General features: G+C 72.2%; 54 protein-coding genes (2 of these 54 running past the window's edge). 31 read left to right on the top strand and 23 right to left on the bottom strand.

What is annotated here, in order from left to right; genetic code table 11:
• Positions 1-519: the 3' end of an MDR family MFS transporter gene (locus IW248_RS30530; protein ID WP_196929665.1), read on the top strand. Its footprint begins 1,068 nt before the window's first position; only the last 519 of its 1,587 coding nucleotides appear in the window; the start codon falls outside the window, past its left edge; the stop codon is at positions 517-519.
• 29 nt (positions 520-548) lie between these two features.
• Here IW248_RS30530 and IW248_RS30535 read toward each other — a convergent pair whose 3' ends face one another.
• Entirely contained in the window at positions 549-2,390 is a 1,842-nt protein-coding gene (locus IW248_RS30535) for a tetratricopeptide repeat protein (protein WP_196929666.1), read from the bottom strand.
• A gap of 190 nt (positions 2,391-2,580) precedes the next feature.
• On the opposite strand from IW248_RS30535, the gene IW248_RS30540 reads away from it, so the two are divergent.
• A complete protein-coding gene (locus tag IW248_RS30540; RefSeq protein WP_124818880.1) occupies positions 2,581-3,612 on the top strand; it encodes an SIS domain-containing protein in 1,032 nt (343 codons plus the stop codon).
• Positions 3,613-3,637: 25 nt separating this feature from the next.
• A complete protein-coding gene (locus IW248_RS30545; RefSeq protein WP_196929667.1) occupies positions 3,638-5,230 on the top strand; it encodes a PAS domain-containing sensor histidine kinase in 1,593 nt (530 codons plus the stop codon).
• A 170-nt stretch (positions 5,231-5,400) separates the two neighbouring features.
• Here IW248_RS30545 and IW248_RS30550 read toward each other — a convergent pair whose 3' ends face one another.
• Positions 5,401-6,909 carry a glycosyltransferase family 39 protein gene (locus IW248_RS30550; RefSeq protein WP_196929668.1) on the bottom strand — a complete coding sequence of 503 codons (1,509 nt, stop codon included), beginning with the start codon at positions 6,907-6,909 and terminating at the stop codon, positions 5,401-5,403.
• Positions 6,910-7,295: 386 nt separating this feature from the next.
• Here IW248_RS30550 and IW248_RS30555 point away from each other — a divergent pair, with 386 nt between their 5' ends.
• Genes IW248_RS30555 through IW248_RS30570 form a run of 4 tightly spaced genes read left to right on the top strand, consistent with a single transcriptional unit; the run spans position 7,296 to position 10,709 of the window.
• Positions 7,296-9,008, top strand: coding sequence for a nitrite/sulfite reductase (locus IW248_RS30555; protein WP_124818848.1), 1,713 nt, complete (start codon positions 7,296-7,298; stop codon positions 9,006-9,008).
• A complete protein-coding gene (locus IW248_RS30560) occupies positions 9,005-9,166 on the top strand; it encodes an IS1 family transposase (RefSeq protein WP_124776219.1) in 162 nt (53 codons plus the stop codon). The genes IW248_RS30555 and IW248_RS30560 overlap by 4 nt, the downstream gene beginning before the upstream one ends.
• Positions 9,163-9,924, top strand: a complete 762-nt coding sequence (locus IW248_RS30565) for a phosphoadenylyl-sulfate reductase (RefSeq protein ID WP_091406068.1) — start codon at positions 9,163-9,165, stop codon at positions 9,922-9,924. Before IW248_RS30560 ends, IW248_RS30565 begins: the two co-directional genes overlap by 4 nt.
• A complete protein-coding gene (locus IW248_RS30570) occupies positions 9,906-10,709 on the top strand; it encodes a sirohydrochlorin chelatase (protein WP_372432745.1) in 804 nt (267 codons plus the stop codon). Before IW248_RS30565 ends, IW248_RS30570 begins: the two co-directional genes overlap by 19 nt.
• Before the next feature lie 83 nt (positions 10,710-10,792).
• Here the strand turns inward: IW248_RS30570 and IW248_RS30575 are convergent, their stop codons facing one another.
• Positions 10,793-11,050, bottom strand: coding sequence for a WhiB family transcriptional regulator (locus IW248_RS30575; RefSeq protein ID WP_088950012.1), 258 nt, complete (start codon positions 11,048-11,050; stop codon positions 10,793-10,795).
• Positions 11,051-11,498: 448 nt separating this feature from the next.
• On the bottom strand, positions 11,499-12,449 hold the full coding sequence (locus tag IW248_RS30580) for a diacylglycerol/lipid kinase family protein (RefSeq protein ID WP_091406065.1): 951 nt from the start codon (positions 12,447-12,449) through the stop codon (positions 11,499-11,501).
• 43 nt (positions 12,450-12,492) lie between these two features.
• On the opposite strand from IW248_RS30580, the gene IW248_RS30585 reads away from it, so the two are divergent.
• A complete protein-coding gene (locus tag IW248_RS30585) occupies positions 12,493-12,882 on the top strand; it encodes a hypothetical protein (RefSeq protein WP_196929669.1) in 390 nt (129 codons plus the stop codon).
• A gap of 22 nt (positions 12,883-12,904) precedes the next feature.
• Here IW248_RS30585 and IW248_RS30590 read toward each other — a convergent pair whose 3' ends face one another.
• Genes IW248_RS30590 through sodN form a run of 3 tightly spaced genes read right to left on the bottom strand, consistent with a single transcriptional unit; the run spans position 12,905 to position 14,267 of the window.
• Entirely contained in the window at positions 12,905-13,312 is a 408-nt protein-coding gene (locus IW248_RS30590) for an ATP-binding protein (RefSeq protein ID WP_124818838.1), read from the bottom strand.
• 32 nt (positions 13,313-13,344) lie between these two features.
• Complete coding sequence (locus tag IW248_RS30595; RefSeq protein ID WP_196929670.1) at positions 13,345-13,866, bottom strand: GNAT family N-acetyltransferase; 522 nt, start codon at positions 13,864-13,866, stop codon at positions 13,345-13,347.
• A complete protein-coding gene (gene sodN, locus IW248_RS30600) occupies positions 13,863-14,267 on the bottom strand; it encodes a superoxide dismutase, Ni (RefSeq protein WP_196929671.1) in 405 nt (134 codons plus the stop codon). Before sodN ends, IW248_RS30595 begins: the two co-directional genes overlap by 4 nt.
• 84 nt (positions 14,268-14,351) lie before the next feature.
• Here sodN and IW248_RS30605 point away from each other — a divergent pair, with 84 nt between their 5' ends.
• From IW248_RS30605 to IW248_RS30615, 3 genes are all read left to right on the top strand, one after another.
• The gene (locus IW248_RS30605; RefSeq protein WP_220090464.1) at positions 14,352-14,702 is read left to right on the top strand and encodes a S24/S26 family peptidase; all 351 of its coding nucleotides are present in this window, start codon (positions 14,352-14,354) and stop codon (positions 14,700-14,702) included.
• A 146-nt stretch (positions 14,703-14,848) separates the two neighbouring features.
• Entirely contained in the window at positions 14,849-16,027 is a 1,179-nt protein-coding gene (locus IW248_RS30610; protein ID WP_196929672.1) for an NAD(P)-dependent malic enzyme, read from the top strand.
• A gap of 73 nt (positions 16,028-16,100) precedes the next feature.
• Complete coding sequence (locus IW248_RS30615) at positions 16,101-17,063, top strand: zinc-binding dehydrogenase (RefSeq protein ID WP_196929673.1); 963 nt, start codon at positions 16,101-16,103, stop codon at positions 17,061-17,063.
• 48 nt (positions 17,064-17,111) lie between these two features.
• Here IW248_RS30615 and IW248_RS30620 read toward each other — a convergent pair whose 3' ends face one another.
• Together IW248_RS30620 and IW248_RS30625 are read right to left on the bottom strand one after the other, a co-directional pair.
• Positions 17,112-18,077, bottom strand: coding sequence for an alpha/beta hydrolase family protein (locus IW248_RS30620; protein WP_196929674.1), 966 nt, complete (start codon positions 18,075-18,077; stop codon positions 17,112-17,114).
• Positions 18,078-18,165: 88 nt separating this feature from the next.
• Positions 18,166-19,215 carry an aldo/keto reductase gene (locus IW248_RS30625; RefSeq protein WP_196929675.1) on the bottom strand — a complete coding sequence of 350 codons (1,050 nt, stop codon included), beginning with the start codon at positions 19,213-19,215 and terminating at the stop codon, positions 18,166-18,168.
• A 91-nt stretch (positions 19,216-19,306) separates the two neighbouring features.
• Between IW248_RS30625 and IW248_RS30630 the strand changes: the two genes are divergently transcribed.
• Together IW248_RS30630 and IW248_RS30635 are read left to right on the top strand one after the other, a co-directional pair.
• Entirely contained in the window at positions 19,307-19,732 is a 426-nt protein-coding gene (locus IW248_RS30630) for a MerR family transcriptional regulator (protein ID WP_196929676.1), read from the top strand.
• A 251-nt stretch (positions 19,733-19,983) separates the two neighbouring features.
• Positions 19,984-20,157: a hypothetical protein gene (locus IW248_RS30635; RefSeq protein WP_167493012.1), complete on the top strand. Its 174-nt coding sequence runs from the start codon at positions 19,984-19,986 to the stop codon at positions 20,155-20,157.
• A 113-nt stretch (positions 20,158-20,270) separates the two neighbouring features.
• Here the strand turns inward: IW248_RS30635 and IW248_RS30640 are convergent, their stop codons facing one another.
• The 7 genes from IW248_RS30640 to IW248_RS30670 form a co-directional block, all read right to left on the bottom strand.
• On the bottom strand, positions 20,271-21,386 hold the full coding sequence (locus IW248_RS30640; protein WP_196929677.1) for an acetate/propionate family kinase: 1,116 nt from the start codon (positions 21,384-21,386) through the stop codon (positions 20,271-20,273).
• Positions 21,383-23,452 (bottom strand): phosphate acetyltransferase, encoded by a 2,070-nt coding sequence (gene pta / locus IW248_RS30645; RefSeq protein WP_196929678.1) that lies wholly within the window; start codon positions 23,450-23,452, stop codon positions 21,383-21,385. Before pta ends, IW248_RS30640 begins: the two co-directional genes overlap by 4 nt.
• Positions 23,453-23,686: 234 nt before the next feature.
• Positions 23,687-23,872, bottom strand: a complete 186-nt coding sequence (locus IW248_RS30650; protein WP_030490374.1) for a DUF6104 family protein — start codon at positions 23,870-23,872, stop codon at positions 23,687-23,689.
• A 115-nt stretch (positions 23,873-23,987) separates the two neighbouring features.
• The gene (locus tag IW248_RS30655) at positions 23,988-27,743 is read right to left on the bottom strand and encodes a multifunctional oxoglutarate decarboxylase/oxoglutarate dehydrogenase thiamine pyrophosphate-binding subunit/dihydrolipoyllysine-residue succinyltransferase subunit (protein WP_196929679.1); all 3,756 of its coding nucleotides are present in this window, start codon (positions 27,741-27,743) and stop codon (positions 23,988-23,990) included.
• 288 nt (positions 27,744-28,031) lie between these two features.
• Positions 28,032-28,844, bottom strand: coding sequence for an ABC transporter permease (locus tag IW248_RS30660; RefSeq protein WP_196929680.1), 813 nt, complete (start codon positions 28,842-28,844; stop codon positions 28,032-28,034).
• Positions 28,841-29,776 carry an ABC transporter ATP-binding protein gene (locus IW248_RS30665; protein WP_196929681.1) on the bottom strand — a complete coding sequence of 312 codons (936 nt, stop codon included), beginning with the start codon at positions 29,774-29,776 and terminating at the stop codon, positions 28,841-28,843. The genes IW248_RS30660 and IW248_RS30665 overlap by 4 nt, the downstream gene beginning before the upstream one ends.
• Before the next feature lie 142 nt (positions 29,777-29,918).
• Positions 29,919-30,566 (bottom strand): hypothetical protein, encoded by a 648-nt coding sequence (locus IW248_RS30670; protein ID WP_196929682.1) that lies wholly within the window; start codon positions 30,564-30,566, stop codon positions 29,919-29,921.
• 159 nt (positions 30,567-30,725) lie between these two features.
• Between IW248_RS30670 and IW248_RS30675 the strand changes: the two genes are divergently transcribed.
• From IW248_RS30675 to IW248_RS30715, 9 genes are all read left to right on the top strand, one after another.
• On the top strand, positions 30,726-31,499 hold the full coding sequence (locus IW248_RS30675) for a GNAT family N-acetyltransferase (RefSeq protein ID WP_196929683.1): 774 nt from the start codon (positions 30,726-30,728) through the stop codon (positions 31,497-31,499).
• Positions 31,496-32,446 carry a lysophospholipid acyltransferase family protein gene (locus IW248_RS30680; protein ID WP_196929684.1) on the top strand — a complete coding sequence of 317 codons (951 nt, stop codon included), beginning with the start codon at positions 31,496-31,498 and terminating at the stop codon, positions 32,444-32,446. The genes IW248_RS30675 and IW248_RS30680 overlap by 4 nt, the downstream gene beginning before the upstream one ends.
• A gap of 101 nt (positions 32,447-32,547) precedes the next feature.
• A complete protein-coding gene (locus tag IW248_RS30685) occupies positions 32,548-33,372 on the top strand; it encodes a DUF4097 family beta strand repeat-containing protein (protein WP_196929685.1) in 825 nt (274 codons plus the stop codon).
• Positions 33,369-33,980: a PadR family transcriptional regulator gene (locus IW248_RS30690; protein WP_196929686.1), complete on the top strand. Its 612-nt coding sequence runs from the start codon at positions 33,369-33,371 to the stop codon at positions 33,978-33,980. Before IW248_RS30685 ends, IW248_RS30690 begins: the two co-directional genes overlap by 4 nt.
• 72 nt (positions 33,981-34,052) lie before the next feature.
• A complete protein-coding gene (locus tag IW248_RS30695; RefSeq protein WP_110561683.1) occupies positions 34,053-34,754 on the top strand; it encodes a response regulator transcription factor in 702 nt (233 codons plus the stop codon).
• Positions 34,751-36,307 (top strand): sensor histidine kinase, encoded by a 1,557-nt coding sequence (locus tag IW248_RS30700; RefSeq protein ID WP_196929687.1) that lies wholly within the window; start codon positions 34,751-34,753, stop codon positions 36,305-36,307. Before IW248_RS30695 ends, IW248_RS30700 begins: the two co-directional genes overlap by 4 nt.
• A gap of 62 nt (positions 36,308-36,369) precedes the next feature.
• A complete protein-coding gene (locus tag IW248_RS30705) occupies positions 36,370-38,004 on the top strand; it encodes a trypsin-like peptidase domain-containing protein (protein ID WP_196929688.1) in 1,635 nt (544 codons plus the stop codon).
• Positions 38,005-38,188: 184 nt separating this feature from the next.
• Complete coding sequence (locus IW248_RS30710; RefSeq protein ID WP_307788323.1) at positions 38,189-38,860, top strand: BON domain-containing protein; 672 nt, start codon at positions 38,189-38,191, stop codon at positions 38,858-38,860.
• A 157-nt stretch (positions 38,861-39,017) separates the two neighbouring features.
• Positions 39,018-40,073 (top strand): glycosyltransferase family 4 protein, encoded by a 1,056-nt coding sequence (locus tag IW248_RS30715; protein ID WP_196930432.1) that lies wholly within the window; start codon positions 39,018-39,020, stop codon positions 40,071-40,073.
• An 18-nt stretch (positions 40,074-40,091) separates the two neighbouring features.
• Here the strand turns inward: IW248_RS30715 and IW248_RS30720 are convergent, their stop codons facing one another.
• On the bottom strand, positions 40,092-41,579 hold the full coding sequence (locus IW248_RS30720; protein ID WP_307788324.1) for a serine/threonine-protein kinase: 1,488 nt from the start codon (positions 41,577-41,579) through the stop codon (positions 40,092-40,094).
• A gap of 165 nt (positions 41,580-41,744) precedes the next feature.
• On the opposite strand from IW248_RS30720, the gene IW248_RS30725 reads away from it, so the two are divergent.
• The 6 genes from IW248_RS30725 (at position 41,745) to IW248_RS30750 (ending at position 49,994) form a co-directional block, all read left to right on the top strand.
• Positions 41,745-42,578, top strand: coding sequence for a patatin-like phospholipase family protein (locus IW248_RS30725; RefSeq protein ID WP_124815502.1), 834 nt, complete (start codon positions 41,745-41,747; stop codon positions 42,576-42,578).
• A complete protein-coding gene (locus IW248_RS30730; protein ID WP_196929690.1) occupies positions 42,578-43,582 on the top strand; it encodes a 1-acyl-sn-glycerol-3-phosphate acyltransferase in 1,005 nt (334 codons plus the stop codon). The genes IW248_RS30725 and IW248_RS30730 overlap by 1 nt, the downstream gene beginning before the upstream one ends.
• A gap of 21 nt (positions 43,583-43,603) precedes the next feature.
• On the top strand, positions 43,604-43,924 hold the full coding sequence (gene cutA, locus IW248_RS30735; protein ID WP_091406014.1) for a divalent-cation tolerance protein CutA: 321 nt from the start codon (positions 43,604-43,606) through the stop codon (positions 43,922-43,924).
• 48 nt (positions 43,925-43,972) lie between these two features.
• On the top strand, positions 43,973-47,431 hold the full coding sequence (locus IW248_RS30740; protein ID WP_196929691.1) for an SCO7613 C-terminal domain-containing membrane protein: 3,459 nt from the start codon (positions 43,973-43,975) through the stop codon (positions 47,429-47,431).
• 136 nt (positions 47,432-47,567) lie between these two features.
• A complete protein-coding gene (locus tag IW248_RS30745) occupies positions 47,568-48,617 on the top strand; it encodes a fatty acid desaturase family protein (protein ID WP_196929692.1) in 1,050 nt (349 codons plus the stop codon).
• Between the two features lie 222 nt (positions 48,618-48,839).
• Positions 48,840-49,994: an FHA domain-containing protein gene (locus IW248_RS30750; RefSeq protein ID WP_124819893.1), complete on the top strand. Its 1,155-nt coding sequence runs from the start codon at positions 48,840-48,842 to the stop codon at positions 49,992-49,994.
• 110 nt (positions 49,995-50,104) lie between these two features.
• Here IW248_RS30750 and rocD read toward each other — a convergent pair whose 3' ends face one another.
• The 5 genes from rocD to IW248_RS30775 all read right to left on the bottom strand — a co-directional run bounded on the left by rocD (position 50,105) and on the right by IW248_RS30775 (position 53,957).
• Positions 50,105-51,319 carry an ornithine--oxo-acid transaminase gene (rocD, locus tag IW248_RS30755; protein WP_196930433.1) on the bottom strand — a complete coding sequence of 405 codons (1,215 nt, stop codon included), beginning with the start codon at positions 51,317-51,319 and terminating at the stop codon, positions 50,105-50,107.
• Complete coding sequence (gene ddaH, locus IW248_RS30760; RefSeq protein ID WP_196930434.1) at positions 51,319-52,134, bottom strand: dimethylargininase; 816 nt, start codon at positions 52,132-52,134, stop codon at positions 51,319-51,321. The genes rocD and ddaH overlap by 1 nt, the downstream gene beginning before the upstream one ends.
• A gap of 409 nt (positions 52,135-52,543) precedes the next feature.
• A complete protein-coding gene (locus IW248_RS30765) occupies positions 52,544-53,464 on the bottom strand; it encodes a thrombospondin (RefSeq protein WP_307788326.1) in 921 nt (306 codons plus the stop codon).
• A complete protein-coding gene (locus tag IW248_RS30770; RefSeq protein WP_196929693.1) occupies positions 53,464-53,790 on the bottom strand; it encodes a hypothetical protein in 327 nt (108 codons plus the stop codon). The genes IW248_RS30765 and IW248_RS30770 overlap by 1 nt, the downstream gene beginning before the upstream one ends.
• On the bottom strand, positions 53,787-53,957 hold the full coding sequence (locus IW248_RS30775; RefSeq protein ID WP_231398139.1) for a hypothetical protein: 171 nt from the start codon (positions 53,955-53,957) through the stop codon (positions 53,787-53,789). Before IW248_RS30775 ends, IW248_RS30770 begins: the two co-directional genes overlap by 4 nt.
• A gap of 257 nt (positions 53,958-54,214) precedes the next feature.
• Between IW248_RS30775 and IW248_RS30780 the strand changes: the two genes are divergently transcribed.
• From IW248_RS30780 to IW248_RS30790, 3 genes are all read left to right on the top strand, one after another.
• Positions 54,215-55,102 (top strand): helix-turn-helix domain-containing protein, encoded by an 888-nt coding sequence (locus IW248_RS30780; protein WP_196929694.1) that lies wholly within the window; start codon positions 54,215-54,217, stop codon positions 55,100-55,102.
• Complete coding sequence (locus IW248_RS30785; protein WP_196929695.1) at positions 55,095-55,295, top strand: DUF397 domain-containing protein; 201 nt, start codon at positions 55,095-55,097, stop codon at positions 55,293-55,295. The genes IW248_RS30780 and IW248_RS30785 overlap by 8 nt, the downstream gene beginning before the upstream one ends.
• A gap of 78 nt (positions 55,296-55,373) precedes the next feature.
• Complete coding sequence (locus IW248_RS30790) at positions 55,374-56,183, top strand: Fpg/Nei family DNA glycosylase (RefSeq protein WP_196929696.1); 810 nt, start codon at positions 55,374-55,376, stop codon at positions 56,181-56,183.
• A 356-nt stretch (positions 56,184-56,539) separates the two neighbouring features.
• Here the strand turns inward: IW248_RS30790 and IW248_RS30795 are convergent, their stop codons facing one another.
• Positions 56,540-56,993 carry the 3' portion of an aminoglycoside phosphotransferase family protein gene (locus IW248_RS30795; RefSeq protein ID WP_196929697.1) on the bottom strand. Its footprint extends 443 nt past the window's final position, so 454 of the gene's 897 nt are visible here — the last part of the coding sequence; the start codon falls outside the window, past its right edge; its stop codon occupies positions 56,540-56,542.

The raw sequence follows: 56,993 nt of genomic DNA on the forward strand, positions 1-56,993 counted from the left end.
GGCATGGCGCTGCTGTCCATGCTCGACACCGACACCAGCAAGCTGATGTCCTCGCTGTACATGATCGTGCTCGGCGTCGGCATGGGCTTCCTCATGCAGACGTCGATGCTGATCGCACAGAACAGCGTGGAGCAGAAGGACCTCGGCGCGGCCAGCGGCGCGGCCACCTTCTTCCGGTCGATCGGTGGCTCGTTCGGCATCTCGCTGTTCGGCGCGATCTTCGCCAACCGGCTGGCCAGCTCAGAGGGTGGCCGGGCCTTCGGTGGCGAGTCCGGCGGCTCCGGGATGGACCTGGAGAAGCTCAAGGAACTGCCCGCCCAGGCACGCGAGGTGGTGCTCGGGGGTCTCTCCGACGCCATCTCGCACGTCTTTCTCTGGGCGGTGCTGTTCACCATCGTGATCCCGGTGCTCGCCTGGTTCATCAAGGAGATCCCGCTGCGCACCGCGAACGAGGCGCCGCCGCAGGCCACCCCGGAGGAGGACGCCGAGGTCGCCCTCGGCAAGGCCCCGGTCGCCTGACCCAACCGCGACACGCGCCGCGTCGACCGTCACGGTCGGCGCGGCGCGCCCCTGTTCAGGAGCTGCCAGAGCCGGCGCAGCGGGTTGCGGGGGCGGGGGAGTCGGGTGGAACGCGTGCCCAGCAGCTCGGTGGCAAGTGCCGCCGTCGCCGGGTCCAACTGCGGGGCGGCGAGTGCCAGGTGGGCCAGCGAAGCGGCGATCGGGACCGGTCGGCTCCGCGCCACGGCAGCCGCGTCGGCCAGCCGCTCCGCCACCACCCGGGCCACGTCCGACCGCACCGAGGGGTCCACCCAGGCGGCGGTGACCAGGGCGAACAGCGCTGCCTCGGTGACCCAGTCCTCGACGCCCCAGATCAGATCGAGCAGCACGCGGCGTCGGGTCGAGCCCTCCCACGGCTCGTCGGTGCGGTGGTGCAGCAGCCCCAGGCAGGCCCACACCTGCACCCCCCGGACCCAGACCGACGGGTCGTGGGCGGCCAGCAGCCGACCCACCGCGTTGGCCGGCGCCGCCGGCGGGTGCACCAGCAGGCCGAGCAGGTCGCCCAGGTCGAGGCCGGCCAGGCCCACCGCCGCGTCGTACGCCGCCGGTGGGTGCGCCCACGCCGGGTGAGCGATCTGCGCGATCCGTTCGACCGCCGTCGCCGAGGGCGCCGCCAGCGCGGGCGTGGGGACGACATCCGCGTAGTCCCACAACCGCTGGGCGGACGCCCGTCGGGGCTCGCGCGGATCGGGCTCCGGCGTGCCGACGACCTCGATCCGCAGCCCGGGGGCCGTGGAGATCGCCGTCCCGACCGCGCTCGGCGGGGCGGCGGCGGGTAGGCGTACGGCCCCGCCGAGACCGTTGTCGTCATCGGCGACGGCCTGGCGCATCGCGTCGACGAGGGGCCCGCCGGCCGGGGTGAGCTGGCCGAGCCAGGGGCGGCCTCGGCAGCACTGGGCCAGGTCGCCGTGCTCGTGGCTGTCGTCCGGGTGGTCCCGCACGAAGTCGGCGAGCGCGACCAGGTGGGCGAGGTCACCGTCGCGCAGGTGCCGCAGGCGGTGGGCGGTGTGAACCGCGCAGTCGAACGACGGATCGCGCGCCAACGCCCGCTCGGTCCACTCCAGCGCCTCGTCCAGCCGGCCGATCTCGGCCAGGGTGCCGGCGATGTCCGCGTAGATCGCCAGGTCGTCGGGGTCCAGCTCGACGGCCCGACCGAGGGCCGCCAGGCCGTCGCGGGTCCGGCCCGAGCTGCGGTACGCGTACCCGAGCCACACCTCGCCCATCTTGGAGGGCTGTGCGCGTACGCCTCGGGTGGCCCAGCGGACCGCCAGTTCGGCCTCTCCGAGGCGGCGGGCCAGCGCGGACGCCGAGCCCAGCAGCAGGCCGTGTTCGGGGTGCACGGTGGCCGCGTTGCGGGCGAGCGTGAGGTACGGGGTCAGCGGGGCCCGGCCGATCCGCGGCACCGGGTCGGGCAGCGCGGCGCAGACCTGCATGAGGACCCGGGCGATGCGCTCCGGGTCCAGTCGTTCGGCCAGCTCGGGCGCGGTGACCCAGGGCACTCCGGCCCACTCGGTGCCGGGTGCGTACGTCGTCGCCGCGGCCAGCAGCTCCAGCCCCTCGGCGGGGCGGCCCGCGGTGGCGAGGAGGTGGGCGCGGGCGACCACCGCACCGACGAAGGTGTGGTGGTTGATCGGGAAGAGGTCGAGGCCGCCGCCGTTCGTCGTGGCGAGCCGCGCCAGTGTCTCGTGCACCTCCGGGAGGGTGGGGGCCCGGGCCAACGCGCCGGCGAGGTGGCCGGCGGCGTGGTGCAGGTCGCCCTCGTCGAGTGCCAGCCGGGCCAGCGCCAGCTCCTCCGTCACGGAGAGCGCGGGGTCGTCCGTTCCCTCGGGCACGTCGTCCTCTCGTCGCGGGCTAGACCGGGTGTAGCGGGTAAAGCTTAGTTGATATTGAGATCAACTGGTGATCAGCTGCGCAATCCTGCTCGTTCGATTGCTGAGATACGCTTAAAAGTGCAAGACTGAGCAAGAATCGCGCGGCAACCGCGCAGGGGGAGGGGTTTCCGTGACACGTGCAGGGGCTGGCATGGCCGCCGACATCGACGAGCAGCCGGCTGGCTACGCGCGGCTGCTCTCCGCTGCCAACGCCGCCGAGATCGCCCAGGTGGCGGCGGTCATCGCCGAACGTCGGCCACGGCACGTGGTCTTCACCGCGCGGGGCACCTCCGATCACGCGGCCCTCTACGGGGCCTACCTGACCGAGATCCGGCTCGGTCTGCCCGCCGGGCTCGCCTCGCCCAGCGTCGTCACCCTGTTCGGGGCCCGCCCCGACCTGTCCGACGCGCTGGTCGTCGGGGTCAGTCAGAGCGGTGGCTCGCCCGACCTGGCCGAGGTGCTGCGCGCCGCCCGAGCCTCCGGGGCGCTGACCCTCGCGGTCACCAACGCCCCCGACTCGCCGCTTGTCGACGTGGCCGAGCTGAGCGTCGACATCGCCGCCGGGCACGAGCGGGCGGTGGCCGCCACCAAGACGTACACCGCCGAGCTGCTCGCCCTGTTGATGCTGGTGGAGGGGATCCGGGCCGGCGACGGCGTGCTCCCGCAGGCCGAGCGGGAAGCGCTCGACGCACTGCCCGAGCTGGCCGCCCGCACCCTGGCCGACGGCACCCCGGCCCAACTCGCCCCGCGCTACCGGTTCGCCCGCCAACTGGTCACCACCGGCCGGGGGTACGCCTACCCGACCGCCCGGGAGGCCGCGCTGAAGCTGATGGAAACCTCGTACCTGCCGGCGCTCGCCTTCTCCGGCGCCGACCTGCTGCACGGCCCGCTCGCGATGACCGACCCGGAGGTGCCGGTGCTCGCCGTGGTCGGCTCCGGTCCTGGTGGCCGGTCGATGGGTGAGGTGCTGCCCCGCCTCGGTGAACGCCGCGCCGACGTCGTGGTGGTCGGCTCCGCCGACGTGCCGGGGGCCACCCGACTGGCCGTCCCCGAGGTCGACGAGCGGTACGCCCCGCTGCTGGACATCCTGCCGATGCAGCGGCTGGCGCTGGCCCTGGCGCTCACCCGAGGCGAGGACCCGGACGCGCCGCGCGGGTTGAAGAAGGTCACCGCGACGATGTGAGGCGCGGCGTGGCACCCTGGTCACCGTGTCCACGCTGCGCGACCTCGCCGAGGAGCACACCCATCTCCGTCCGGCCGACATCGACCACCTGCACCGGATCGCGGGCGACTGGCAACTGCTCTCCGATCTGTCCTTCGCTGACCTGCTGCTCTGGGTGCCGGTCGACGCCGACGGCACGTTCCTCTGCGTAGCCCAGGTCCGACCGACCACCGCACCGACCGCCTACCAGGACGACCAGGTGGGTCGGATCGTCGGCGGGCCGGAGGTGGCCCACCTGGGGGTGGCGTACTCCCAGGGCCGGATCTGGCGCGAGGGCGACCCGGTCTGGTACGGCGACGTGCCGGCCCGGCACGAGGCGATCCCGGTCCGGCTGCGTACCGCCGAGGGGGAGGCCGGCGAGGTGATCGCCGTGGTGGGGCGGGACACCAACCTCTCCACCGCCCGTACGCCCAGCCAGTTGGAGCTCAACTACCTCACCACTGCCGACGACCTGGCGCAGATGATCGCGGACGGCACCTTCCCGCCGCCGAGGCATCCGGGCGAGACCACCTCGGCGCCCCGGGTCGGCGACGGCCTGGTCCGGCTCGATGCCGGCGGCAAGGTCACCTACGCCAGCCCGAACGCCCAGTCCGCGTACCGCCGACTGGGATACGCCTCCCACCTGGTGGGGGAGGACCTGGCCGCGCTGCACCGCCGGTTGGCCGGTGACCCGCTGGACGGCACCGAGGCATCGAACGGCATCCTGGCCGCGCTGCGCGGTGAGGCGCCGCCCCGCCGGGAGATCGACGCGCGAGGCGCCACGATGCTCACCCGGGCGCTGCCGCTGATGCCGGCCGGGGTGCCGATCGGCGCGCTGGTGCTGGTCCGGGACATCACCGAGGTCCGTCGCCGGGACCGGGCGCTGATCACCAAGGACGCCACGATCCGGGAGATCCACCATCGGGTGAAGAACAATCTCCAGACGGTGGCCGCGCTGCTGCGGTTGCAGGCCCGCCGGGTGGCGATGCCGGAAGCCCGTGTCGCGCTGGAGGAATCGGTCCGTCGGGTCGCCTCGATCGCCCTGGTCCACGAGACGCTCTCGATGTCCAGTGACGAGGCGGTGGAGTTCGACGGCATCGTCGACCGGGTGGCAAGCGCGGCGACCGAGGTCGCGGCGACCGAGGTGAGCGTCGGCATGCGGCGGCGAGGCAGCTTCGGCGTACTGCCGGCGGAGATCGCCACCTCGCTGGTGATGGTCCTCAACGAGTTGCTGCTCAACGCCGTCGAGCACGGCTTTCCGCCGGCGGACGAGGCCGAGGAGGCCCCCGTACCCGCGGCCTCGGGCATGGTGCCGGTCGCCGTTCCCGAGGTCGACCCGTCGCTGCGACCCGAGGTGGTGGTCTCGGCGCACCGGTTCCGCAAGATGCTGCACGTCTCGGTGACCGACAATGGGCGCGGCCTACCGCCGGACTTCGATGCCGAACGTGGCAGCCGGCTCGGCCTCCAGATCGTCCGAGCCCTGATCACCGGTGAGCTGCGCGGCACCATCGAACTGCGCGCCGGCGCCAACGGTGGCACCGAGGCCATGCTCGTCGTCCCGCTGGCCCGCAACGCCCACGACGGCCGCTCGCAGCCCTGACCGCCGCCCGCCGGCCGGCTTCGGCCTCCCGCTCCCGCTCCCGTTCGGGCGGGTCCGCGTCGGGGAGCGGATGTCTGGATGAGCGTGATGCCGGTGAGTCATTTTGATGACTCACCGGCATCACGCTCAACGAGGTTCGCGGACCGCCGGCCTGCCCATGGACGGACCGGTCAGCGGTCGGGGCGGCTGGTCAGCAGGGCGACGGTCAGGCCTGGGCGCTGCCACACCTGCGTGACTGTGAAGTCAGTGCGGAGCGCGTCGCCCTTGGCGTCCGGCACGGCGGCCAGCGGCTCGGCGTGCCGGCCGGAGACGACGAGCCATACCCGCGTCGTACCGGCCAGGCACTGTGCTGGCTGGGGGCACTCGGCGGCCCACAGGTCGCCGCGGCGCACCTCGTCCTCGGTGACCAGCACGTCGCGTGGTGGGTCGTCGAGGTGGTACTCGATGCCGAGGTCGAGGAAGAGCCAGCTGTGCCGGGGCGAGTAGACCACAGCGTCCCCCGGTCGTTGACCGTCGGCGATCACCCGTGCCGCGCCGGCGTAGTCCACCGGCGCGCTGCGCGGCCACTCGTGGGTCCGTCGCAGCGCGGCCTGGTCGGGTAGGCCGAGCAGCCCGGCCAGGACCACCACGACGAGCGCGGCCGGCGCGGCCACGGCGGCCAGCGCCGCGCCCGCCAGCAGGCACGCGAAGGGCACCACGAAGACCAGGTACCGGGGCACCCACAGTGGTACGACAGTGCCGGCGGCGAAGAGCAGCAGTACGGGCAGCAGCACCGCGCTCACCGGCAGCAGGGCGCGCCGCCCGAGCCGGGCGGCTCCCAGCGCGGCGACCCCGACCAGTAGGCCACCGACCACGCTGCTCTGGGCGACGCCGCCGGGCAGCGCGGTCAGGTCGTCCAGCCGGGCCAGGTGGACCCAGTTCAACTGTCGGGACTGCTGGGTCCGGGCCTTGACCAGCAGCGGGCCGGCCAGCAGCGCGACCGGCACCACGGCGACCAGCCACCGCCACACCCGCCGGTCCCGCTCGGCGTCGACGTGCGCGCGGGTGGCGACGCCGGCCGCGGCCGGGCCGCGCCACCAGGCGATGAGGACGACAAGCGCGTGGGCGGCGAGCACTGTGAGCGCGATTAGGTGGATGAGCCCGAGAGCGGCCACGGCGGCGGCGTAACCGGCCCAACGGGCCCAGCTCGGTCGACGCAGCGCGGTCACCAGCAGCACTGTGGCGAGCACGGCGAGCATGGTGGCCAGCGCGTAGGGGCGAGCCTCCTGCCCGTAGCGGGAGGTGCCGGGGAGCACCGCGAACAGCAGCCCGGCGAAGAGGCCGCCGCGCCGGTCGACGAGCCGTGCGCCGAGCACGGCGAGCAGCCCGGCGGCCACTGTCATCGCCAACACCGCAGGTACGCGCAGGGCGATCGTGGAGTCGCCGACGACGGCCGTCCAGACGTGCATCAGCAGGTAGTACGGCCCGGTGGCGGCGTCGATGGTGCCGGCCAGCCGGGCCAGGTCGCCGGGCGACCGGGTGGCCGCGCTCCACGTCGCCAACTCGTCGCGCCAGAGCTGGGCGGAGCCCAGCCCGGTCAGCGTCACCGCCACTGTCAACAGCGCCGGGGGGAGCCAGACCGGCACGCGGCGCAGGTGCTCCCACGCCGCCCCGGCCGACCTCTCGGACAATTGCCCCACGGTCCGAGCCTGCCACGGCCACCCCCTCCGTGGGCGTCAGCCGGCGCTCTCCCTGTTATGCCCGAACTGTCCTTGGTGACCAGCTGGTCGGCTGACCCCCGGCCCGTGATGTGGGATCCAGCACGTGGACATTGGCCGGCCCCCTTGGGGTGTGGCAGCATGGGCGCATGACCGCCGCAGTCGTCCGCCGCTTCGTGGCACGTCGCCACGTCGATTACGGCCGCGTGCGCAGCGCGATCTGTCCGGCCTACTGACGACGCCCGACCAATCTGTCTCGGGCGCGCTCCGCGCCGGCTGTCTCAGACACCGTTGTCCCGCCCGCTTCGCCGGGCCGGCCGCCGCGCCCCGCGTATCCCGAGGCACAGCAGACAACGGAGGACGCCGCGATGGCGGTCAGCAGCATCCCGGCCCGTTCCGAGGACCCGACGGCTCGCCCGACCCGAGCGCCGCGCCGGCCACGGGGTGAGGGTCAGTGGGCGCTCGGGCACCGCGAGCCGCTCAACCCCAACGAGCGGATCAAGAAGGACGACGACCCACTCAACGTCCGGGCCCGCATCGAGAACATCTACGCGCACCGCGGCTTCGCCTCCATCGACCCGCAGGACCTGCGGGGTCGGTTCCGCTGGTGGGGCCTCTACACGCAGCGCAAGGCGGGCATCGACGGCGGGCGCACCGCCGTGCTGGAGCCGCACGAGCTGGAGGACGAGTTCTTCATGCTCCGGGTCCGCATCGACGGCGGTCAGCTCAGCCTGGCCCAGCTGCGGGTGATCGCGGACATCTCCCGGGAGTTCGCGCGGGACACCGCCGACATCACCGACCGGCAGAACATCCAGTACCACTGGATCCGGGTCGAGGACATGCCGGAGATCTGGCGTCGGCTGGAGTCGGTCGGCCTGCAGACCACCGAGGCGTGCGGCGACTGCCCGCGGATCGTGCTGGGCAGCCCGGTCGCCGGGGTGGCCCGCGACGAACTGCTCGACCCGACCCCGGCGATCGACGAGATCGTCGCCCGGTACGTCGGCGACAAGCAGTTCTCCAATCTGCCCCGCAAGTTCAAGACGTCGATCTCCTGGCTGGTGGACACCCCGTACGAGTCGAACGACATCGCCCTCCTCGGCGTCGACCACCCCGAGCACGGGCCCGGCTTCGACGTCTGGGTCGGCGGCGGCCTCTCCACCAACCCGATGCTCGCCAAGCGGCTCGGCGTCTGGGTGCCGCTGGCCGAGGTGCCGGACGTGTGGGCCGGGGTGGTGGGGATCTTCCGCGACTACGGCTACCGCCGACTGCGCAACCGGGCCCGGTTGAAGTTCCTGGTGGCCGACTGGGGCGTGGAGCGCTTCCGCGAGGTCCTGGAAAAGGACTACCTCGGCCGTACGCTGCTCGACGGCCCGGCGCCGGTCCTGCCGTCGAAGCCGGTCGACCACGTGGGCGTGCACGAGCAGGCCGACGGGCGGCACTACGTGGGCGCCGCCCCGGTGGTCGGGCGGGTCTCCGGCGCGCAGCTCAGCCAACTGGCCGACGTGGTCGAGGCGCACGGCAGCGACCGGGTGCGGCTCACCCCGTACCAGAAGCTGCTGGTGCTCGACGTGCCGTCGGAGCGGACGGAGTCGCTTGTCGACGCGCTGCGCGGGATCGGTCTGGAGGCCCGGCCGTCCGCCTGGCGGCGCGGCACGATGGCGTGCACCGGCATCGAGTACTGCAAGTTGGCAATCGTCGAGACGAAGGCCCGCGGCGAGGAGTTGGTGGCCCGGCTGGAGCAGCGGCTGCGCGACTTCGACGCGGACATCTCGATTCACATCAACGGCTGCCCGAACGCCTGCGCACGCACCCAGGTGGCCGACATCGGGCTCAAGGGTCAACTGGTGGTCGGGCCGGACGGCCGGCAGGTCGAGGGTTTCCAGGTGCACCTGGGCGGCGGGCTGGGCATGGCCCAGGGGCAGACCGCCGGTTTCGGCCGCAAGCTGCGCGGCCTGAAGACCACCGCCGAGGAGCTTCCGGAGTACGTGGAACGACTGGCCCGTCGCTACCTGGCCGGTCGGAGCGAGGGCGAGACGTTCGCCAACTGGGTGATCAGAGTCGACGAGGAGGAACTGCGGTGAGCAGCGAGAACCGAGCGGCACCTCTGTACTGCCCGTACTGCGGCGAGGAGGACCTGCGGCCGCACGAGGCGGGGCACGGCGCCTGGGAGTGCCACGCCTGCACCCGGGTCTTCTCGGTGAAGTTCACCGGGCTGCTCAGTCGGACGGTGACCTCATGAGTCTCGTCTCGGCCGCGAGCCTGCGCCTGGTCGGCCCGGGCGGCTCGACGCCGGCAGACCCGGCCCGACGTGACCCGGACGAGCTGCGGGCCCTGGCCGAGCAGGCCGCTCGGGACCTGGAGGGCGCCCCGGCGCTGGAGATCGCCCGCTGGGCGGCGCAGACGTTCGGTGAGCGGTTCTGCGTCACGAGCTCGATGGCCGACGCCGTGCTGGCGCACCTGGTGTCCCGGGTGGCCCCCGGGGTGGACGTGGTCTTCCTCGACACCGGCCTGCACTTCCCCGAGACGCTGCGGGTACGCGACGAGGTCGCCCGGACGCTGCCGGTGAACGTCAGGTCGATTCGGCCCCGACTCACCGTCGGCCAGCAGGACGGCCAGTACGGCCCCCGGCTGTTCAACAAGTCACCGGACGACTGCTGCCAGCTGCGCAAGGTGGAGCCGCTGGAGCGGGCGCTGACCGGGTACGACGCCTGGGCCGCCGGTCTGCGTCGGGACGAGTCGCCGAGCCGGGCCAACACGCCGGTGGTGACCTTCGACGCGCGGCGCGGCAAGGTCAAGGTCAACCCGATCGCGGCCTGGTCGCAGAAGGATGTGGACTCCTACATCGCCCGCTTCAACGTGCCGGTCAACGAACTGTTCAAGCAGGGTTACGGGTCGATCGGCTGCTGGCCGTGCACCCGCCGTACGAAGGCCGGCGAGGACGCGCGGGCCGGCCGGTGGGCCATGTTCGAGAAGACCGAGTGCGGGCTGCACGTCTGACCTCGTCGGCGACGACCCTGACCGGCCCCGGTGCGGCCGGCGGGGCGGAGCCGGTGGTGTTGGTGGCGCACGGCAGCCGTGATCCGCGGGCGGCCGATGCCACCCGGGCGCTGGCTCGGGCGGTGTCGGCGGCCCGGCCGGGCACACAGGTGTGGGCGAGCTGGCTGGACCACACCGAGCCGGGGCCGACCGAGGTGCTGCGGGACCTGGCCGTGGCCGGTCACCGCCGGGCGGTGCTGGTGCCGCTACTGCTGACCGCCGCGTACCACAATCGGGTGGACATTCCGGCGGCGGTCGCCGCGGCGACGCGGGCCGGGCCACCGCTGGCGGTACGGGTCACCGATGTGCTCGGCCCGGCGGACGACACTCCCGATCCGGGGCTGTTGGCCGGGCTGTGCCGTCGGCTGGGTGAGACGCGTCCGGGCCGATTCGACGCGTTGGTGTTGGCCGCGGCGGGCACCCGGGACGCGCGGGCGCGCCGTTCGGTGGGCCGGGTCGCCGACGCGCTGGGTGCGGAGTTCGGGGTGCCCTGCCGGGTGGCGTACGCGTCGGCGGCTCCACCGGCGGCCGGCGTGGCGGTGTCCCGGCTGCGGGCGTCCGGCGCGCGCCGGGTCGCGGTGTCCGCGTACTTCCTGGCGCCGGGGCTGTTCCACGACGCGGTGGCCGAGGCGGCTGGGGCGGCGGGTGCGGTGGCGGTCGCCGCGCCGCTTACCGACGCACCGGAGTTGGTCGAGTTGGTGCTGCGCCGGGTCGACGACCGGCCGGTGCTGGCGTCGGCGGGGTGACCGGGCCGGCACGGTGATCGGTGCCGGACAGCGGAACGCCCCGGTGGGCGGACCCACCGGGGCGTACAGCTGTGTGTTGGGAATCAGGCGGAGTGAGCGCGCAGCACCCGGAGACCGCCGCGCCGCTTGACAGCGCGCCGCTCCTCCTCGCTCATTCCGCCCCAGACGCCGGCGTCCTGACCTGACTCGAGTGCCCACTGCAGGCACTGGTCGGTCACGGAGCAGCGCCTGCAGACGGCCTTGGCCTGCTCGACCTGCAGGAGAGCCGGACCGGACGTCCCGATCGGGAAGAACAGCTCCGGGTCCTCGTCACGGCAGACACTATGGTGACGCCAGTCCATGGCGGCAACACTCCTCATTCTGGATGGGTGGCAACAATTGCTTGGTCGTGCTTTTCCTATATGCATCCGCGTGCCGATGGTGACGGTTAGCGTCCGTCCATTCGGCAGTGCGTGAGCAGGCAGTTAGTGCCGGGGACCTGCTGGAACAGCTCAACCTGACGAGCATATCCAGGCAATGTCCCGGTAACTCAAGTTCGCTTGTGAATACTTTCACGAACAGTCGTGATGTCAAGGGTGACGCTCGGAAAAACTCCGGGCGGTGAGCAAGCCCACAACCCATTTGTCCGGGTTTCAGTGCTTTCCTGGTTACCCGCCGTGCCACAGTCGAGGATCAATATAGTACAGTCCGCGTGACATTGCTGACATTTCCGGCACCTGTCCTCGGTGTGGCGGCGACCAAGTCGATCGGTTGTGGCCACCGTGTCGACCAAGGGCAGTACCCCGAGACCTAGCAGATTACTCTCAGTGCGGCGGGAACGGAGGTGAATCTGACTTTTTCCCGCTCGCCGAGATAGTCCCCGTCCAGCTGGAACGCCTGCGGACGGCTGGAGACCAGCGTGAACTCCGCCGTGTCATGGAGTCGTAACACCTGCCGGCCGCGTGGATCCGGTTGCCGGGACAGGAACTGCGTCACTGTCCGTGTTGTGCTAGCAACCCGGAGCTGACGCAACGCCAGCACATCCAGCCCGAGATCGAACGACGCCGCCGGGTTCGGGTTGACCTCCCGGTCGCCCAGGTACGTCCACGGTGCCGTGTTCTGGATGATGACGGTGGCCAGCTCGGCCTCCGCCGGCTCGCCCGGCCGCTCCAGGACGATCGCCGGGTGCCGCCGGTCCGAGGCGAAGAAGTACTGATTCATGATCGAACGCAGATAGAGCGACGGCGTGGAGACCCGCCCCTTCCGCCGGGCCTGCTCCACCCGGTGGATCACCGCGGCGTCCAGGCCGAACCCGGCACAGAAGGTGAAGTAGCGGTCGTCGGCGAGGCCCAGCCCCACCGTCCGGCTCCGGCCCAGCCGCAGCCCTTCCAGGATCATGCTGGTCGCCTCCGGCCACTCCCGGGGCAGACCCACCGCGCGGGCGAACACGTTTGTCGAGCCACCGGGGACGGTCGCCAGCGCGGGCAGTCGCTCGGCCATCGGGGCATCGCCGGCGCGAGTCGGCGGTTCGGCAGTCATCAGGCCGTTCACCACCTCGTTCACCGTGCCGTCGCCACCCAGGGTGACGACCAGGTCGACCCCCTCCGCGGCTGCCTCCCGGGCCAGCGCCACGGCGTGCCCGCGCCGACGGGTGTAGCGCACGCTGAGATCGACTTCGCTGCGCAGCGCCCGGACGAGCACGTCCCGGCTGCGTTCGCTGGTGGTGGTGGCCTTCGGATTGACCACCAGGACGGCCCGCATGGGCGGCACTGTACCTTCCGGAAGCCCGGGTATCGTGGCGCGCGTGACCATCGACTCGGACCCGATCCCCGTCACGCTGCGCTGGGCGGTCCGGCTGCTGTGGGCAGAGGCGGCCGTCGTCGGGCTGATCGCCGTCTGGCTGGTCTGGGCCGACCTCACGGCCACCCGCACCGACCTGCTGGCGGCGTTGCTGGTGACCGTGTTCGCCGTCGGGGCGGCCGTGGCGCTCTGGGCGCTGGGCCGCGCGCTGCTGCGCCGTCAGGCGGGCGCACGGGCCCCCGCGATCGTGCTTCAGCTGATGCTGCTGCCGATCGGGTGGTTCATGATCCAGGCTGGGCTGGGCTGGCTGGGCGTGCCGCTGATGGCGCTCGGCCTGGGCGTGGCCTGGCTACTGATCTGCCCTCCGACGACCCGCGCGCTCGGCTTCGAGTGACCGCGCCGGTGTGTCGGGCCGGTCAGTAGCCGCCCGAGCGGCGGGTGAGCAGCGCGATCGTGGCCCGACCGTCGGCGGACGTGGCCGCCGCCGAGGTGGTCAGCGCGGTGAGCACCTTCCAGGCGAAGGACGACTCGGCGGGCAGGGTGGCACCGCGCACGGTCGGCACTGTCACCTCGACGGTCAGCGCGTCCTCGGTGACCGCGAAGCGGCACTCCAACTCGGCGTCGCGGGTGGCGATGGCGAGCAGCATGGCGCACGCCTCGTCGACAGCGATCCGCAGATCCTCGATCTCGTCGAGCGCGAACTGCAACCGGGCCGCGAGGCCGGCGGTGGCGGTGCGAAGCACGCCGAGGTAACCGCCGTCGGCGGGCACCGTGAGGTGCACCACGTCATCGTCGGTCGCTGGCTGGCCAGTCAGTTGAGTCACGCCTCATCCCCCCGGTCGGGGACTCTACCCGGTCAGTCGGCCGTACGCGTGTCGGCGGTGGTGGCGTGGTCGGCCAGCGCACGGAGCGCGTCGCCGCTGAGCCGGTAGGCAACCCACTCGCTCATCTGCTCGGCGCCGATCGCGGCGTAGAAGCCGGCTGCCGGATTCCAGTCGATCATCGACCAGTCCAGCCGCTGGTAGCCGCGCCGTACGCAGATGTCGGTCAGAGTGGCGAGCAGCAGTCGACCGGCCCCGGTGCCCCGGGCGGCCGGCCGGACGAAGAGGTCCTCCAGGTAGATGCCGTGCACGCCGGCCCAGGTGGAGAAGTTGAGGAACCACAGGGCGAAGCCGACCGGCTCGTCGTGCTCGTCCACCGCGACGTGACCGAAGAGCGCCGGCGCAGTCGCGAAGAGCGCCGAGGTCAGCTGCCCGGTGGTGAGGTGGCACTGCTCCGGGGCACGTTCGTACTCGGCCAGCTCGTGCACCATGGCGACGACGGCCGACACGTCCTCGGGACGTGCCGGCCGGATCGTCGGGATGACCGGTGAGGTCACGCCTTCTTGGTCTCCCAGAAGATCTTCGAGATCTCGTCGATCTTCGCGAGCAGCTTGTCGGCGGTGGCCGGGTCGAGGCTGCCCTTGACGCCACTGGCGCCGGCGAGCTTGGTGGCCTCGTTGAACAGGCTGTGCAGGTTCGGGTACTTCTCGAAGTGCGGCGGCTTGAAGTAGTCGGTCCACAGCACCCAGAGGTGGTGCTTGACCAGCTCGGCGCGCTGCTCCTTGATGATGACGGCGCGGGTGCGGAACTCCGCGTCGGTGTTCGACTGGTACTTCTCGCAGATCATTTTGACCGATTCGGCCTCGATCCGGGCCTGAGCCGGGTCGTAGACGCCGCACGGTAGGTCGCAGTGAGCGCTCGCGGTGACGCGGGGCGCAAGGATGCGCGGAAGTCGCATCGAGATCCTCCATGGGAAGTTTGCGATGATCAAAGGCGACATTACTCCTGGGAATGCTCCCCGAACGGGGTGGAGGTGAAACCAGTGGCCGCCGATCACCCGGCTGAGGTGCCCCGGTTGCGGAGGCCGCTGACCGCCGTTCTGGTGACCGGTCCGTCCATGGCCCCGACCCTGCGGCACGGCGACGCGGTGCTGGTTCGTCCCGGTGGACGCCCGATCCGAGCCGGCGACGTGGTGGTCGCGGTCTTCCGGACCCGGCCCGATCTGCTGGTGGTGAAGCGTGCGGTCCGGCCGCAGGACGGCGGCTGGTGGCTGCGCGGGGACAACGATCTGATCACCGACGACTCCCGGGCGTACGGGGTGGCCGACGTGCGCGGACGGGTGGTGGCCCGCTACTGGCCGCGCCCCGGACGGGTGCCTCGCCGCCAGTTATGACCCTGCTCACATCCGAGGGGTGGGGTCGACACTATGCTCGGAAAGTGCCCGGGTGACCCCCCGCACCGCGTGCCACCGCTCGCCGCCCACCTCGCGGCGGGGCCCGGCCGCCTCACATCTGCTCGACAGATCCTGGAGTCACCACCATGTCTTCGTCCACCGTGGACCCCGCTGATCCCGTCTTCCTGCTGCACCGGGGCGGCAAGATGGCCGTCACCTCGACCGTGCCGCTCACCAGCCGGGAGGACCTCTCCCTGGCGTACACCCCGGGGGTGGCCCGGGTGTGTGAGGCGATCGCCGCCGACCCCGCCCTGGTGGACGAGTACACCTGGGTGTCGCACACGGTCGCGGTGGTCACCGACGGTTCGGCGGTGCTCGGGCTGGGCAACATCGGCCCCCGGGCCGCGTTGCCGGTGATGGAGGGCAAGGCGGTGCTGTTCAAGCAGTTCGCCGGGGTGGACGCGGTGCCGGTGTGCCTGGACACCCAGGACGTGGACGAGATCGTCGCGGTGGTGCGGGCGCTGGCGCCCTCGTTCGGTGGGATCAACCTGGAGGACATCAGCGCGCCGCGCTGCTTCGAGATCGAGCGTCGGCTCGACGAGGCGCTGGACATCCCGGTCTTCCACGACGACCAGCACGGCACGGCGATCGTGGTGCTCGCCGCCCTGCGCAACGCCGCGACGTTGCTGGACCGCAAGCTCGGTGACCTGCGGGTGGCGGTGAGCGGCGCGGGCGCGGCCGGCGTGGCCGTGACGAAGATGCTGATCGCCGGGGGCGTCAACCCCGACCAGGTGGTGGTCTGTGACTCCAAGGGGATCATCGGCCGGCACCGCACCGAGCTGACCGGCACCAAGGCCGAGCTGGCCGCGAGCACGAACGCCGACGGCCGCCACGGCGACATCACCGAGGCGCTGCGCGACGCGGACGTGCTGGTCGGGGTCTCCGGCGGCCAGATCCCCGAGGCCGCGGTGGCCGGGATGGCGCCCGGCGGGATCGTGTTCGCGCTGGCGAACCCGACCCCCGAGGTGCACCCCGAGGTGGCCGCCCGGCACGTCGCGGTGGTCGCCACCGGGCGCAGCGACTACCCCAACCAGATCAACAACGTGTTGGCCTTCCCCGGGGTGTTCCGCGGCGCGTTGGATGCCGGTGCCACCCGGATCACCGAGGCGATGAAGGTCGCCGCCGCGGACGCCATCGCCGGCGTGGTGGCGGAGTCCCTAACCGCCGACGCGATCGTTCCGTCCCCGCTCGACCCGCGGGTCGCGCCGGCCGTGGCCGAGGCGGTCGCCGAAGCCGCCCGCCGCGACGGTGTCGCCCGCCGCTAGCGCGCATTCGCCGGGGTGCTCCGGCGCGGCCCGCGCGCCGGCCACCTTCTTAACGAGCGCTCAGCTTGTTACCGTGCCGATCATGCGTGCTGCCTTTGCCTCCCGTTTCGACGACGCCGACCCGCTCGCCGCGCTCACCGTCGGCGAGCGGCCCGAGCCCACCCCGCCGGCCGACGACTGGGTGACAGTGGAGTTGCGGGCCACCTCGCTCAACCACCACGACCTCTGGTCGCTGCGCGGTGTGGGTCTCACCGAGGCCCAGTTGCCGATGATCCTCGGCTGCGACGCCGTCGGACTGGACCCGGAGGGACGGCCGGTGGTCGTGTACCCGGTGGTCGTCACCCCGGGGGACCCGCGCGGGGTTTCCATCCTCTCCGAGCACTTCTCCGGGACGCTCGCCGAGCGGGTGGCCGTACCCCGGTCGAACTTGATCCCGCTGCCGGACGGCATGGCGGCGACCGACGCGGCGTGCCTGCCCACGGCCTGGCTGACCGCGTGGCGGATGTTGACCACCAAGGGCCGCGTCGCGGACGCCGACAGCGTGCTGGTCCAGGGCGCGGGCGGCGGCGTGGCCACCGCGGCCGTCGCGCTCGCCGTCGCGATGGGCAAGCGGGTGTACGCGACCAGCCGCGACGCCGCCAAGCGGGACCGGATCTCGGCCCTCGGCGCCACCGCCGTGGAGCCCGGTGCCCGGCTGCCGGAACGGGTCGACGTGGTGATCGAGACGGTCGGCGCGGCCACCTTCGACCACTCGCTGAAGTCGGCCGCGCCGATGGCCCGGATCGTGGTCTCCGGCGCGACCGCCGGGCACGAGCCGTCGGTCAACCTGCGCCGGGTCTTCGCGATGCAGCTGGAGATCCTGGGCACCTCGATGGGCACGCCCGGCGAGCTGTACGAGCTGCTGGCGTTCTGCGCCGACAACGAGGTGCGCCCGGTGGTGGACAGCGTCATCCCGTTCAGCCGGGTCGAGGACGCCTTCGCCCGACTGCACTCCGGCGACGCCTTCGGCAAGGTCGTCATCGACCACACCGCCTGATCCCCGCCCCGCCCCGCCCCGCCGCGCAGGCGCCGGAGCGGGCGGACGTCAGAGGTGGTCGTCGAAGGTGGCGATGTCGCCGCGCGTCGCGTCGGTGGAGATGCGCTTCTTGGCGTCCGGGTCGCCGTACAGCGACCAGCGCAGGAACTCGACAGAGGTGTCCGAGACGACCCGCAACGTCGCGCCGTCGCCGAGCAGCGCCCGCCCGTGGTCGCCCTTGGGCAGGCTCAGCATGGCCTTCGGCCAGGGCACCTTGTCGTACGCGGCCCTGCCCGCGGCGTACTCGACCACCTCGTCCAACTCACCGTGCACGAACAACTGCGGCGCGGCCGCACCGGCGAACGCGGTGCCCACGCCGAGCGCCGTGCCCGCGAACACCACACCCGCGTCCAGTCGCTTATCTCGGCTAGCGGTGAACAGGCCGATGGTGGTCACCCCGCCCGCCGAGTGCCCGGCCGCGGCCACCCGCTCGCCGTCCAACCGGCCGCGCAACGCGTCGCCGGCCCTGCCGTCCAACGCCAACACCTGATCCAACGCGTACGACACGTCGGCGGGCTGGTTGAGCACGTCGAGGACGTTGTTGTCAGCGCCCCGGGAGGTGTGCGGGAAGGTCGGCGCGGCCACCACGAAACCCGCCGCCGCCCAGCGGGTCAGCAACGTGGCGTAGTCGTCCGGCCGCCCACCGAGGCCGTGACTGAACATCACCACCGGGAACCGGCCCTCCGCCGCCGTCGCCGACCGCTTGGCCGCGCCGCCGGACTGCCCGCCCGCCGGGTACCAGAGCGTCGTCGGCAGCGCGCGGCCGTCCCGGTTCAGCTTCAGCTGGCGTACGCCGACCGCGAAGGCGCGCTGCGGGGCCTTGCCGGCGGGGACCTGCGGTGTCGGCGTGGCGACGGGCGGTGGTTCGACCGGCGCCTGCTGGCTGTCGGTCTTCCTGACGTCCGGCGAGCAGCCGACCAGACCGGCCACGAGCACGGCGCTGGCCAGCAGGGCGGGGGTGACGCGACGTGGCATGAATCCGATTGTGCCTTGCCCCGCTGACGTGCCCGGTGGACTTCGACGCGGTGTGCCCGTCGACTCACCCAGCGCTGCGCGCTCGGCTTCAGGCCGCAGCACGTTCGGCGAGCGGGCGTCGCCGTCGTGCGGTGTCGGTCAGTGCGCGCAGAGGGAAGGCGGCGTTGGGGTTGTACCGGTTCGTTCCGGGCGGCACGATCTCGTCGATCCGGTCGAGGGTCGCGTCGTCCAGGGTGAGCGCGGCGCCCTTGAGCAGGTCCTCCAGTTGCGGCATGGTGCGCGGTCCGATGATCGCCGAGGTGACGGCCGGGTGGGCCACTGTGAAGGCGATGGCGAGCTGCGGAAGCGTGCAGCCGATGCTGGCGGCGAGGTCGACGAGCTGCTCGACGGCGTCGAGCTTGGCGGCGTTCTCGGCGATCGTGGGATCGAACTGCGCCGGCCGCAGGGCGGCCCGCCCGGTCGACAGGTCGATCGGTTGATTCCTGCGGTACTTGCCGCTGAGGAACCCGAAGGCGAGCGGGCTCCAGACCAGCACGCCCATGCCGTAGCGCTGGCAGACCGGGAGGGTCGACGCCTCGATCCCGCGGGCCAGGATCGAGTACGGCGGCTGCTCGGTGCGCAGGCGTCCGAGGCTGCGCCGTTCGGACACCTGGTGCGCCTCGACGATCTCCTCGGCCGGGAACGTCGAGCAGCCGAAGGCGCGGATCTTTCCGGCGCGGACGAGGTCGGTGAGGACCGACAGGGTCTCCTCGATGTCGGTCGAGGGGTCGGGACGATGGAGCTGGTAGAGGTCGATCCAGTCGGTGTTCAACCGCCGGAGGCTCCCCTCGACGGCCTTGAGGATCCACCGCCGTGAGTTGCCACGGTGGTTGGGGCTCTCGCCCATTGGAAAGTGCACCTTGGTGGCCAGCACGACGTCGTCCCGCCGCCCGCGAAGCGCCTTGCCCACGATCTCCTCCGACTCGCCCTGGCCGTACATGTCGGCGGTGTCAACGAAGTTGATGCCCTGTTCGAGGGCGGTGTGGACGATGCGGACGCAGTCGTCGTGGTCGGGGTTGCCGACGGCACCGAACATCATGGTCCCGAGACAGCGGGCGCTCACCTCGATGCCGGTGCCGCCGAGGGTGCGATAGCGCATGTCGATGCTCCTTGGGTCGATCCGGTAGTGATCACCGCGCACCCTAGGAGCTAGAGTCGGCTCTAGGTCAACCCTCGTTATCCTGCTCGGCATGGCTGAGGTCACAGCGACTTTGAGCATCGGTCAGGTCGCCGAACGCACCGGCTTGAGCGTGCACGCGCTCCGCTTCTACGAGCAGCAGGGCGTCTTCGTCAGCCCGGTACGCCGTGGGCCTGGCGGGCGGCGCAGCTACACCGAGGACGACGTGGACTGGCTGGGCGTCTGCATCATCCTTCGCGCCTCCGGTATGCCGCTCCCCGCGCTCCGCAGATACGCCGACCTCGTTCGGGAAGGCGCCGGCAACGAGGAGGAACGACTCGCGCTGCTGCGCGAGCACCACGAGCAGGTCACCGGCCAACTCGGCCGGCTCACCCAGTGCCTGGACCTGATCACCTTCAAGGTCGGGGTGTACGAGGATCTGCTTGAGCAGGACAGGTTGTCGCCGGCAGGGGGCGCGCCGAGCGCGGATCGAGGGTGAGCGTACGCACGCCGACGGCGTACGACCCCTCAGGCGCCCGACGCGTCGACGCCGCCCCGGTGACCCCGCCGGCCAGCAGTGGGCCGCCCCCATCGTTCCACGGTAGGTGCCCGGCCGGGCGTAGCAGCCCCGCCGTCCGGCTCGGGTGCGCCCGCCACCCGGTCGGGTCACCTCCGCCGGCCGGGTCCACCCCCGGGAACGCTGTGGGCCGGGGACGGTGCCGCGTGACCAGCTTCGCTAGGGTCACCGGCATGCCTGAGAACTACACGGACCCCAGCGGCAACACCGAGGCGTTCCGCGCCTTCAACCAGACGCCGGAGGCTACGGCGCCGACGGACGCCCCGTCCCGCCTGCCGCTCATCATCGGCGCGGCAGTGGTCGTCGTCGTGCTGGTGGCACTCGTCGCCTGGCTGGCGACCGGCTGATCGAGTCCTGGCCGGTGTCTCGCTGATCGTGTCGCCTGGCTGGCGCTGCACTGAACGGGCTTTACCTACGCGCGCACCCTCGGGCCCACCCGGGGGTGCGCGCCTCAGTGGCGTCAGGTCGCCCCGACCACGTCCCGGGTCTGCCGGGCGATCTCCCGCTCCTCGTCGGTGCGGATGACACAGACGCTCACCTCGGCGCCCTCGGGCGAGATCAACCGGTCGCCCTCGCCGTGGTTGCGGGCGTCGTCCACTGTGATGCCGAGCCGGCCCAGGCCGGCCAGCGCGGCGGCCCGCACCGGCGCGGCGTGCTCGCCGACCCCGGCGGTGAAGGTGATCGCGTCGACCCGACCGAGCAGCGCGTAGTACGCCCCGACGTAGCCGGTGATGCGCCGGCAGTACACGTCGAAGGCCAGCGCTGCCGCCCGGTCACCGGCCGTCCGGCGTTCGAGCACCTCGCGCATGTCGTTGACGCCGGTCAGCCCGAGCAGGCCACTGCGGTGGTTGAGCAGGTCGTCGATGTCGTCCACCGACAGCCCGCCCTCCCGGCGCAGGTGGAAGATCACGGTCGGGTCCACGTCGCCGCTGCGGGTGCCCATCACCAGCCCCTGCAACGGGGACATGCCCATCGACGTGGCGACGCTGCGACCGTTCTCCACCGCGCAGGCGCTGGCGCCGTTGCCCAGGTGCAGGGTGATCGTGTTGACCTGCTCGTACGGGCGGCCCAGCAGCTCGGCGGTGCGCCGGGACACGTACGCGTGTGAGGTGCCGTGGAAGCCGTACCGGCGGATGTCGTACCGCTCGGCGGTTTCCCGGTCGATCGCGTACGTCGCGGCGGCCTCCGGCAGGGTGTGGTGGAACGCGGTGTCGAAGACGGCGACCTGCGGGATGTCCGGCAGTGCCGCGCGGGCCACCTCGATGCCGGCCAGGTTGGCCGGGTTGTGCAGCGGGGCGAGCGGCACCAGAGCCTTGATCGCGGCCAGGACCGTGTCGTCGACAAGCACCGGCGCGCTGAACGTCCGGCCACCGTGCACCACCCGGTGCCCGACCGCGGCCAGCCCGGTCAGGTCCAGCCCGTCCAGGATCTGCCGTACCGCTTCGGTGTGGTCGGCCGGGCCGCCGCCGGGCTCACCAATCCGCTCGACGGTGCCGTGGTCGAGTGCCCGGTCGCCGTCGTAGCGGCGCCACTTCACCGACGACGACCCGCAGTTGAGCACCAGCACCCGACTCACGACGCCTCCTCGGTGGCCGCCTGGATGGCGGTGATCGCCACCGTGTTGACGATGTCCGGCACTCCGGCGCCCCGGGACAGGTCGTTCACCGGTCGCCGCAGGCCCTGCATGACCGGGCCGACGGCGACCGCCCCGGCGGAGCGCTGCACCGCCTTGTACGTGTTGTTGCCGGTGTTCAGGTCCGGGAAGATGAAGACCGTGGCGTGACCGGCGACCGGGCTGCCCGGCAGCTTCGTCGCCGCCACCGCCGGGTCGATCGCCGCGTCGTACTGGATGGGCCCCTCGACCAGCAGGTCGGGTCGGCGCTCCCGGACCAGCGCGGTGGCTGCGGCGACCTTCTCCACGTCCGCGCCGGCGCCGGAGCTGCCGGTGGAATACGACAGCATTGCCACCCGGGGTTCGATACCGAACCGGGCGGCGGTGTCGGCCGACGAGATCGCGATGTCGGCGAGCTGGGCCGCGTCCGGGTCCCGGTTGACCGCGCAGTCGCCGTAGACCAGCACCCGGTCGGCGAGCAGCATGAAGAAGACGCTGGAGGCCACCGAGACGTCCGGCAGCGTACGGATGATCTCGAACGCCGGCCGGATGGTCGCGGCGGTGGTGTGGGTCGCGCCGGAGACCATGCCGTCGGCCCGGCCGGTGGCCACCATCAGGGTGCCGAAGTAGTTGGGCTGCGCCACGATGTCGTGCGCCAACTCGGCGGTGACGCCCCGGTGGGCGCGCAGCCGGGCGTACTCGGCGGCGAAGTCGTCGCGCCACCCGCTGGTGCCCGGGTCGACCACGTGCGCGTCGCCAAGGTCGATGCCCAGCTCCCGGGTGCGGCGGGCGATGTCGTCCGGCCGGCCGAGCACCGTCAGCTCGGCCACTCCACGGCGCAGCAGGATCTCCGCCGCGCGCAGGATCCGCTCGTCGTTGCCCTCCGGCAACACCAGGTGCCGGGGTTTCGAGCGGGCCCGGTCGATCAGCTCGTTCTCGAACATCAGTGGGGTGACCCGCGCGGACCGGCTGACCCGCAGCCGACGGGCCAGGTCGTCGGTGTCCACACAGCGCTCGAACGCGCCGAGCGCGGCCTCCACCTTGCGGGGATTGGCCGCGCTGGGCCGACCCTCGATGCGACTGGACGCGGCGACCGTGTCGTAGCTGTCGAGACGCACGGAGAGCACCGCCAGCCCGGTGTTGAGCCCCTCCACCAGCCGCATGACCCGGGGGTCGGGCTGCTCGCCGAGGGTGAGTACCAGCCCGGCCACCGACACCTGCCCGGCCACGTGCGCGGCGCTCGCGGCGACGAGCAGGTCGGCCCGGTCCCCAGGGGTGATCACCAGGGCGCCCTCGGTGAGGTGGCCCAGCAGGGTCGGCACGTGCGCCGCGCCGACCACGAAGTCCAGCACGTCGCGACCGAGCGCGGCGTCGTCCCCGGCCAGCAGGGTGGCGTCGAGCGCCGCCGCCACCTCGGCCACCGTCGGCGCCGACACGCTCGGCACCTCCGGGATGGCGTACGCGGGGACCGGCAGGTCGGGCAGCGTCATCGGCCCGGTCACCCGGTTGGCGATCACCGCGAGCACTGTCGCGCCCAGGTCGGCCAGATCGTGGTACGCCCCCCGCACGGCCGACGCGACCGCTGTCGGCTCCTGCTCGAAGCCGTCCACCACCGGCACCACCACGCTGCCGAACTCGGTGGCCAGCCGGGCGTTGAAGGCCAGTTCCCGGGGGCGGGCCGGATCGCCCGGGTCGTCGAAGTCGCTGCCCACCACTACCACCGCCGGGCACTGCCGCTCCACCGCCCGGTAGCGCTCGACGATCGCGGAGATCAGCTCCTCCCGTCGGCCGTCGGCGACCAGCGCCGCAGCTTCGGAGTAACTCGCTCCGGCCAGCTCGGACAGCGGCACCTCGACCCGGTACCGCTCACTCAGCAGGGCGAGGATCGGGTCCTGGCCGGTGTCGGCCACCAACGGCCGGAACACGCCGATCCGCCCGACCTGGCGAGACAGCAACTCCGCCAACCCGAGGGCAATCGTCGACTTTCCCCCGCCCGAACCGACGCTGGTCAGATACACGCTGCGAGCCACGTACCCACCCTAGAAGATCGCGAAGCCCCCCACCCGGGCCCTCCGGCCCCCGCCCCCACCTCTCACCCCCACCCCCCGCCCTGGTGATCATGGAGTTATCGCTCGACACGCCGACGACACGCGCGGCTAACTTCATGATCAACGTGTGGGGGTGGGGGTGGGGGTGGGGGTGGGGGTGGGGGTGGGGGTGGGGGTGGGGGTGGGGGTTGGGCTGGGGTGGGGCTGGGGGTGGGGTTAGGCGTCTTCGTCGTCGGGGTCGTCCAGGCGGGCCAGGTAGGTTGCCAGGCGCTCGATGGGGGTTTCGAAGTCGGGGTTGAGGTCGACGAAGTCGCGTAGGCGCTCGCCTAGCCACTCCAGCGTGACCTGCTCCTCGCCCCGGCGCTCGACCAGCTCCTCGATGCCACGGTCGGTGAAGTACATGGGTACGTCCTCGTGCTCGGCCCGGCTCGGGCCGGGCGGGTGATGGTGGGCCTACGAGAGCCGGGGCAGGACCGCTGTGAAACGGCCCTGCCCCGGCTTCCGTGCTCAGGTCAGGTCACGGGCGGGGGAGAGCCGCCTCGATCAGCGCGTTCTGCTCGACCTCGTGGGTCTTGGCCGAGCCGACCGCCGGGGCGGCCGCGGCCGGGCGGGAGATCCGCCGCAGCCGAACGTCCGTGAGGTGCTCCAGCAGGTTGAGCGCGACGAACGACCAGCCACCCTGGTTGGCCGGCTCCTCCTGCACCCAGGCGAAGTCCTCCGCGTTCGGGAACTCCGCGAGGGCGGCCCGGATCTCCTCCACCGGCAGCGGGTACAGCTGCTCGAGCCGGAGAATCGCGGTGTCGGTGACGCCGCGCTCCTGCCGGGCCTGGAACAGGTCGTAGTAGACCTTGCCGGAGCAGAGCAGCACCCGCTTCACCGCCTCCGGCGCCGGGGCGGCCGTGTCGCGCAGCACCGGCTGGAAGGTGCCGGTGGTGAAGTCCTCCACCGACGAGACGCAGAGCTTGTGCCGCAGCAGCGACTTCGGCGTGAACACCACGAGCGGCTTGCGCTTGGGCGACAGGGCCTGGCGGCGCAGCAGGTGGAAGTAGTTCGCCGGGGTCGTCGGGATGGACACCCGCATGTTGTCCTCGGCGCACATCTGCAGGAACCGCTCCGGCCGGCCGGAGGTGTGGTCCGGGCCCTGGCCCTCGTGGCCGTGCGGCAGCAGCAGGGTGATGGCGGAGCGCTGGCCCCACTTCACCTCACCGGACGAGATGAACTCGTCGATCACCGACTGGGCGCCGTTGACGAAGTCGCCGAACTGGGCCTCCCAGGCGACGAGGGCGTTGATGTTCTCCACCGAGTAGCCGTACTCGAAGCCCATCGCCGCGTACTCGCTGAGCAGCGAGTCGTGCACGAAGAACCGGGAGCGGTCGCCGTCGCCGGTGAGCGACTTCAGCGGCAGGTAGTCGTCGCCGGTGCGGGAGTCGACCACCGAGGCGTGCCGTTGGACGAACGTGCCGCGACGCGAGTCCTGGCCGGCGAGCCGGACGGTGACCCCGTCGTGCAGCAGCGCCCCGAGCGCGATGATCTCGCCGAAGCCCCAGTCGATGTTGCCCTCGACGGACATCTTGGCCCGCCGGTCCAGCAGTTGCTGGATCCGCTTGTGCGGGGTGAAGCCCTCCGGGAGGTTGATGTGCGCCTCGCCGACGGCCTTGACCACTGACGCGTCGGTGGCGGTGTCGACCTGCGGCTCCGGCTCCTCCTCGCGGCGCGGCCGGTTGAGCTGGCGCGGTGCCGAGGCGGCGTCCCGGGTGGCCTTGAAGACCTTCTCCAGCTGCGCCTGGTAGTCGCGCAGCAGCTCCTCCGCGTCCTCCACGGTGATGTCGCCGCGACCGATCAGCTCCTCGGTGTAGAGCTTGCGGACCGAGCGCTTCGAGTCAATGATCTTGTACATCTGGGGGTTGGACATCGACGGGTCGTCGCCCTCGTTGTGCCCGCGCCGGCGGTAGCAGACCATGTCGATCACGACGTCCTTGTTGAACGTCTGCCGGTATTCGAAGGCCAGCCGGGCCACCCGGACCACGGCCTCCGGGTCGTCGCCGTTCACGTGGAAGATCGGCGCCTGGATCATCCGGGCCACGTCGGTGCTGTAGAGGCTGGACCGGCTGTACTCCGGGGCGGTGGTGAAGCCGACCTGGTTGTTGACCACCACGTGCACGGTGCCGCCGGTGCGGTAGCCGCGCAGCTGCGACAGGTTGAGCGTCTCGGCGACCACGCCCTGCCCGGCGAAGGCGGCGTCACCGTGCACCGCCAGCGGCAGCACGGTGTAGCCCTCCAGCTTGAGGTCGATCCGGTCCTGCTTGGCCCGGACGATGCCCTCCAGCACCGGGTCGACGGCCTCCAGGTGCGACGGGTTGGCCACCACTGACACCTTGACGGCGTGCTCGCCGTCCGGGGTGGTGAACTTGCCGTTCTGACCCAGGTGGTATTTCACGTCGCCGGAGCCCTGCGTCGAGCGCGGGTCCAGGTGGCCCTCGAACTCCGAGAAGATCTTCTCGTACGGCTTGCCGACGATGTTGGCCAGCACGTTGAGCCGACCCCGGTGGGCCATGCCGATGACGACCTCGTCCAGCCCGTTCTCGGCGGACGACTCCAGCACCTCACCGAGCAGCGGGATCAGCGATTCGCCGCCCTCCAGCGAGAAGCGCTTCTGGCCGACGTACTTCGTCTGGAGGAAGGTTTCGAACGCCTCGGCCGCGTTGAGCCGGTTGAGCACGTGCTTCTGCTCGTCGGCGGACGGCTTCTCGTACTTGCGCTCGATCCGTTCCTGGACCCAGCGCCGCTCCTCCGGGTCCTGGATGTGCATGTACTCGATGCCGACCCGGCGGCAGTACGAGTCACGCAGCACGCCGAGGATCTCGCGCAGCTTCATCCGCTGCCGGCCGGCGAAGCCGTTGACCGGGAACTCGCGGTCCAGGTCCCACAGGGTGAGCCCGTGCTGGAGGACGTCCAGGTCGGGGTGCTTGCGGATCTTGAATTCCAGCGGGTCGGTGTCGGCCATCAGGTGACCGCGCACCCGGTACGCGTGGATCAGCTCGTGCACCCGGGCGGTCTTGTTGATCTGACCCTCGGAGTTGACAGCGACATCGCGCATCCAGCGCACCGGCTCGTACGGGATGCGCAGCGCGGTGAAGATCTGGTCGTAGAAGCCGTGCTCGCCCAGGATCAGCTCGTGCATCACCTTGAGGAACTCGCCGGACTGCGCGCCCTGGATGATCCGGTGGTCGTACGTGCTGGTCAGCGTGATGATCTTGCTGACCGCCAGCTCGGCCAGGGTGGCCTCGGACATCCCCTGGTAGGGGGCCGGGTATTCCATCGCGCCGACGCCGATGATCGCGCTCTGCCCCTGCATGAGCCGCGGCATCGAGTGCACGGTGCCGATGCCGCCCGGGTTGGTCAGCGAGATCGTGGTGCCGGAGTAGTCGTCCATGGTCAGCTCGTTGCGCCGCGCCCGTCGGACCACGTCCTCGTACGCCTGCCAGAACTGCCGGAAGTCCATCTGCTCGCAGCCCTTGATGGAGGGGACCACCAGGTTGCGGCTGCCGTCCGGCTTGGCCAGGTCGATCGCGATGCCGAGGTTGACGTGTGCCGGGCGGACCACCGCCGGCTTGCCGTTGGCCTCGGCGAAGGAGTTGTTCATCTCGGGGTGCTGGACCAGCGCGCGCACCATCGCGTAGCCGACCAGGTGGGTGAAGCTGACCTTGCCGCCCCGCCCGCGGGCGAGGTGGTTGTTGATCACGATGCGGTTGTCCACCAGCAGCTTGGCCGGGACCGCGCGCACGCTGGTCGCGGTGGGCACGCTCAGCGAGGCGTCCATGTTCTGGACGATCTTCGCCGCGACGCCCCGCAACGGGGTGGTCTGCGGGCCGTCGGCGCTCGGCGCGGCGGCCTTGGCGGCCGGCTTGGCCGGGGTGGTCTTCTCCGGCGTGGCCTTGGGTGTGGCCGGGGCGGCGGGCTTGGCCGGCGCCGACTGAGCGGCGGCCGGCTTGCTCGCGGTCGCCGGCTTGGCCGGGGCGCTCGGCTGGGCGACCGTGGCGGCCGCCTCCGGCTGGCCGTCGGGCTCGGGAGCGGCGGCGGGCTTGTCGGACGATTCGGCGCCGCGCGGGGTGGCCGCGCCCGGTGCCGGTCGGTAGTCGGCGAAGAAGTCGTGCCAGGCCGAATCGACGCTCGATGGGTCGGCGAGGTAACGCTGGTACATCTCCTCGACGATCCACTCATTCGGGCCGAAACCCGCCAGTGGGTTCTCCTGCGAAGTCTGCTGGGTCGACACGGCCGGTAATCGCCTCTTTCACGCGGGTTTGTGTGGCACGCGGTGTGTCCCGTCGCGCCCGATTAGGAGCACGGACTGGACAGCTCCCAGGCTACGCCGTGCCGATCCCGCAGGCATTTCCGCCTCGGTGCCGTGGCCGGTTTCACAGAAGATGCCAGAAGTTCAGCAACGCCTGCGCGTACCGTGTCGAACTGGTAACACCCGGCCCTTGCGTGGCCGGTCGCCGAGGGTGACGCCCGACCCCGGAGCGGCCAGCGTGTCGTTGCCGCCCCGGGGTCGCGGACGCCATCAGGCGATGTCGCGCCGCCGGGTGAGCAGGATTCCGGCGATTCCGCTGACCAGCGCGTAGCCGATCAGCACCAGGGCCCCGACCCACCAGGACGGGGTGAACTCCGAGGTGCCCTCCGTGATCATGACCTGGGATGCCACAGCGGGCCAGACCACCTGCCACTTGAGCACCGCCTGGCTGTCGAGCACGTTCGACAGGAGCAGGAACAGCAGACCCACCACCTGGGTGCCGATCAGATAGAGCACCGCCGCCGTGATCACCGCTCCGAGCTGGTTGGTGATCAGCGTGCCGATGCCCACCCCGAGGATCGTCCAGATGGCGTAGGCCAGCAGGTTGAACAGCAGCGCCCGCTGCACCGGCCACTCGCCGAGCTGAGTGCCGTAGTCGTTCGCGGACAGGAAGATCGCGCCGGCGGCCAGGTCGATGAGCGTGGTGGCCAGCCAGAACATGAAGCCGAGCAGGCTGGCGGCGACGAGCTTGCTGACGATGACCGACGTTCGCCGGGGAGTCGTCAGGAACGTCGTGGTCGCGGTCTGGTGGAAGAACTCGTTGGTGACCATCAGGATGCCGATGAGCATCACGAACATCAGCCCGAGGTACTGCCCCGAGGTGTAGAGGTTCGCCGCCTGCGCCGGCGCGGTCGCCTGCTCGGCGCTGACGCCGATCTCCTCGGCGTCGCCGCCGAGCGTCGTGACGAGCAACCACGCGTTGATCGCGAACGCCAGGGCGATCGAGAGGAACGCGCCGAGGGCCAGCCACCACCAGGTGCTGGTGGTACGGATCTTGAGTAGCTCGGATCGGACCAGGTTCATCGGATGCCCGCCTTTCCGGCCGTCAGCTCCAGGAAGACCCGTTCCAGATCGGGCCGTTCGGTGGTCAGTTCGTGCAGCTCGACCCCGGCCGCGAGGGCGGACCGACCGATCGTCGGGGCGTCCACCCCGCCGACCAGCAGTACGCCCTGCTCGTCGGTCTCGATGGTCGCCGACTGCGCCCTCAGGGCGGCGGTCAGCGCGTCGGCCTGCGGGGTGCGGACCCGGACGCGGGCGCCCTGCGCCATCGACCCGAGCACCTGCTCGACCGGACCCTGCCGGACCAGCTGGCCAGCCGCGATGATCACCACGTCGTCGGCGAGCAGCTGCATCTCCGACAGCAGGTGGCTGGAGACCAGCACCGTGCGGCCCTCGTGGGCGAGGTTCTTGAGGAACCCACGCATCCACCGGATGCCCTCCGGGTCCAGCCCGTTGGCCGGCTCGTCGAGGATCAGCACGCGGGGGTCACCGAGCATCGCGGCGGCGATGCCGAGCCGCTGCTTCATGCCCAGCGAGTAACCCTTGAACTTGCGCTTCGCCGCCGGGGTCAACCCGACCAGGGCCAACGCCTCGTCGGCCCGCTGCTTGGGCAGCCCGGCCGCGGCGCAGATGACCCGCAGGTGGTTGATGCCGGTGCGGCCCTTGTGCGCGCTGGACGCCTCCAGCACCGCGCCGACCTGCCGCAGCGGGGTGGCCAGGTCGGCGTACCGCTGGCCGCTGATGGTGGCCGTGCCGGCGGTCGGCGTGACCAGGTTCAGCAGCATGCGCAGCGTGGTGGTCTTGCCTGCGCCGTTCGGGCCGAGGAAGCCGGTCACCCGCCCCGGCGCCACGGTGAAGGACAGGTTGTTCACCGCCCGGACGTTCTTGTACTGCTTCGTCAGACCGGACACCACGATCTGACCGTCGCTGGTGGGGCTTCGCTGCCCGTCAGTCATCGTTCTCCTCCCGTGTGTGGCGTAGAGGTACGCCGTGGCACAGCGTGACGGCCCGTGGCAACAAGGTCAATCAGGCGCGATCGGTACGTTCGCCTCCGTCGCGGGGTGGAGGCGACTCATCCCTGCGGACGACGGCCCCGGTTCAGCGGGCGATCCAGGTTGCCCGAGCCGCGCCGAGCAACACGCCGTCCGGCCCGTACAGGCTGGTGTGCACGAGCGCCTTGCGCCCATCGACGCCCAGCAACGCGCCGGTCACCACGCACTCGTCGTCCGGCCGGGGCAGCGCAGCGATCACGGCGGCGATCCGGCCCAGCAGGTACGGGCGACCCGGAGCGAGCACCGCCCAACCACCGGGGCAGTCCAGCGCCGCCCAGACCGTGGCAGTACTGACCCGCGCGGGCGCGCGGAACGGCGCGGCCGTCCGACCATCGGCCAGCCGGCCAGGGAAGATCCGCAGCCCGTCGGCCCGCTGCGGCCCGCACACGTAACAGCTGGGGAACGGATGCTCGACCAGGCCGGGGTAGCGGGTCGCGGCGGCCACCGCCGTGTCCAGGTCGACCGGGGGTACGACGGCATCGATCATCCCGACCGGGCGCACCTCGGCCACCAGCTCGCCGGCCGGGTCCCGGACCTCGCGGTCGACAAGGGTCAGGTCGGTCTCCAGCGGTGGTGGCCGACGCAGCGTCACCTCGACCGGCCCGGTGTCGCCCGCCTCGGCGGCGAAGATCCCCGCGCTCCAGCCGCCGTTGCCGGAGCCGGCGGGCCCGTTGTAGCGGGACTCGATGCGCATCGTCGACCTCCGGTGGTGCGTGTCGGCGCCTTCGCCAGCCTGCTCGGGCAGCCTCGCACGGTCGCCACCGGGCGTCGCTAGCGGTCTCGCCTGCCGGCGTTCATCCGATCGACACCGGTGGTCCCCGTGGATGGCAACCCGGGCACCTACACAGATCCCATGGCCGTTCTGCATGCCGCTGGCACACCCCTGAAGACCAGCGGATACACCCTGCTGATCGCCGACGACCCCATCCAGGTCGCGGCCGCGCAACGCCTGCGCCACGAGGTGTTCGCCACCGAGCTCGGCGCCACCCTCCTACCCGGCGAGGCCGGGTTGGACGTGGACCCCTTCGACGAGTACTGCGACCATCTGATCGTCCGCGAGGACAGCACCGGCGAGGTGGTCGGCACGTACCGGCTGCTGCCGCCGGGGCGCACCACCCGGCGGTACGCCGAGGACGAGTTCGACCTGAGCCCGCTCGACCCCCTGCGCGGCGACCTGGTCGAGGCGGGTCGGTCCTGCGTGCACCCGGACCATCGCTCCGGCGCGGTGATCAACCTGATGTGGGCGGGCATCATCCGGTACCTGCACCTGCGCGGCTCCCGCTGGCTCGGCGGCTGCGCGTCGGTGCCGGTGGCCGACGGCGGGCGGACGGTCGCCGAGGTGTGGACCCAGGCCCGGGCCCGGCACCTGTCGCCGCCGCCGCTGCGGCTCCGCCCGTTGCGGCCCTGGTTCATCGAGGCGGCTTCCGCCGGCCCGGTCACCGCTGCCCCGGCCGGACGGGTCGCGATGCCGCCACTGCTGCGTGGCTACCTCCGGCTCGGCGCGTGGATCTGCGGCGAGCCGTCGTACGACAGCGATTTCGGGTGCGCGGACTTCTACGTCCTCTTCTCCCTGGACCGGATGAACCCGCGCTACCTGCGGCACTTCCTGGGCGGGGAGCAGCGGTGACCGCCGTGCCGCGCGACCTGTGGCGGCCCTCCTCGGGCTGTGGCGACGACTGCCTGCCGGCGGCCGGCGAGGTGCCCACGGTGCCGATGGCCCGTCGGGTGCTCCGGCTGGTCGCCGCGTTCGGCATGCTGCTGACCGGGATCGCGGTGGTGGTCCTACTGCCCGTGCTTCCCAGCCGGGAACGGCAGGCGCTGGTCAGGGGCTGGGCACGAGGCACCGCGCGTGCCTTCGGCGTCCGCCTCGTGGTCCGGGGTCGGCTGCCTCGGCGGCGCGCGCTGCTGGTCGCCAACCACGTCTCCTGGCTGGACATCCTGGCGGTGCTGGCGGTCGCGCCGACCCGGATGGTCGCGAAGCGGGAGATCCGTTCCTGGCCGGTGGTCGGTCTGCTGGCCGCGGCGGCGGGCACGGTCTTCGTGGACCGCTCCCGGCCGCTGGCGCTGCCGTCCACGGTGGGCCGGGTCGCCGACGCGCTGCGCGCCGGGCGGTCGGTGGCGGTCTTTCCGGAGGGTACGACGTGGTGCGCCGGGAACGACGCCACCGACTGCCGCCCCGGCGGCGGTTTTCGGCCCGCGACGTTCCAGGCGGCCATCGACACGGGCAGCCCGGTGGTGCCGCTGCGGCTCACCTATCGCTGCGAGGCCATCGGGTCGACCACCACTGCGGCCGCCTTCCTCGGCGCGGACACCCTGCTGCGCTCGGTGGCCCGGGTGGTCGCGGCGCGGGAGCTGGTGGTCTCGGTGACGATCGCCGGCGCGCTGCATCCGGCCCGTGACGCCGATCGGCGGTTGCTGGCCCGGGCCGCCGAGTCGGCCGTACACCTGGTGCCGGCGGCGGGTGCCGTGGCGCGGGCCCGGCTGCGGCCGGTGCCGACGGTGACCCCCGCCGTTGCCGTGCCGCCTCCCGTGCCGACGCCGGTTGCCGGTCGGGAGCTGGACCTGGCGGCCTGAGGGGAACCACCTCACGACCTGTCTTGTGGTGTCGCGATGTATCGCGTTACATTCTCCTCCTGATCGGCGTGCGTCCCGCGCGTCGTCGAGAGGGGGACGCCATGGCCGGATGGACGGTCGAGAGCCCGCAACGGCTCACAGTGGACGCTCCGGTCGTCCGGCTGGACGTGCGACTGATCAGTGGGCGACTCAACGTGGTCGCCACCGACGGGCCGACCCGGATCGACGTGACCCAGGTCGGCCGTCGGCCGGTCCTGATCGACCACAGCGACGGCCGGCTCAGCATCCGCCAGGAGCGCGGTCGGGGCTGGTCGGACATCCTGCGCTGGTTCCGGATGATCCACCGCTATCCCCGGGTGGACGTCTCCATCGCGGTGCCCGCCGACGTCCACGCCGACCTGGGCCTGGTGGCGGGCTCGCTGGTCGCCTCCGGCCTGCGCCGGCAGACCACCGCCAACGTCGTCTCCGGTCAGATCACCCTGATGGGGCTGCGCGGCAGCACCTCCGCGAAGCTCACCTCGGGGCCGGTGGAGGCGCTCGGCGTCCGCGGCGACCTCACAGTGGAGACGGTCTCCGGGGAGGTGATCCTCGCCGACAGCGCCGCCGACCGGGTGCGGGCACAGACCGTCTCGGGCGCCATTACCTGTGATTTGGACAATCCGCGGCGCAGCGAGATCCGGCTGACCACCATCTCGGGCAGCATCACCGTCCGGGTCCGCGCGGACAGCGACCTCGCCGTCCAGCTGAACACCGCGTCCGGCCGCATCACCAGCGGATTTCCGCAGCTACGCACGTCGACGTTCCCGCTGCCCAGCAGCGAGGGGGTGCTCGGCGCCGGCGAAGGTAAACTCTGGGCTTCCGCGACCTCGGGGAGCATCGCCCTGCTCGCCCGAGCGGTCGACGACGACGGGGAGGAGCTGCCGTGACTGCCGTGTTCAGCCACGGGCGGCTCCGGCTCTACCTGCTCAAGCTCCTCGACGACGGTCCGAAGCACGGCTACGAGTTGATCCGCCTGCTGGAGGACCGGTTCCTCGGGCTGTACGCGCCCAGCGCCGGCACCATCTACCCCCGTCTGCAACGGCTGGAGGTCGAGGGTCTGGTCAGCCACACCGCAGCCGGCGGCCGCAAGACGTACGACATCACCGACGCCGGCCGCGCGGAGCTGCGCCAGCGGGCCGGCGAGTTGACCGCGCTGGAGACGGACATCGCGGCCTCCGTGGCGGATCTCTCCAGCCTGGCGGGCGAGATCCGCAGCGAGGTACGCGGATCGGTACGCGACCTCAAGCGGGAGCTGAGCGAGGCCACCCGGCAGACCCGACGGGCCCGGTGGGAGGCGCCCACCCCGCCGCCCCGGCCGGCATCGACCCCCGGCCCGCAGGCCGAGCTGCTCGACGAGCTGGACCAGCGGCTGGCCGCGTTCACCGTCGAGGTGGGCCGACTGATGCGCGCCCGACAGTTCAGCGACACCCAGCTGCGCACCGCGATCAGGCTGCTCGACGGCGCCCTCGACGGGCTACGTCGCCTGCTGCGCTGACCGGCGGCGACTCACAGCCTTTTTGCAGGAAGCGTCCAGCGCTGGTGCAGCGATGTCACCGATGATGGGCGCATGCCCGCTACCCAGACCGAGGCGCGACTGCTCGTCGTCGAGGACGACCCCAACATCCTCGAACTGCTCTCCGCGAGCCTGCGGTTCGCGGGCTTCGACGTCGCCACCGCGACAAGTGGGAGCGCGGCGCTGCACGCCGCCAAGGACCACCGGCCCGACCTGGTGGTGCTCGACGTGATGCTCCCCGACCTGGACGGCTTCGAGGTCATCCGGATGCTCCGCGAGGGCGGCACACGTACCCCGGTGGTGTTCCTGACCGCCCGGGACGCCACCGACGACAAGATCCGTGGGTTGACCCTGGGCGGCGACGACTACGTCACGAAGCCGTTCAGCCTGGAGGAGTTGACCGCCCGGATCCGCGCCGTGCTGCGCCGCACCACGACCGGCGAGCAGGCCCCGTCCCGGCTCACCTTCGCCGACCTGGAGTTGGACGAGGAGACCCACGAGGTGCACCGGGCCGGCCAGCGCGTGCAGCTCTCGCCGACCGAGTTCAAGCTGCTGCGGTACCTGATGCTCAACGCCAACCGGGTGCTGTCCAAGGCGCAGATCCTCGACCACGTCTGGAACTACGACTTCCGGGGCGACGACAACATCGTCGAGTCCTACATCTCGTACCTGCGGCGCAAGGTCGACACGACCCAACCCCGGCTGATCCACACTCTTCGCGGCGTCGGGTACGTCCTGCGCAAGCCGGCGGCGTGAACGCGGTCCAGCAGGCGAAGGGACGGGTGCGCAGCGTTCCGCTGCGGGTGAAGCTGGTCACCTCGGTGCTCGCGCTGGTCGCCGTCGCGCTTCTGGTGATCAGCTCGCTGACCGCGTACTTCCTCCGCAACTACCTGGAGGGCCAGGTCGACGGGCAGGTCCGGTCGACCGCCCAGGGACTCGGCCAGTTTCTCCCGAAGCTGCGCACCGGTGAGGTTGGCGCGATGCTGCCCAGTGACTACGTCGTCATCGTGGCCGACGAGCAGCAGGTGTACCGACCCCAGTACGACGGCCGCAGCTTCGACCCCGACCAACTGCCCGCCTTCCCCACCACTCGCGCGGGTTTCGAGGCCGCGGAGGGCGAGCCGCGGACCGTCCGGTCCCACGACGGCTACACCCGCTGGCGGGTCTACTACGCCCCTCAGCGGGACGGCTCGGTGCTGGCCGTGGGTCAGCCGCTGACCGACGTGGACCGGGCGGTGAAGCAGCTTGTCTGGATAGACCTCCTGGTCGGTGGCGCAGTGCTGATCATGTTGGCCTCGGTCGGCGCGGCGATCGTCCGGACCAGCCTCAAGCCCCTCGTCGAGATCGAACAGACCGCCGCCGCGATCGCCGGCGGTGACCTGACCCGCCGGGTGCCCGACCCGGAGGAGGGCCAGGCCGAGCCGACCTCGGAGCTGGGCCGGCTCTCCCGGGCGCTGAACGCGATGCTCACCCAGATCGAGGCGGCGTTCACCGCCCGAGCCGCGTCGGAGACGTCGGCCCGGTGGGCGGAGAGCGCCGCACGGGATGCCGCAGCCGCCGCTCAGGCGTCCGAGGCGCGGGCCATCCGCTCCGAGGAGCGGATGCGGCAGTTCGTCGCCGACGCCTCCCACGAGCTGCGGACTCCGCTCACCACCATTCGTGGCTTCGCCGAGCTGTACCGGCAGGGTGCGGCAAGTGCGCCGGAACAGACCGCCGGCCTGTTGCGCCGGATCGAGGACGAGGCCGCCCGGATGGGGCTGCTGGTGGAGGACCTGCTGCTGCTCGCCCGGTTGGACATGGAACGGCCGCTCTCGCTGACCCCGGTGGAGCTGCCGGTGCTCGCCTCCGACGCGGTGCAGGCCGCGCGGGCGATGGCACCGGAGCGGCGGATCGAGCTGGAGATCGCGCCCGAGTCGGGCCCACTCGTCGTCTCCGCCGACGACGCGCGGCTGCGGCAGGTGATCGGCAACCTGGTCACCAACGCGCTCACCCACACCCCGCCCGAGGCCGAGATCCGGGTACGGCTGCGCGCCGAACCGGGTGGTTTCGCCGTCGTGGAGGTGGCCGACACCGGCCCCGGCCTCTCGGCCGAGCAGGCGGAACGGGTCTTCGAACGGTTCTACCGGGCCGACGCGGCCCGGACCCGGCGGGCCGACGGCAACACCGGCACCGGCCTCGGCCTGGCCATCGTGGCGGCGCTGGTCGCCGCCCACCACGGCTCGGTCGAGGTGGCCCAGACACCCGGCGGTGGCGCCACCTTCCGGGTTCGGCTGCCGCTGCTGCCGCAGGTCGACGGAGCGGGCGAGTGACTTTCAGCCAACTTCCAGGACGGTTCCAGGTTGATTGCAGTGCCGGGGGAGAAGGTAGTGGCATGACCGAGTTCGAGTCCGACCCGCAGCGCCGGCCGGCCCCCACCGACGCCGAGCCGTCGCACCCCACCGCCGAGCTGCCGCGCGACGAGCGCGTGCAGTCCGACTCCCCGACCACTCCCGTACAGGTCGTCTCGACCACCGACCCGACTGTCGCCTCGACCGCCGGTGACCCGGACGCCACAGCCGTTACCCCGGCGGGGTACGCCGGCTCCTCCGCGCCCGCCGGCCCGCCGACCGCCGCTCAGCCGACCGGGTACGAGCCGTCGACCGGCTACGAGCGCCCGGCCGCCACTCCTTCCGCCCCGCCGTACCCGGTCTCCGGCCACCCGGCGCCCGGCCAGCCCGGCTACCCACAGCCGGCCGCCGGCCAGTACCCGGGCGCCCCCTGGTACGCGGGGCAGCAGTCCGGCTGGGCCGGCGGGGGCCAGCCGGGCATGGCGTACGCCCAGCACCAGCAGCATCCCGGGCAGCACGCCCAGCACCCTGGACAGCACGCCCAGCACCCCGGGCAGCACCCGGGCCAGCCGGTCCCGCCGTGGGGCCCGCAGGTCGCGCCGCCCGGCAGTGGTCCCCGGCCGGGCCGGATCGCCAAGTTCGCCGGCGCCGGTGTCGCCGTGTTCGCCCTGATGCTCGGTTCCGGCGTGGCCGGTGGGGCGCTCGCGCTCGCCCTCGATGGCGACGGTGGCGGTATCACCCGCACCTACTCCGCGGCTCCGGTGATCAATGGTGCCGACCTGCCGAAGATCGCCGCAGCCGTGCAGGACAGCGTCGTCTCGATCACCACCGACAGTGGTGAGGGTTCCGGGGTGGTGCTCAGCGCCGACGGGTACGTGCTGACCAACAACCACGTGGTGGCGTCCGCCGCTGGCGACGCCGTGCGGGTGGTCTTCGCCGACGGTAAGACCGCCGACGCGAAGATCATCGGCACCGACCCGAAGACCGACCTGGCCGTGGTGAAGGCCAACGGGGTCAGCGACCTCAAGCCGGCCAAGTTCGGCGACAGCGACGCCATGCAGGTCGGCGACCAGGTGCTTGCCCTGGGCAGCCCGCTCGGCCTGCAGGGTTCGGTGACCTCGGGCATTCTCAGCGCCCGGGACCGCACCATCCGGGCCGGCGAGGGTCAGCCGCAGGACCCGACCCAGCAGCAGAGCCAGTCGGTGAGCTCGATCTCCGGCCTGCTCCAGACGGACGCGCCGATCAACCCCGGTAACTCCGGTGGCGCGCTGGTCAACACCCGGGGCGAGGTGATCGGCGTCAACACCGCCATCGCGACCTCCGGGCAGAGCACCGGCAACATCGGAGTCGGGTTCGCCATCCCCAGCAACAAGGCCAAGGACGTCGCGGGCAAGCTCCAGCGCGGCGAGAAGGTCAGCCACCCGTCGCTCGGTGTCGGCGTCAACCAGGCCGAGGGCGGCGGCGCGCTCGTCGCGTCGATCACCGCGGGCAGCCCGGCGGAGAAGGCCGGCCTGCAGCGCGGCGACGTCGTCACCCGGTTCGGTGACAAGCCGGTCAACGACTCGGACGACCTGGTCGGCGCGGTGCAGGCCGGCAAGGTCGGCGACCGGGTCGAGGTGCAGTTCAAGCGCAACGGTGTCGAGAAGTCGGCGACCGTGACGCTCGCCGAGACGTCCTAACCACGTATGTGAACCTGCTTCCTCCCTCCGGCGGCGGGTGGCGGGGCCGAGGGGGTCGGCTCCGTCACCCGCCGCTTTTTTCCGCCCGACGGCGGTTCACCCGGATCGGGTGAACCGCCGTCACCCGTCTCCCCGGCAGGTTCGGAGGGCGAGTGTCGGCGACCGGAACCGGGGGTGGGGTGCCGTGACCGAGGTGGTGGGTGTCCGCGACGACCAGCGGATCCAACGCGACGTCCTGGCCGAACTGGCCTGGGACGCCCGGCTGCAACCGAACGAGATCGGCGTGACAGTCGACCAGGGCGTGGTCACCCTGACCGGGTTCGTGGATGGTGCCGCTCGCGGTTGGGCCGCGACGCGATGCGCACAGCGGGTTCGCGGCGTACGGGCGGTGGCCGACGAGATGGAGGTGCGGCTGCCCGGTACTCCGGGGCGTACCGACGCCGAGGTCGCCATCGCCGCCACCCGGGCGTTGGAGTGGGACAGCTTCGTGCCGGCCGAACGGTTGGACGTGACAGTGGCCAACGGCTGGCTGATGCTGCGTGGTGAGGTCGAGTTCGGGTGGCAGCGGCGTGCCGCGGAGGGCGAGGTGCGTCGACTCGACGGCGTCCGGGGGATCACCAACCTGATCGAGGTACGCCCCGCGGTGCCACCGGAGGCCGAGCGGCTGCGTCGGGACGTCCAGCGGGCGCTGCTGCGCACGCTCGGCGGCGAGCGGGTGACCGTCGAGGTGGACGGCGACACGCTGGTCCTCGCCGGGGTGGTCCGTTCCTGGTGGGAACGCGACCAGGTCGAGCGGGTGGCGTGGTCCGCGCCCGGGGTGCGGGTGGTCCACGACCAACTGCTGGTGGGCGGGTGATCGTCCGCCATGTCCGGTTTACCCGGGACGTCACCGGGAAACCGCCGCCGACCGGCTCGACCGCCGGTGCCGGCGCACCGGAGATCAACGGGGAGGACTCGTGGCCGTGAACCACCCGCCTGCGGGCCGCCCCGAGGAGCGGTCGCTGCGCATCGCGATGGTGGTTCCGCCGTGGTTGTCCGTACCGCCGCCCGGCTACGGCGGCCTCGAACAGGTCGTCGCAGCCCTGGTGGACGCGCTCTGCGGGCAGGGACACGCGGTGACCCTGTTCGGTGCCGGCGGTGACCACGGCACGGCGGCCGACGGTTTCGTCTCCACCGTCGCCGAGGTCCAGTACGAGCGGCTCGGCGAGTCACTGCCCGAGCTGGCTCACCTGGCCCGGGTGAATCGATTGATCAGCGCCGCCGACTTCGACGTGATCCACGACCACACCACTATCGGTCCGCTGGTCGCCGGCCGCCGGGCCGTGCCGACGGTCGCGACAGTGCACGGGAACCCCGTGGGGGAGTACGGCGACGTACTGAGCGACATCGACTCGGGTGTCGCCCTGGTGGCGATCTCGCACGCCCAGCGCCGGCTGAACCAGAACCTGCCCTGGGCCGGCACTGTGCACAACGCGCTGGACATCCGCGGTTTTCCGCGCAAGCACACGCCCGGCGCGGGGCCGGTGCTGTGGTTGGCCCGGTTCAGCCCGGACAAGGGCCCGGACACCGCCATCCGGGCGTGCCGGGCGGCCGGGGTGCCCCTGCTGCTGGCCGGCAAGTGCAACGAGCCGGCCGAGCGCCGCTACTACGAGCAGGTCGTCGCGCCCATGGTCGACGAGGATGTGACAGTCGTCCTCAACGCGGACCGCGCGACGACGCTGCGGATGCTTGTCGACGCCCGCTGCCTGATCATGCCGATCCAGTGGGACGAGCCGTTCGGCATGGTGATGCTGGAGGCGATGGCGACCGGCACACCGGTGGTCGCGCTCAACCGGGGCGCGGTGCCGGAGCTGGTTCGGCCGGGGCTGACCGGGCTCGTCGTCGAGCGGTCCGAGGAGCTGCCCGCGGCGTTGCTCGCGGCGGAGCGACTCGACCCGGAGGACTGCGTGGCGCACGTCGCGCGGAACTTCTCGGTCGAGCGGATGGCGAGCGGCTACGCGGAGGTCTATCGACGCTTCGCCCTCGGCCGGCGCGACGTCCCTGAACCGGCCCGGGTGCCGGTGCGCTGACCCACGGGTGTCGCCGGGTCAGGCCCCGTTCGCGCCCAGCTCGGCGATGGCGGCGTCGAGCCGAGACGCGTACGCCGGACTGATGCCGCCCTCACCGAGGCGGACGGTGACCTTGTCGCGCAGCCGGGCCACCGGTGGCGCCAGGTCTTCGCGGCCGGAGCTGACCGCCACTGTCAGGTTGCGCAGCTCGTTGCGCAGGTCGAGGGCCACGTCGTCGCGGATCTCCCCGGCGCTCAGCCCGGCGCTGATCAACCCGTCCACCCGGGTCGCGGCCTCGGTCAGGGTGCCCGGGTTCGAGGTGGGCGCGCCGGTGGTCGGCCTCCTCGACGGTGGCGTGGTGGGCCCGCTCGGCGTGGTCGGCGCGGACGACTCGGGGGCCGGCGGGTCGGTCGACGGGGTCGTCGTCGGGCCAGCGGAGGGTTGCGCCCGGCGGGCCGGCTGCTGGTCGGGCAGCAGGGCCACCCCGGCCAACGTCAGCCCGACGGCCAGCACCAGCAACAGGACCAGCCGCCGCCGTGACCAGGTCGACCCGGTGGCCGGTTCGCTCGGGGCGGAGTCCGAGGTGTCTCCGTCGAGTCGCGCCGCCGCCGGGACGCTGGCCGTCGCTACAGCTGGCGACTGCTGTGGCAGCGGCTGGGTGGGCACCCGGATGGTCGCGGTCGGGGGCTCGGTCGGCAGCGAGTGGTCGCGGAGCGCGGTGGCGACCTGCCGGGCGGTCGGCCGATCGGCCGGGTTCCGGGCGAGGCTGCGCAGGCAGATCTGGGCCACCGGTGCGGGCAGGTCGGGTACGTCGGCCAGCGTCGGCGGCGGACCACCGGCCAATGCGGCGCTGAGCTGCTCCCAGGTGTCCGCCGGGTACGGGACCCGGCCGGTGAGCGCCTCGTGCAGCAGCACGCCGAGGGAGTAGACGTCGGTGGACGGCTGGGCCGGTGCACCGTCGAGGCGTTCCGGGGCCACGTACGCCGGGGTGCCGAAGGTCTCGCCGTCCTCGTCCTCGTCGGGTGCGCCGATCCGGGTGGCGATGCCGAAGTCGAGCACCTTGACGCCCGTCCCGGTCATCATCACGTTGGCCGGGGTGATGTCCCTGTGCACGATGCCGAGCCGGTGCGCGGCGGCCAGCGCGTCCGCGACCTGCGCGCCCACCTGGACCGCCTCGGTCCACGGCAGCGGCCCCTCGGTGAGCCGAAGCTTCAACTCCTCGCCGCTGAGCAGCTCCATCACCACGAACGAGGTGATCGAGCCGTCCGGGTCGACCGTCTCGCCGTAGTCGTGCACGGAGGTCAGATGCGGGTGCACCAGTTGGGCGGCGGCCCGTGCCTCCTCGCGCACCATGCCCCGGAATCGCGCGTCGGCGGCGAGTGACGGGGCGAGCACCTTGAGCGCGACAACCCGGTCCAACACCTCGTCCCGGGCACGCCAGATGACCGACATGCCACCGGCGCCGATCTGGTCCAGAAGTCGGTATCTGCGAGCCAGCAATCGGCCCGGATGCAGTGCTGCCTTCACCAATCGCACCTGCCTCAGGGGTGGGAGCGGTATCAGGTTGCGCGAATGTGTCCTGCCTGTCAACGCCGATGCCACCGGCCGTCGGCGGACGGTGCCTGCCGTGCGGTGACCGCCGGTTGACAGCGGCCAACAGGCCATCGGCGGGCCCGTGCCAGGATGGGAGACATGGCGGGGGGACCTGTGGCGTTCGTGCTCGGCGGCGGGGGAGTGCTCGGCGCGGTCGAGGTGGGCATGTTGCGCGCGCTGTTCCGCGCCGGCATCCAACCCGACATGGTGCTCGGCACCTCGATCGGCGCGGTGAACGGCGCGCTGGTCGCCGCCGACCCGTCGGAGGCGGTGACCGACCGGCTGGTCCGGCTCTGGGCCTCACCGGAGGCGAGCGAGGTGTACGGCGACTCGGTGGCCCGGCAGCTGCGCCGCTTCGCCGCCCGCACCCACCTGCACTCACCCCGGCCGCTGCGCCGCCTGCTCGAAAGCGAGCTGGGGGTGGACACCACATTCGCCGACCTGCGGGTGCCGTTCCGCTGCTGCGCCGCCCACATCGAGCGGGCCGCCGAGCACTGGTTCGACAGCGGTCCGGTGGTGCCGGCGGTGATGGCGTCGGCTTCGGTGCCGGGTCTGCTGCCGCCGATGCAGATCGACGGCGCGCACTACGTGGACGGCGGCATCGTCAACTCCATCCCGATCGGCGAGGCGGTGGCCGTCGGCGCCCGCCGGATCTACGTCCTCCAGGTGGGTCGGATCGAACGGGAGCTGACCCCGCCCCGCCGGCCGTGGGAGATCGCACAGGTCGCGTTCGAGATCTCCCGCCGGCACCGCTTCTTCCGGGAGATGGCGGCGCTGCCCGAGGGGGTGGAGGTGCACGTCCTGCCGACCGGCGGGCTCAACCCACGCGACGACACGCCGTGGGCGTACCGGGACATGGCGGCGGTGGGACGGCGGATCAGCCGCGCGTACACCGCCTCCCGGCGTTACCTCGCCACCCACCTGGAGCGGTGATGCCGCTGCCTCCCCGGTGGCTGCGTCGGCTGCTGCTCGCCCCCGTCGTCGTGGTGCTCGCCTTCCTCGTGGTCACCACGTTGCCGGTCTGGGCGCTGCTCGCCGCTGCCGCGTCCCCGCTGGTCCCGGGTCGGTTGCGCCCGCTGCGACTGCTCTGGATCGGCTGTTTCTACCTGGTCTGGGACGCTGCCGCGCTGCTCTCGCTCTTCGTGCTCTGGGTCGTCTCCGGCTTCGGCTGGCGGACCCGGTCGCCGGCGTTCCAGCGCGCGCACTACGTGCTGGCCGGCTGGTTCCTGCGGGTGCTGTTCTGGCAGGCACGGTGGACACTGCGGTTGCGCATCGACGTGGTGGGCACCGACCCGGACACCGCGCTGCCCGGCCGGCCCGAGCTGGTGCTCTGCCGGCACGCCGGGCCGGGCGACTCGTTCATCCTGATCCACGGTCTGGTCAACTGGTTCAACCGGGAGCCACGGATCGTCCTCAAGGACAGCCTCCAGTGGGATCCGGCGATCGACGTGTTGCTCAACCGGCTGCCCAACCGGTTCATCGCGCCGACTCCGGAGCGCGGCGAGGAGACGGTGCGCCAGGTCGGGCACCTGGCCACCGGCCTGGACGACAACGACGCGTTCGTGATCTTTCCCGAGGGTGGCAACTTCACCCCGAAGCGGCGGCTGCGCGCGATCGCCCGGTTGCGCTCCCTCGGGCTGGAGCGGATGGCCCTGCGCGCCGAGCGGATGCGCCACGTGCTCGCCCCGCAGCCCGGTGGGATGCTCGCGGCGCTGGACGCCGCACCGGACGCCGGGGTCATCTTCGTCGCCCACACCGGACTGGACCGGCTGCTCACTGTCGCCGACGTGTGGCGGGAGCTGCCGATGGACAAGCGGATCGTGATGCGGTTCTGGTCGGTGCCGCCGGAGGACGTACCGACCGGGCGGCAGGAGCGCATCGACTGGCTCTTCGATTGGTGGGCGCGGATTGATGCCTGGATCGCCGCTAATCGGTAAATGTCCGCGTAGGGTGCGGGCGTGGACGAGATCTGCGTGGTGACAACGGTGGTGGACGCGCGTTCGGTCGCCGACGTGCTGGCGGCTGCGGCCGTCGCCGGCAGGCTCGCCGCCTGCGCCCAGGTGGGTGGTCAGGTGGACAGCACCTACTGGTGGCGGTCCGGGATGGAGACGAGCACCGAGTGGTCGGTGCAGTTCAAGACCGCACCGGATCGGCTCACCGCGTTGCTGGACCAGATCCGGGTCAGTCACCCCTACGAGGTGCCGGAGATCCTGGTGTCCAGGGTGGAGAGTGGAAACCCCGACTACGCCACCTGGGTGTACGAGCACACTCGCTCCTGAGTACGCGCACTCTGGGTCGTACCCCGGTCGGTTGTCGATGATGACCGGGTGGACGACACCCGTTACCCCTGCCCCGCCTGCGGTGCACCGGCCGATCTGAGCGCCGGTTGCTCCGGCTGTCGGCGTGCGCCCGACCCGATCGCGGCCGAGGTGGTTCGGCTGAGTCGGGAGGTCGCCGAGCTTGAGCCGGAGGTGGAGCGGGCCCGCCGCGCGTACACCGAGCTGGCTGGACGCCTGACGACCGTGTCGCGCCGGCGGGCCGAACTGGCGGCGGTCGTCCGGGCGGGGTTGGCGGCCTCGGTAGGGGCGCGTCCGGTGGCTCTCGTCGGGCCGGCGCCGTCGATCGGTCCAGGCCCCGGGGTCGCGGCGGATGCGCGGCCGGGCGCGGCGGAGACCTCGACCCGGACGGTCCAGGGTCTGCTCTTCGTCCTCGGTGGACTTCTGCTGGGCACCGCCGCGGTGGTGTTCACCGCGGTCGCCTGGGCGGCGGTGGGGGTTGGCGGGCGGGCGTTGATCCTGGCGGCGTTCACCGCGCTCGCTCTGGGCGGGCCGCTGCTGGCGGTTCGTCGGGGGCTGCGCGGTACGGCGGAGACGTTCGCCGCGGTGGGGTTGCTGCTGGTGGTGCTGGACGGTTACGCGGCCTGGTCGGTGGACCTGGCCGGTGTGGCCGGCTGGCCGGGCAGCCGGTACGCCGCGCTGGTCGGGGGGGCCAGCGCGGCGGTCGCCGTGGCGTACGGCCGGTGGAGCGGGTTGACGGGGCCCTGGTTCGCCGCCCTGGTGGCCGCCCAGCCGGCGTTGCCGCTGCTCGCCGCCGAGGCCGGGCCGGGTGCGGCCGGGTGGGCGTTGGTCCTGCTCGGGGTGGCGTTGCTGAACCTGGCTGTGCTGTCCGCGCTGCGCGGCCGGACAGGGGCGGCGCCGCTCGTCGGCCGGGTGCTGGCGGGCGTCGCTTACGTCGCCGCGCTGGTTGGCGCCGCGTTCTGCGCGGTGGTGCCGCTGGTCAGCGGGCGGGCGGGGGGCTCGCCACTGCTGGCCGGGTTGCCGCTGTTGCTGGTCGCGCTGACCGGGCTCGGTGCGGCCTGGCTCGTCGGGGGGCGGGCGCTGCGGGCGGTGGCGGCCGGGCTGGTGGTGCCCGTGCTCGCCGCCGCCCTGCTGCGTCCGGTGGCGGAGCTGCGGCCGTCAGTGCTGCTGCTCGCGGCGGCGACGGTGGCGCTCGGGCTGGCCGTTGCCGTGCGGCTGCTGCCGTCGGCGGTGGACGGCGGCGGTTGGCGCTCCGGCCCGCGTGCCGGCGCGCTGTTCGTGGGGGCGGGCACGGCGCAGGTCACCGTGCTGATCACCATCGGGCTGGCGGTCGCGGCCGTCGGCCGGTCGCTGCCGCCCTGGGGTGGGGCGGGGCCGGGGCCGGACCTGAGCTGGGGCTGGCAGCTGGCACCCGCCGTGGCGCTGGCGACCGGGGCGACTGCGCTCCTGCTGCCCCGGAACGCGCGGGCGCTGCTCGCCACGGCCGGTGCGGTGGCGGTGCTGTTCGCCGTGCCCGCCGGCTGGACGGCCTCCTGGCCTCAGGTGGTGGCCGTCGACCTGGTCGGCGGGGCAGCGCTGCTGCTCGCCGTGCTGGCCCGCCCGACCACCCCATCGGTGGACCTGCGCATCCGTGCGCTCGGCGGTGCCGTTCTGCTCGGGCACCTGTTGCTTGTCGCTCTGGCCGCCCCGACCGGCGCCCTGGTGGCGCTCGGCGTTCTCGCCGTGGTCGGGCTCGCGCTGGCCGTACGACGGGGGGCCGGCGCGTACCGGGAGGTGGCCGGTGCGGGTCTGCTGGTCGGGCAGCTCGCGTTGCCCGCGATCGCGGCGGTGGCGCTGTTCGCCGCGGGCGCGCCGCCGTGGTGGCAGGCCCGGCTCGCGCTGGCCGCCGCCGGGCTGTCGCTGGTCGCGGCACTCGCGGCGCGTCGCCACCGGGTGGAACTGGTCGGGTACGCGCTGACCGGCGCTGTCGTCGCGGTGACCGTGCCCGGCCTCGCGCCGCTGGTCGGGGCGGGTGACGAGCCGCTCGCGCTGTACGCCGCGCTGGCGGCGCTGGGCGTCGCGTTCGTCGCCTGCTGGCTGCCGGCGGCGAGCGCCTCCGGCCAGGCGGCCCTCGGGGACCGGCCGACGGCCGACGAGCGCGAGCCAGCCCGGTCGGCGCTGCTGCTGGCGGCGGGCGGAACGCTGGCGGTGGTAGCCGTCCTGCCGGCCCTGCCGACGGTGCTGACCGCGCTCGTGTCGCCCTACGGCGGCCGGGACCGGGTGTGGTCGGGGGTGCCCACTGTCGTCGCCGACCCGACGGTGCTCCCGGTCGGGTTCGCGCTGGTCGTGCTGGCGGTGGCCGCGGCGCTGGCCGGTCGGCGGGTCGGCCGGCCGGTGCCGCCCGCGCTGCCGTTCGTCGCGGCGGCCCTGCCGGTGCTGCTCATCGCGATCGGCGCGCCGTGGCCGGTGCTGCCGGCCGCCGTCCTGCTCGCCGGCCTGGCCGCGCTGCTGTTCACCGCGCTGGCCGCGACCCGACCGGCGCTCGCACCGATCGCCGTGCCGGTGGGAGTGGTGTTGGTGGCCTCCGGTGTGCTGGGTCTGCTGGCCACCCGGGCCGGGACGCTCGCGGCCGAGGGGGCGCTGCTGGTGGCGGCGGCCGCGGTCGCCGTCGGGGCACGCAGGTTCGAGGTACGGGTGGCCGGTTGTCTCGCCGCCGTGGGTGCGGCGTCCGCGTTGGCGGTGACCGCACCGCTCGCCGGTGGGCTGCCGTTGCGGGCTGCCGCGTACCCACTGCTGGTGGTGGCCGCGTTGGTGCTGGCAGCCGCGGCGGTCAGCCCGGCGCGGGCCCGGTTGGGACGGGTGCTGGACGCCGCCGCGCAGACCGTCGCGCTGGTGGCGGCGGTGCTCGCCGTCGAGGTGGCGCGGCACCTCGCCACCGTCTGCGTGCTCTGGGGTGTCGCCGTCGCGCTGCGACTGCTGCGCCGGGGTGAACCGGCCGGTCGACGGTGGGTGTTCGCCGGCATCGCCGCCGGCAGCGAGTTGCTCGGGGCCTGGGTGCTGCTGGCCGCCGGTGGCGTGACAGTGCTGGAGGCGTACACCCTGCCGGCCGCGGCGCTCGCCGTCGGCGCGGGTCTGCTGGCGCTGCGCACCCGGCCGGGGCTGACCAGCTGGCCGGCCCTCGGCCCGGGGCTGGTCGCGGCGTTGCTGCCCAGCCTCGTGTCGGTGCTGGCCGGGCCGGACCCGCAGCCGTGGCGGCGCCTGCTCCTCGGCGCGGCGGCGACCGGCGCGGTGCTGGCCGGCGCGACCCGCCGGTGGCAGGCGCCGGTGCTGCTGGGCGGCGGAGTGCTGACGCTGTTGGCGCTGCACGAGCTGGCCCGGGGATGGGACCTGCTGCCCCGGTGGATCTATCTGGGGGTCGGAGGGCTGGCGCTGGTCGGGCTCGCCGCCACCTACGAGCGGCGGCGACGTGACCTGGCAAGACTGCGCGCAGCGGTGGGCCGGCTCGGCTGAGTCGAACCACTAGGGGTAGGGCCTGCCCTACCCCCCATTCGGGGGTTGTCGGGGTTACTCGGCGCTACCGCGATCGGGACACTTGGCAATAAGCCCGAACCATCCCGGTACGGGCGCAAGCGGAACGGGAGCAGCGATGGCGCTCGGAGCGGTGGCGGAACCGCCGGTACGACGGCGAGGCAGTGACTACGCACAGTTGTCCCGACGGATCAGCCAGGCGGGCCTGCTGGAGCGGCGCCCCGGCTGGTATGTCACCCGCATCGTGCTCACCCTCGGTGCCTTCGTGGCCGGCTGGGTGGCCGTGTTCCTGCTCGGCGACTCCTGGTGGCAGCTTCCGCTCGCGGCCCTGATGGCGGTGGCCACCACCCAGGTCGCGTTCCTCGGCCACGATGCCGGGCACCGGCAGATGTTCCGTCGGCGTGGCCCGAGCGAGTTGGTGGGGCTGCTCGCCGGCAACGTGGCGGTGGGGATCAGCTACGGCTGGTGGGTCGACAAGCACAACCGGCACCACGCCAACCCGAACCACGAGGACGAGGACCCGGACGTCGGCGCGGGGGCCCTGGTGTGGACGCCCGAGCAGGCGATGGAGACCCGTGGGATCAACCGCTGGGTGGCCAAGCGGCAGGCGTACTTCTTCTTCCCGATGCTGCTGCTTGAGGGTCTGAGCCTGCACGTGGCGAGCATCCGGGCGATCGTCGGCCGGGAGGACGGCAAGTACGCAGTCCCGATGCGGCACCGGGCGGTCGAGGCGGCGCTGCTCGTCGCGCACACCGCCGCCTACGTGGCACTTCTGTTGGCGGTCATGTCCCCGGTCAAGGCGCTGCTCTTCGCCGTCGTGCACCAGGCGCTGTGGGGCCTCTACATGGGCTGCGCGTTCGCGCCGAACCACAAGGGCATGCCGATGCCGACCGCCGAGGACGAGCTGGACTTCCTGCGTAAGCAGGTGCTGACCTCCCGCAATGTGCGGGGCAGCCGACTGGTGGACACCACGCTCGGCGGTCTCAACTACCAGATCGAGCACCACCTGTTCCCGAACATGCCGCGCGCGAACCTGCGCCGGGCCCAGCCGATCGTCCGTGCCTACTGTGTCGAGCAGGGCATCTCGTACGCCGAGACCGGGCTGGTCGAGTCGTACCGGCAGGCACTCGGTCATCTGCACGAGGTGGGGCGGCCGCTGCGCGGCTGAACACACCAGGGGGAGGGCGGGGGCGGTGCCGACGGCACCGCCCCCGCCTGCGCGTGTCGGGTCGGTCGACACCCCGCTACCGCTGGTCGATGCCGTCCGTCGTCCCCGGTAGGGTCGGCGCATGGCAGACCTGCTCACCGCGGAAGCGGTGCGAGATGAGCTGGGCGGGCTGACGGGCTGGTCCCCGACCCGGTGGATCGACGACATCGTCCGGAGTGCGGCATGAGATTCGAGATCAGCAAGGTTCTGGATGCCATCGAGGGTCGGGTCTGCACGGACCCGTCGCTGGCCCGAGCCGTGGTCGACCTGGCCGAGGTGATCCGCTACCAGGACATCGACGGTGGTCGGCCGGCCAGCCTGCTGCGCCTCGGCATGGTCATCGACGCGCTCTCCCGCGAGCTGGAGGAGGACAGCGTCCAGGTCTACGCGGTGGTGCACCGGGCGTTGCTCTCCGACGCCGACCTCACCTCGAACGAGCGGATGGTCGTCCGCCGTTGGGCCGACGACGGGCTCGTCGAGGTGCTCGACAACCCGGGTGACCGGATGTTGGAGGTCGCCGACCTGCTCGGTCTCCCGGTGCTCAGCCGGGTCCGCTTCGACGGGTTGCGTGGTCGGTTCCCGTGGCTGGTCGAGCAGCCCGGTCGGGTGGTCGCCCCGGTGCCCGGCGCCGGCGGGCCGGTGTTCATCGCCCATGTCGGTGGTGGGCACTCGCCGGTGGCCGGCAAGCGTTCGCCGACCGGTGCCAAGCTGCTGGCCCGCCAGTGGCGCTGCCCGGAGTCGGGCTGCGCACTGTTCGGCGGCGGTGGTGGGGGTGGCGCGTTCGCCGACCTGGCCGGGGGTGCCGACCGCAGCCCCGCCGCGCAGCCGCCGCCCGCGCTGCGCAACGGCGTGCCGACCTGCCCCCGGCACGGCGCACGGCTCGGTGACGCCGGCCCGCGTCCGCGTACCGAGGTGCTCGCGGTGCGCGTCGGCGGCCTGGTCCGGCGGCGGTTCGTCCTCAGCGAGGAGCAGCCGATCGTGGCCGGTCGGGCTCCCGAGCAGGAGGGCGGAATCATGCTCGGGCAGTGGCTCAACGACGAGGCCCGACGGTGGATCAGCCGTGGTCACGTCCACTTCGAGTTGCGGGTCGGCGAGGTCATCGTGACCGACGTCAGCACCAACGGCTCCGGCATCCGCCCGGCCGGTTCGATGAGCGAGTCGGACCGGATCCCGCTGGCACCGCAGCAGTCCCGGGTGCTGGGCGAGAACGACATGGTGGAGCTGTACCCGGGGGTGCAGATCGGCCGGGCCGAGGAGTTGCCCACAGGCGCCCCGTTCACGCCCACCTCGGTGATGGCCGAGGCCCCGACCATGGCCATGCGCCTACCCCGCCCCTGACAACCCAGCGCTGCCCGCGGCGCGCCAACCCCGGTTGATCATGGAGTTATTGCCACGACACGCCGCGGCGGCGGGCAATAACTCCATGATCAACGCGAGGGGGCGGTCCGTCAGGCGGCCAGCACCTCGGCCAGCTGGGTCATCGCCAGGTCGATCTCCTCTTCGGTGATCACCAGCGGTGGGGCGAGCCGGATGGTAGAGCCGTGGGTGTCCTTGGCGAGCACACCGCGGGCGGCGAGCCGCTCACACGCCTCCCGACCGCTCATCAGCGCCGGGTCGATGTCCAGGCCGGCCCACAGGCCCCGGACGCGTACCTCGACGAGACCCTTGCCGACCAGCCCTTCCAGGCCGGCCCGTAGCCGCTCACCCAGCTCGGCCGAGCGGCGCTGGAACTCGCCGGTGGCCAGCAGCCGGACCACCTCGGTCGCCACCGCGCAGGCGAGCGGGTTGCCGCCGAAGGTGGAGCCGTGCTGGCCGGGCTTGAGCACGCCGAGCACGTCGGCGTTCGCGGCCACCGCGGACACCGGCACGATGCCGCCGCCGAGCGCCTTGCCGAGCAGGTACATGTCGGGCACGACGCCCTCGTGGTCACAGGCGAAGGTCGCGCCGGTACGCCCCAGACCCGACTGGATCTCGTCGGCGATGAACAGCACGTCGCGCTCGGTGCAGACCTGGCGTACGCCCGGCAGGTAGCCCTCCGGCGGCACCACCACACCCTGCTCACCCTGGATCGGCTCCAGCAGCACGGCCACCGTGTTCTCGTCGATCGCGGCGGTCAGCGCGGCCAGGTCGCCGTACGGCACGACAGTGAACCCCGGGGTGTACGGCCCGAAGTCGGCGCGGGCGTCCTCGTCGGTGGAGAAGCTCACGATGGTGGTGGTGCGCCCGTGGAAGTTGCCCTCGGCGACCACGATGTTGGCCTGCCCGGCGGGCACGCCCTTGACCTGGTAGCCCCACTTTCGGGCCACCTTGATCCCGGTCTCCACCGCCTCGGCGCCGGTGTTCATCGGCAGCACGAGGTCCTTGCCGCACAGTTCGGCAAGCTCCCGGCAGAAGTCGGCGAACTGGTCGTGGATGAACGCCCGGCTGGTCAGCGTCAGCCGGTCCAGTTGGGCGTGCGCGGCGGCGATCAGCTGCGGGTGCCGGTGACCGAAGTTCAGCGCGGAGTAACCGGCCAGAAAGTCCAGGTAGCGGCGGCCGTCCACGTCGGTGAGCCAGGCACCCTCGGCGGACGAGATGACCACCGGCAGCGGGTGGTAGTTGTGCGCCGTCCAACGTTCGGCGTCCCGGACCGCTCCCGGCGTCCGCAGCTTGTCATCCACGATCACTTGTTTGCCTTTCCCTGACGGAGTCGCAGCGTGCAGCACTTCGGTCCGCCGCCGGCCTTGAGCAGCTCGGACAGGTCGACCCCGATGGTCTCGTAGCCCCGGTCGCGCAGCTTGGCGGCCAGGTCGGTGGCCTGCGCGGGCAGCACCACGTGCCGCCCGTCGCTGACCGCGTTCAACCCCAGCACCTCGGCGTCGGCCATGGTGGCGTGCACGGCGTCGGGGAAGAGCCGGCGCAGCACGGCCTGGCTGCCCGGGGAGAACGCCTCCGGCAGGTACGCCACGGTCCGCTCGTCGAGCACTGTCAACGCGGTGTCCAGGTGGTAGAAGCGCGGATCGACCAGTTGCATGGTGATCACCGGGTAGCCGAAGACCTCCTGCAGCTGGGCGTGCGAGGCGTGCGCGGTGCGGAAGCCGGTGCCGGCCAGCAGGTGGTCACCGGCCAGCAGGACGTCGCCCTCGCCCTCGTTGACGTGCTTCGGGTCGTACATCTCGAAGCCGGCGGCCTCGAACCAGGCCCGGTACGCCGGCGCCTCGTCGGCGCGCTGCGGGTCACGGAACTGCACGGCCATCGCCTTACCGTCGATCACGGTGCCGCCGTTGGCGGCGAAGACCATGTCGGGCAGGCCGGGCACCGGAGTGATCTCCTCGACGGTGTGGCCCAGGTCAAGGTACGTCTGGCGCAGCTGCTCCCACTGCCGGACGGCCAGCGCGACGTCGACCGGCGCGCTCGGGTTCATCCAGGGGTTGATGGCGTAATCGACGGCGAAGTACGTCGGCCGGCACATCAACAGGCGCTGGCTGGTGGCGTCCATCGTCATTGTCCTGCTCCCAGGGGTCGGGCGCGCCCGGCCACCGTGGCCCACGGGCTGGCGCCGTTGCTCAACGCTATGCGGCGTCAGCGGCAGAATCCACCACCGAGAGTTGCGCAGACCGAAGATTCGTTGCGTGTGGGCGGTGCGCAGCTGAGATTCGTTGCGTTTGTGGCCTGCGGGACGCCAAACGCCTCGCGGCCCGCGCGATCGGGGCTTCGGGCCTGCTCGATCGGGCCGGCCGGGAAATGCGTCGGGGCCCGGCGGTGACCGGGCCCCGAAGACACTTCAGGGGCGGCGAACCGCCGCCCCTGAAAGGGTGTCGCCCGGCCAGTGAACCACCGGATGATCGGGCTGCCGGCGAACCGCCGGCTGTTCGCCGGTGCATCACCGGCGAGCGGAACAGTGCCCGCTAGAAACGATCCACAAACTGTGAGTCAAGCCACTCTCGGAAGCGCTGCACCCAGTCTCCGTCGGTGGTCGGCCAGTCGAACTGGCCGGTCATCGCCAGCACCCCGATCACGACCGCGGCCAGCCCGATCAGCACGCCGAAGAGCGCGTCGGTCTTGCCGGCGACGTGCCGACGGCGGGTGGCCATCAGGCCGAGCACCGAGAGCACAGCACCGAACGCGCCGAGCCCGATGCCGTACCCGGCCAGGGTCCCGGTCAGCACGAACATCGCACCGGCGACCGAGACGATCAGGCCGAGGGTGGCGAGCAGGCTGGCCCGCGGCTTCGGGCCACGCGTCACCGGCGGCTCGGGGGCGGTCGTGCCGGGGGTCGGGTCGACGGGGCGGTCCGTGGTGGCCCGGTCGGTGGTGGTGGCCGGGTTCGTGGTGGCCCGGTCGGTGGTGTCGGGCCGACGGGTGGTGCTGTCGAGGTCGGCGTCCCGCTCGGCGGTGCGCGCCGTGCTCGGGACGACGGCGGTCTCCGCCTTCTGGGCGGCGCGAGGTTCGGGTGCGACCGGGCGGGCCGTGTTGTTCAGGGGCTCGGGTGCGACGGGACGGGTCGTGCCGTTCACGGGCTCGGGTGCGACCGGGCGGGCGGTGCCCCGGGACTCGGTCTCCACCGGTCGCGCGGTGGCGGCTCGGGCCACCGCGGCCCGCTCGTTGGCCCGCCGCTCGGCCTCGCTGACCTGGCCGCCGGTCGCGCCGCTGCTGCCGTACGCCGTCTGGTTGGCGTCCCGATCGGTGACCACCGGGCGGCCGACGCCGTCGTCGGACTGGCCCGTCTCGGTGACCGGGGCGTCGCGGCCGTCCACGCGGCCGTCGAGGTTCTCGTCCCGCGTCGGCGCCGGCTCGGACCGGCGGGACAGCGAAGGAATCCTGACCACTACACACCTCCTGTTGAATGCGTGGTGGCCGACGAAGAGGGTGGCACCCACGCGGTGTCGCCCCTCGAATACCCACTTGGGCGTTTCTTGACACCAATCCTGGGTACGGCCGCCGAGACCAGCCCTGCCTGCTGCACGAACACCTCCCGCTTGTCGACGGCCAGGCCCTTGTCGTTCAGTACGTAACCGGTCAGCCAGACCCACCCGTGGTAGGTCGGGCGCGGGTCCACGCTCACCAGTCGAAGGCGCAGCGCCCGGTCACCGGCGAACTGCACCGAGCACGCCTCGCCGATCAGCAGCAGGTCGCCGGGCTTCAGGTCGGTCACGTCGGCCAGTGCCCACGGTTGATCGGAATGCGGTGGCGGGCCCGGCAGGGCAGCTCCGCGCCGCAGCGGCACACAGTGCGCCAGCGCGTCCAACTCCAGACGGGCCGGTGTCGACGGGCGAGGGTCAGCGCGGTGACCAAGACGTATTCGTTGTACGACACGCGCACGGTGGCGTCCTTCCCGATGAATAGCGTCTCGCCGGCCCACGGCTAATAAGCGCGCGTGCGGCAGCGGGCTATTGCCGACGCCATTCCCGACGCCATTTCTGGGATTTCCTGATGCGTGACAGCATGTTCCACGCTGGCCACCTTGTGCAACGCCCACACCCGCCCTAACCTCAGGCCATATCGACACACGAGGAATGGTAAGGAAATGCGTGCCGGGCGAAACATTCGGTGTTGCAGGAGGAGAGCGGTGATGTTGCATGGCGGATGAAACAAGCGGGTCCACGGTGCCTCGGCGGCAGCTCGGGCGGCTGCTCACGCAGCTCCGCGAGGATGCCTCGGTGACGCTGGACGCCGCGGCCGAAGCACTGGACTGCTCGCGGCAGAAGGTGTGGCGCATCGAGAAGGGGTTGGTTCCGGTGCGCGTGGTGGACGCCCGAGCGATGTGCGTTCTCTATCGGGTGACCGACGCAATGGGGGAGATCGTCGCCGGCCTCGCGAAAGAGACTCGCGCCAGGGGTTGGTGGCATTCGTACGGTGATGTCGTCCCGTCGTGGTTCTCGCTGTACGTCGGCCTGGAATCGTCTGCCACGCTGATTCGCCGGTATGAGTCGGAGCTGATCCCCGGGCTTCTGCAAACCCGGGAGTACGCCAGCGAGCTGTTCCGCCGGAAGAATCCGACGATGCGCGCTGAGGATCGGGAAAAGTTGGTGGAGGTGCGGCTGCAACGGCAGGGCATCCTCGTTCGCCGGCTGCCCACCGCGCCCACCCTGCGGGTCGTCCTGAGCGAGGCCGTACTGCGGCGCACGATCCCCGACCGCCGGGCGATGGCTCAGCAGTTGCGCCACCTGCTCGACGTGGCCGTGTTGCCGAACGTGAGTCTGCGGGTGTTGCCGCTCGCCGCCGGTCCGCCGTTGGCCAGCGAGACCGGCACCTTCGTCCTGCTGGACTTCCCGCAGGCGTTCGGCAGGGCGTCGACCGAGCCGACCACCGTCTATCTGGAGAACATCACCGGAGCGTTGTATCTGGACAAGCCGGCCGAGGTGGCCGCCTTCGAACATGTCTGGTCGGACCTGGAAGCGCTCGCATCGGCTGAGGCAGAATCAGAGAAAATGATTACTTCGATCATCGAGGAGCATCATGACTGACCTTGCCGGTGCCACCTGGCGCAAGAGCACCCGCAGCGGCGGGAGCGGCGGTGACTGCGTCGAGGTGGCCGACAACCTGCCCGGCGTCGTGGGCGTACGGGACAGCAAGGACCCGAGCGGTCCGGCGCTGACCTTCGCCCCGGCCACCTGGGCCGCGTTCGTGGGCGGCGTCAAGGAGCAGCGCCAGCGCTGACCTCGACCAACCCACCGCCGGGACGCGACTCGATCAGCGCGCGGCCCGGTCGGGCGGGGCTGGCTATCCTTGGCACCCGTGCCAGAGGGACACACGATCCATCGCCTGGCGGCCCGGCACGCCGAGCTGTTCGCCGGGGACAAGCTGCACGCCGCGAGCCCGCAGGGCCGTTTCGCCGACGGTGCCGCCCGGCTCTCCGGGACCGTGCTGGAGGGCACCGAGGCGTACGGAAAGCACCTGCTGCACCACTACGCCGGCGAGCTGACGCTGCACGTACACCTCGGGTTGTACGGCAAGTTCGCCGACGGGCCGGGGGAGCCGCCGGAGCCGGTCGGTCAGGTGCGGCTGCGGCTGGCCAGCGACCGGCACTGGCTCGACCTGCGCGGGCCGACCGCCTGCGAGCTGCTCACCCCACCCGAGGTGGCCGCGCTGCGGGCCCGCCTCGGGCCGGATCCGTTGCGCGGCGACGCCGACCCGCAGCGGGCGTACGCCAGGATCGCCCGCAGCCCCACACCTCTCGCCGCGCTGCTGCTGGACCAGTCGGTGGTGGCCGGCACCGGCTTGATCTTCGTGACCGAGGCGCTGTTCCGGGCAGGTCTGCCGCCCACGATGCCGGGCCGACAGCTGACCAGAACCGGCTGGGACGCGCTCTGGGCCGACCTCGTCGGGCTGATGCGGCTCGCCGTCGAGCAGGGCCGGATCGACACGGTTCGCGACGCGCACCTGCCGGAGGCGATGGGCCGCCCGGCGCGAGTGGACCGGCACGGTGGCGAGGTGTACGTCTACCGCCGCCCCGGCGCACCCTGCCACGTCTGCGGCACCGAGATCAGCCGCGGCGCCTTAACCGGCCGCAACCTCTACTGGTGCCCCACCTGCCAACCCAGCTAACCCCGCCCCACCCCACCCCCTCGCGCCCCCGCCCCGCCCCCGCCCCGCCCCCGCCCCGCCCGCGCCCCGCCCCGCCCGCGCCGATCTTGCAGTTTCTGTTGTCGACATGGGTGGATATGCGCCTTAGGTCGGGACAGAAAGTGCGAGATCGCCGAGCGGCGGAGTCTAGATCCCGGCGATCATGGACCTGTGGTGCCTGTTTTGGGGTTTTACGGGCTCTTTGTCACCCACCACAACTCCATGATCGGCGGGGTAGCGCCGGTTGGCGGGCGTCGTTCCGGCAAACGTGACTTGATTGGCAGGGATCAAGCGCGCGTCATGCGTCGGGGTCGGCCGAACTGCGGTGTTGCCGGGCCTCAGTTGGAGTCGAGCAACCAGCGGACCACGTCGATCTTCTGCGGGAAGACCGTCTCGTCGGCGACGCCCCAGGCCAGCGTGTGCCCGATCGTCCAACCCAGGACCCGTTCCCGGTCGAGCCCCAACTCGGTGCTGAGCCGGTCCAGCCGGTGCCGGACGGCGGCCGGTGAGTGGCCCAACTCGGGGCCGCGCACCATCGGCACGACAGTGAACTCCCGTTCCCCGGTCAGCGGCTTCGGGTCGATCACCAGCCACGGCCCTCGGCCGGCGGCGAGCCCGTCGTCGGCGTGCCCGTTGGCGGCGAGGACGTTGCCGGCGTGTAGGTCCTGGTTGACCAGCACCTGTTCGCCCTGGCTCGACGCCAGACCGCCGAGCAGGTCGAGCGCCGCGTCGAGGAGCCGCCGTTCGTACGGCCGGCCGGCCCGTTCCCAGGCTCGGGGCATCCGGTCGACC

This window comes from Micromonospora ureilytica (assembly GCF_015751765.1).
GTDB lineage: Bacteria > Actinomycetota > Actinomycetes > Mycobacteriales > Micromonosporaceae > Micromonospora > Micromonospora ureilytica.

Excerpts from the sequence above, each read along its gene's own strand:
- IW248_RS30540 (WP_124818880.1), top strand. The coding sequence starts at position 2,581 with ATGGCCGCCGACATCGACGAGCAGCCGGCTGGCTACGCGCGGCTGCTC.
- IW248_RS30555 (WP_124818848.1), top strand. The coding sequence starts at position 7,296 with ATGGCGGTCAGCAGCATCCCGGCCCGTTCCGAGGACCCGACGGCTCGC.
- IW248_RS30565 (WP_091406068.1), top strand. The coding sequence starts at position 9,163 with ATGAGTCTCGTCTCGGCCGCGAGCCTGCGCCTGGTCGGCCCGGGCGGC.
- IW248_RS30575 (WP_088950012.1), bottom strand. The coding sequence starts at position 11,050 with ATGGACTGGCGTCACCATAGTGTCTGCCGTGACGAGGACCCGGAGCTG.
- IW248_RS30580 (WP_091406065.1), bottom strand. The coding sequence starts at position 12,449 with ATGCGGGCCGTCCTGGTGGTCAATCCGAAGGCCACCACCACCAGCGAA.
- sodN (WP_196929671.1), bottom strand. The coding sequence starts at position 14,267 with ATGCGACTTCCGCGCATCCTTGCGCCCCGCGTCACCGCGAGCGCTCAC.
- IW248_RS30610 (WP_196929672.1), top strand. The coding sequence starts at position 14,849 with ATGTCTTCGTCCACCGTGGACCCCGCTGATCCCGTCTTCCTGCTGCAC.
- IW248_RS30620 (WP_196929674.1), bottom strand. The coding sequence starts at position 18,077 with ATGCCACGTCGCGTCACCCCCGCCCTGCTGGCCAGCGCCGTGCTCGTG.
- IW248_RS30625 (WP_196929675.1), bottom strand. The coding sequence starts at position 19,215 with ATGCGCTATCGCACCCTCGGCGGCACCGGCATCGAGGTGAGCGCCCGC.
- IW248_RS30630 (WP_196929676.1), top strand. The coding sequence starts at position 19,307 with ATGGCTGAGGTCACAGCGACTTTGAGCATCGGTCAGGTCGCCGAACGC.
- IW248_RS30635 (WP_167493012.1), top strand. The coding sequence starts at position 19,984 with ATGCCTGAGAACTACACGGACCCCAGCGGCAACACCGAGGCGTTCCGC.
- IW248_RS30650 (WP_030490374.1), bottom strand. The coding sequence starts at position 23,872 with ATGTACTTCACCGACCGTGGCATCGAGGAGCTGGTCGAGCGCCGGGGC.
- IW248_RS30660 (WP_196929680.1), bottom strand. The coding sequence starts at position 28,844 with ATGAACCTGGTCCGATCCGAGCTACTCAAGATCCGTACCACCAGCACC.
- IW248_RS30665 (WP_196929681.1), bottom strand. The coding sequence starts at position 29,776 with ATGACTGACGGGCAGCGAAGCCCCACCAGCGACGGTCAGATCGTGGTG.
- IW248_RS30670 (WP_196929682.1), bottom strand. The coding sequence starts at position 30,566 with ATGCGCATCGAGTCCCGCTACAACGGGCCCGCCGGCTCCGGCAACGGC.
- IW248_RS30675 (WP_196929683.1), top strand. The coding sequence starts at position 30,726 with ATGGCCGTTCTGCATGCCGCTGGCACACCCCTGAAGACCAGCGGATAC.
- IW248_RS30685 (WP_196929685.1), top strand. The coding sequence starts at position 32,548 with ATGGCCGGATGGACGGTCGAGAGCCCGCAACGGCTCACAGTGGACGCT.
- IW248_RS30695 (WP_110561683.1), top strand. The coding sequence starts at position 34,053 with ATGCCCGCTACCCAGACCGAGGCGCGACTGCTCGTCGTCGAGGACGAC.
- IW248_RS30705 (WP_196929688.1), top strand. The coding sequence starts at position 36,370 with ATGACCGAGTTCGAGTCCGACCCGCAGCGCCGGCCGGCCCCCACCGAC.
- IW248_RS30715 (WP_196930432.1), top strand. The coding sequence starts at position 39,018 with ATGGTGGTTCCGCCGTGGTTGTCCGTACCGCCGCCCGGCTACGGCGGC.
- IW248_RS30725 (WP_124815502.1), top strand. The coding sequence starts at position 41,745 with ATGGCGGGGGGACCTGTGGCGTTCGTGCTCGGCGGCGGGGGAGTGCTC.
- IW248_RS30730 (WP_196929690.1), top strand. The coding sequence starts at position 42,578 with ATGCCGCTGCCTCCCCGGTGGCTGCGTCGGCTGCTGCTCGCCCCCGTC.
- IW248_RS30745 (WP_196929692.1), top strand. The coding sequence starts at position 47,568 with ATGGCGCTCGGAGCGGTGGCGGAACCGCCGGTACGACGGCGAGGCAGT.
- IW248_RS30750 (WP_124819893.1), top strand. The coding sequence starts at position 48,840 with ATGAGATTCGAGATCAGCAAGGTTCTGGATGCCATCGAGGGTCGGGTC.
- ddaH (WP_196930434.1), bottom strand. The coding sequence starts at position 52,134 with ATGGACGCCACCAGCCAGCGCCTGTTGATGTGCCGGCCGACGTACTTC.
- IW248_RS30780 (WP_196929694.1), top strand. The coding sequence starts at position 54,215 with ATGGCGGATGAAACAAGCGGGTCCACGGTGCCTCGGCGGCAGCTCGGG.
- IW248_RS30785 (WP_196929695.1), top strand. The coding sequence starts at position 55,095 with ATGACTGACCTTGCCGGTGCCACCTGGCGCAAGAGCACCCGCAGCGGC.